The organism is Streptomyces niveiscabiei (genome assembly GCF_033794345.1).
GTDB lineage: Bacteria > Actinomycetota > Actinomycetes > Streptomycetales > Streptomycetaceae > Streptomyces > Streptomyces niveiscabiei.
In genome coordinates this window covers 1-57671 of the sequence record NZ_JARAYJ010000044.1, presented here as the reverse complement: position 1 = coordinate 57671, position 57671 = coordinate 1, and the positions used below count along the sequence as shown (strand labels likewise).

The 57671-nt window shown below is 71.0% G+C and carries 46 protein-coding genes and 5 pseudogenes (1 of these 51 running past the window's edge); 32 read left to right on the top strand and 19 right to left on the bottom strand.

Features of this window, described 5'->3' with window-relative positions:
- Together PV682_RS37990 and PV682_RS37985 are read right to left on the bottom strand one after the other, a co-directional pair.
- Nucleotides 1-261: the start of a response regulator transcription factor gene (locus PV682_RS37990; protein WP_319736566.1), read on the bottom strand. Its footprint begins 441 nt before the window's first position; only the first 261 of its 702 coding nucleotides appear in the window; the start codon lies at nt 259-261; its stop codon lies off the left edge, out of view.
- Nucleotides 258-1454, bottom strand: coding sequence for a sensor histidine kinase (locus PV682_RS37985; RefSeq protein ID WP_319736559.1), 1197 nt, complete (start codon nt 1452-1454; stop codon nt 258-260). Before PV682_RS37985 ends, PV682_RS37990 begins: the two co-directional genes overlap by 4 nt.
- Before the next feature lie 27 nt (nt 1455-1481).
- On the opposite strand from PV682_RS37985, the gene PV682_RS37980 reads away from it, so the two are divergent.
- The 4 genes from PV682_RS37980 to PV682_RS44445 all read left to right on the top strand — a co-directional run bounded on the left by PV682_RS37980 (nt 1482) and on the right by PV682_RS44445 (nt 3076).
- Nucleotides 1482-1670 (top strand): hypothetical protein, encoded by a 189-nt coding sequence (locus PV682_RS37980; protein WP_319736553.1) that lies wholly within the window; start codon nt 1482-1484, stop codon nt 1668-1670.
- Between the two features lie 88 nt (nt 1671-1758).
- Nucleotides 1759-2112, top strand: a complete 354-nt coding sequence (locus PV682_RS37975; protein WP_319736546.1) for a hypothetical protein — start codon at nt 1759-1761, stop codon at nt 2110-2112.
- A gap of 385 nt (nt 2113-2497) precedes the next feature.
- Nucleotides 2498-2806: a hypothetical protein gene (locus PV682_RS44450; RefSeq protein WP_407705811.1), complete on the top strand. Its 309-nt coding sequence runs from the start codon at nt 2498-2500 to the stop codon at nt 2804-2806.
- Between the two features lie 24 nt (nt 2807-2830).
- Nucleotides 2831-3076: a YdcF family protein gene (locus PV682_RS44445; RefSeq protein WP_407705812.1), complete on the top strand. Its 246-nt coding sequence runs from the start codon at nt 2831-2833 to the stop codon at nt 3074-3076.
- A gap of 42 nt (nt 3077-3118) precedes the next feature.
- On the opposite strand, the pseudogene PV682_RS37965 reads toward PV682_RS44445, so the two are convergent.
- The 4 genes and pseudogenes from PV682_RS37965 to PV682_RS37950 all read right to left on the bottom strand — a co-directional run.
- A pseudogene (locus PV682_RS37965) lies at nt 3119-3798 on the bottom strand (NPP1 family protein).
- A 274-nt stretch (nt 3799-4072) separates the two neighbouring features.
- Nucleotides 4073-6592, bottom strand: coding sequence for an ABC transporter permease (locus PV682_RS37960; protein WP_319736540.1), 2520 nt, complete (start codon nt 6590-6592; stop codon nt 4073-4075).
- A complete protein-coding gene (locus PV682_RS37955; RefSeq protein ID WP_319736534.1) occupies nt 6592-7416 on the bottom strand; it encodes an ABC transporter ATP-binding protein in 825 nt (274 codons plus the stop codon). The genes PV682_RS37960 and PV682_RS37955 overlap by 1 nt, the downstream gene beginning before the upstream one ends.
- 261 nt (nt 7417-7677) lie before the next feature.
- Nucleotides 7678-8928 (bottom strand): annotated as a pseudogene (locus tag PV682_RS37950) (family 1 glycosylhydrolase); the annotation flags it as partial.
- A gap of 68 nt (nt 8929-8996) precedes the next feature.
- Between PV682_RS37950 and PV682_RS37945 the strand changes: the two are divergent.
- On the top strand, nt 8997-9311 hold the full coding sequence (locus PV682_RS37945) for a hypothetical protein (protein ID WP_319736515.1): 315 nt from the start codon (nt 8997-8999) through the stop codon (nt 9309-9311).
- Nucleotides 9312-9649: 338 nt separating this feature from the next.
- Here the strand turns inward: PV682_RS37945 and PV682_RS37940 are convergent, their stop codons facing one another.
- Nucleotides 9650-9859 carry a hypothetical protein gene (locus PV682_RS37940; RefSeq protein WP_319736509.1) on the bottom strand — a complete coding sequence of 70 codons (210 nt, stop codon included), beginning with the start codon at nt 9857-9859 and terminating at the stop codon, nt 9650-9652.
- 9 nt (nt 9860-9868) lie between these two features.
- Between PV682_RS37940 and PV682_RS37935 the strand changes: the two genes are divergently transcribed.
- The gene (locus PV682_RS37935; protein ID WP_319736504.1) at nt 9869-10138 is read left to right on the top strand and encodes a hypothetical protein; all 270 of its coding nucleotides are present in this window, start codon (nt 9869-9871) and stop codon (nt 10136-10138) included.
- A gap of 158 nt (nt 10139-10296) precedes the next feature.
- On the opposite strand, the gene PV682_RS37930 is transcribed toward PV682_RS37935, so the two are convergent.
- Nucleotides 10297-11391 (bottom strand): LacI family DNA-binding transcriptional regulator, encoded by a 1095-nt coding sequence (locus PV682_RS37930; RefSeq protein WP_319736496.1) that lies wholly within the window; start codon nt 11389-11391, stop codon nt 10297-10299.
- A 345-nt stretch (nt 11392-11736) separates the two neighbouring features.
- Between PV682_RS37930 and PV682_RS37925 the strand changes: the two genes are divergently transcribed.
- From PV682_RS37925 to PV682_RS37880, 10 genes are all read left to right on the top strand, one after another.
- On the top strand, nt 11737-13035 hold the full coding sequence (locus tag PV682_RS37925) for an ABC transporter substrate-binding protein (RefSeq protein ID WP_319736492.1): 1299 nt from the start codon (nt 11737-11739) through the stop codon (nt 13033-13035).
- Nucleotides 13036-13046: 11 nt separating this feature from the next.
- Nucleotides 13047-14099 carry a carbohydrate ABC transporter permease gene (locus PV682_RS37920; protein ID WP_319736486.1) on the top strand — a complete coding sequence of 351 codons (1053 nt, stop codon included), beginning with the start codon at nt 13047-13049 and terminating at the stop codon, nt 14097-14099.
- Nucleotides 14096-14929 (top strand): carbohydrate ABC transporter permease, encoded by an 834-nt coding sequence (locus PV682_RS37915; RefSeq protein ID WP_319736470.1) that lies wholly within the window; start codon nt 14096-14098, stop codon nt 14927-14929. The genes PV682_RS37920 and PV682_RS37915 overlap by 4 nt, the downstream gene beginning before the upstream one ends.
- A gap of 56 nt (nt 14930-14985) precedes the next feature.
- Nucleotides 14986-16626: a glycoside hydrolase family 13 protein gene (locus PV682_RS37910; RefSeq protein WP_319736466.1), complete on the top strand. Its 1641-nt coding sequence runs from the start codon at nt 14986-14988 to the stop codon at nt 16624-16626.
- Nucleotides 16627-17318: 692 nt separating this feature from the next.
- Nucleotides 17319-17708 carry a carbohydrate ABC transporter permease gene (locus PV682_RS37905; protein WP_319736454.1) on the top strand — a complete coding sequence of 130 codons (390 nt, stop codon included), beginning with the start codon at nt 17319-17321 and terminating at the stop codon, nt 17706-17708.
- A gap of 123 nt (nt 17709-17831) precedes the next feature.
- Nucleotides 17832-18038, top strand: a complete 207-nt coding sequence (locus tag PV682_RS37900; RefSeq protein WP_319736444.1) for a hypothetical protein — start codon at nt 17832-17834, stop codon at nt 18036-18038.
- Nucleotides 18039-18103: 65 nt separating this feature from the next.
- Nucleotides 18104-19534 carry a glycoside hydrolase family 3 protein gene (locus PV682_RS37895; protein WP_319736437.1) on the top strand — a complete coding sequence of 477 codons (1431 nt, stop codon included), beginning with the start codon at nt 18104-18106 and terminating at the stop codon, nt 19532-19534.
- Nucleotides 19535-19560: 26 nt separating this feature from the next.
- Complete coding sequence (locus tag PV682_RS37890) at nt 19561-19887, top strand: glycoside hydrolase family 3 C-terminal domain-containing protein (protein WP_319736427.1); 327 nt, start codon at nt 19561-19563, stop codon at nt 19885-19887.
- A gap of 289 nt (nt 19888-20176) precedes the next feature.
- The gene (locus tag PV682_RS37885) at nt 20177-21676 is read left to right on the top strand and encodes a M1 family metallopeptidase (protein ID WP_319736420.1); all 1500 of its coding nucleotides are present in this window, start codon (nt 20177-20179) and stop codon (nt 21674-21676) included.
- 78 nt (nt 21677-21754) lie between these two features.
- Nucleotides 21755-22528, top strand: coding sequence for a carbonic anhydrase (locus PV682_RS37880; protein WP_319736417.1), 774 nt, complete (start codon nt 21755-21757; stop codon nt 22526-22528).
- A 284-nt stretch (nt 22529-22812) separates the two neighbouring features.
- Here PV682_RS37880 and PV682_RS37875 read toward each other — a convergent pair whose 3' ends face one another.
- Nucleotides 22813-24759: an alkyl/aryl-sulfatase gene (locus tag PV682_RS37875; protein WP_319736407.1), complete on the bottom strand. Its 1947-nt coding sequence runs from the start codon at nt 24757-24759 to the stop codon at nt 22813-22815.
- A gap of 126 nt (nt 24760-24885) precedes the next feature.
- Here PV682_RS37875 and PV682_RS37870 point away from each other — a divergent pair, with 126 nt between their 5' ends.
- Nucleotides 24886-25407, top strand: a complete 522-nt coding sequence (locus PV682_RS37870; protein ID WP_319736401.1) for a PadR family transcriptional regulator — start codon at nt 24886-24888, stop codon at nt 25405-25407.
- A gap of 326 nt (nt 25408-25733) precedes the next feature.
- On the opposite strand, the gene PV682_RS37865 is transcribed toward PV682_RS37870, so the two are convergent.
- A complete protein-coding gene (locus PV682_RS37865; protein ID WP_319736392.1) occupies nt 25734-26330 on the bottom strand; it encodes a TetR/AcrR family transcriptional regulator in 597 nt (198 codons plus the stop codon).
- 105 nt (nt 26331-26435) lie between these two features.
- Here PV682_RS37865 and PV682_RS37860 point away from each other — a divergent pair, with 105 nt between their 5' ends.
- The gene (locus PV682_RS37860; RefSeq protein WP_319736388.1) at nt 26436-27359 is read left to right on the top strand and encodes an NmrA family NAD(P)-binding protein; all 924 of its coding nucleotides are present in this window, start codon (nt 26436-26438) and stop codon (nt 27357-27359) included.
- A gap of 110 nt (nt 27360-27469) precedes the next feature.
- Nucleotides 27470-27700: a hypothetical protein gene (locus tag PV682_RS37855; RefSeq protein ID WP_319736385.1), complete on the top strand. Its 231-nt coding sequence runs from the start codon at nt 27470-27472 to the stop codon at nt 27698-27700.
- A 94-nt stretch (nt 27701-27794) separates the two neighbouring features.
- Here the strand turns inward: PV682_RS37855 and PV682_RS37850 are convergent, their stop codons facing one another.
- A complete protein-coding gene (locus PV682_RS37850) occupies nt 27795-31511 on the bottom strand; it encodes a chondroitinase-B domain-containing protein (protein ID WP_319736380.1) in 3717 nt (1238 codons plus the stop codon).
- A gap of 318 nt (nt 31512-31829) precedes the next feature.
- On the opposite strand from PV682_RS37850, the gene PV682_RS37845 reads away from it, so the two are divergent.
- Both PV682_RS37845 and PV682_RS37840 read left to right on the top strand, forming a co-directional pair.
- Nucleotides 31830-32600, top strand: a complete 771-nt coding sequence (locus PV682_RS37845) for an FHA domain-containing protein (RefSeq protein WP_319736372.1) — start codon at nt 31830-31832, stop codon at nt 32598-32600.
- Between the two features lie 164 nt (nt 32601-32764).
- On the top strand, nt 32765-34681 hold the full coding sequence (locus tag PV682_RS37840; RefSeq protein ID WP_319736364.1) for a serine/threonine-protein kinase: 1917 nt from the start codon (nt 32765-32767) through the stop codon (nt 34679-34681).
- Nucleotides 34682-34731: 50 nt separating this feature from the next.
- On the opposite strand, the gene PV682_RS37835 is transcribed toward PV682_RS37840, so the two are convergent.
- Complete coding sequence (locus PV682_RS37835; RefSeq protein ID WP_319736360.1) at nt 34732-36933, bottom strand: 2Fe-2S iron-sulfur cluster-binding protein; 2202 nt, start codon at nt 36931-36933, stop codon at nt 34732-34734.
- A 29-nt stretch (nt 36934-36962) separates the two neighbouring features.
- Nucleotides 36963-37760 carry a siderophore-interacting protein gene (locus tag PV682_RS37830; protein WP_319736352.1) on the bottom strand — a complete coding sequence of 266 codons (798 nt, stop codon included), beginning with the start codon at nt 37758-37760 and terminating at the stop codon, nt 36963-36965.
- Nucleotides 37761-37874: 114 nt separating this feature from the next.
- Here PV682_RS37830 and PV682_RS37825 point away from each other — a divergent pair, with 114 nt between their 5' ends.
- Nucleotides 37875-38495: a TetR/AcrR family transcriptional regulator gene (locus tag PV682_RS37825; protein ID WP_319736348.1), complete on the top strand. Its 621-nt coding sequence runs from the start codon at nt 37875-37877 to the stop codon at nt 38493-38495.
- Here PV682_RS37825 and PV682_RS37820 read toward each other — a convergent pair.
- Both PV682_RS37820 and PV682_RS37815 read right to left on the bottom strand, forming a co-directional pair.
- The gene (locus PV682_RS37820; protein ID WP_319736342.1) at nt 38489-38719 is read right to left on the bottom strand and encodes a hypothetical protein; all 231 of its coding nucleotides are present in this window, start codon (nt 38717-38719) and stop codon (nt 38489-38491) included. The two genes, PV682_RS37825 and PV682_RS37820, sit on opposite strands and share 7 nt — an antisense overlap.
- 170 nt (nt 38720-38889) lie before the next feature.
- On the bottom strand, nt 38890-39729 hold the full coding sequence (locus PV682_RS37815; protein WP_319736338.1) for an SDR family oxidoreductase: 840 nt from the start codon (nt 39727-39729) through the stop codon (nt 38890-38892).
- Between the two features lie 92 nt (nt 39730-39821).
- Here PV682_RS37815 and PV682_RS37810 point away from each other — a divergent pair, with 92 nt between their 5' ends.
- From PV682_RS37810 to PV682_RS37785, 6 genes are read left to right on the top strand one after another with little or no spacing between them, the layout of a single operon-like run.
- Nucleotides 39822-40193, top strand: a complete 372-nt coding sequence (locus tag PV682_RS37810; RefSeq protein ID WP_319736335.1) for a winged helix-turn-helix transcriptional regulator — start codon at nt 39822-39824, stop codon at nt 40191-40193.
- Between the two features lie 54 nt (nt 40194-40247).
- Entirely contained in the window at nt 40248-41789 is a 1542-nt protein-coding gene (locus PV682_RS37805; RefSeq protein WP_319736333.1) for a TIGR02677 family protein, read from the top strand.
- Nucleotides 41786-43000 carry a TIGR02678 family protein gene (locus PV682_RS37800; protein WP_319736327.1) on the top strand — a complete coding sequence of 405 codons (1215 nt, stop codon included), beginning with the start codon at nt 41786-41788 and terminating at the stop codon, nt 42998-43000. The genes PV682_RS37805 and PV682_RS37800 overlap by 4 nt, the downstream gene beginning before the upstream one ends.
- The gene (locus PV682_RS37795; RefSeq protein WP_319736325.1) at nt 42997-47085 is read left to right on the top strand and encodes a TIGR02680 family protein; all 4089 of its coding nucleotides are present in this window, start codon (nt 42997-42999) and stop codon (nt 47083-47085) included. Before PV682_RS37800 ends, PV682_RS37795 begins: the two co-directional genes overlap by 4 nt.
- Complete coding sequence (locus PV682_RS37790; RefSeq protein WP_319736323.1) at nt 47082-47273, top strand: hypothetical protein; 192 nt, start codon at nt 47082-47084, stop codon at nt 47271-47273. Before PV682_RS37795 ends, PV682_RS37790 begins: the two co-directional genes overlap by 4 nt.
- Nucleotides 47270-48508 (top strand): TIGR02679 family protein, encoded by a 1239-nt coding sequence (locus PV682_RS37785; RefSeq protein ID WP_319736322.1) that lies wholly within the window; start codon nt 47270-47272, stop codon nt 48506-48508. The genes PV682_RS37790 and PV682_RS37785 overlap by 4 nt, the downstream gene beginning before the upstream one ends.
- A 315-nt stretch (nt 48509-48823) precedes the next feature.
- On the opposite strand, the pseudogene nadC reads toward PV682_RS37785, so the two are convergent.
- Both nadC and PV682_RS37775 read right to left on the bottom strand, forming a co-directional pair.
- Nucleotides 48824-49687, bottom strand: a pseudogene (gene nadC / locus PV682_RS37780) (carboxylating nicotinate-nucleotide diphosphorylase); the annotation flags it as partial.
- A 264-nt stretch (nt 49688-49951) separates the two neighbouring features.
- A pseudogene (locus tag PV682_RS37775) lies at nt 49952-50107 on the bottom strand (carboxymuconolactone decarboxylase family protein); the annotation flags it as partial.
- 329 nt (nt 50108-50436) lie between these two features.
- On the opposite strand from PV682_RS37775, the gene PV682_RS37770 reads away from it, so the two are divergent.
- Complete coding sequence (locus PV682_RS37770; RefSeq protein WP_319736626.1) at nt 50437-50733, top strand: winged helix-turn-helix transcriptional regulator; 297 nt, start codon at nt 50437-50439, stop codon at nt 50731-50733.
- Here the strand turns inward: PV682_RS37770 and PV682_RS37765 are convergent.
- A complete protein-coding gene (locus tag PV682_RS37765; RefSeq protein ID WP_319736320.1) occupies nt 50712-51083 on the bottom strand; it encodes a transposase in 372 nt (123 codons plus the stop codon). The two genes, PV682_RS37770 and PV682_RS37765, sit on opposite strands and share 22 nt — an antisense overlap.
- A gap of 15 nt (nt 51084-51098) precedes the next feature.
- On the opposite strand from PV682_RS37765, the gene PV682_RS37760 reads away from it, so the two are divergent.
- The 3 genes from PV682_RS37760 to PV682_RS37750 all read left to right on the top strand — a co-directional run bounded on the left by PV682_RS37760 (nt 51099) and on the right by PV682_RS37750 (nt 57358).
- A complete protein-coding gene (locus PV682_RS37760; RefSeq protein ID WP_319736618.1) occupies nt 51099-51920 on the top strand; it encodes an aminoglycoside phosphotransferase family protein in 822 nt (273 codons plus the stop codon).
- Between the two features lie 202 nt (nt 51921-52122).
- Nucleotides 52123-56820, top strand: a complete 4698-nt coding sequence (locus PV682_RS37755) for a DUF6531 domain-containing protein (protein WP_319736315.1) — start codon at nt 52123-52125, stop codon at nt 56818-56820.
- A gap of 19 nt (nt 56821-56839) precedes the next feature.
- Nucleotides 56840-57358, top strand: coding sequence for an SMI1/KNR4 family protein (locus PV682_RS37750; protein WP_319736314.1), 519 nt, complete (start codon nt 56840-56842; stop codon nt 57356-57358).
- 18 nt (nt 57359-57376) lie between these two features.
- Here PV682_RS37750 and PV682_RS37745 read toward each other — a convergent pair.
- A pseudogene (locus PV682_RS37745) lies at nt 57377-57671 on the bottom strand (FkbM family methyltransferase); the annotation flags it as partial.

Genomic DNA, 57671 nt, shown 5'->3' with positions numbered 1-57671 from the left:
GGCGCCCGGTCCGGCCAGGGCGCGGGTGACTTCCAGGCCGTCCAGCTTGGGCATGCGGATGTCGACGAGGCACACGTCCGGGCGCAGCCGGCGGGCGAGTTCGACGCACTCGGCGCCGTCGGCGGCCTCACCGATGACCTCCAGGTCGGGCTGGGTGCCGAGGATCAGCCGGAAACCGGTGCGGACCATCTCCTGGTCGTCCGCGATCAGCACGCGTGTGCGGGTACCGCCCGCCCCGTTCGTAGCGTCGGAGCCGTTCATGCGGGTGATCCTGCCACAGTCGGCAGGACCGGGAAGGCGGCGCTCACGCTCCAGCCGCCGTCCGCTGTCCGGCCGCTGGTGAGGGTGCCTTCCACGGCTTCGACGCGTTCCCGCAGGCCCACCAGGCCGAAGCCGCCCCGGCCGCCCGCCGGGGCGGAGGCGCGGGCCGTCGGTGCCGTGTTGCGCACCTCCACGCGCAGCCGGTGGCGGTCGCCTTGCTGGTGGAGGTCGAGGCGGACGGCGACGTCGGCGCCGGGGGCGTGGCGGCGTACGTTCGTCAGCGCCTCCTGCACCACGCGGTGGACGGAGGTCTCCACCTCCGGGGCCAGCCGGACCCCGCGCACCGCGTCCCCGACGTCCAGCCTCGCCTCGGTGCCGTGCCCGGCGAACGCGGAGACCAGGCGGTCCAGCTCGGTCAGCAGCTCGCCCGGGCGCGCGGCCTCATGGTCCTCCTCCCGCAGGACCCGTACCAGGCGGCGCATGGAGTCCAGGGTCTCGCCGCCCGCCCGGGAGATGCCCTCCAGCAGGGGTTTGACCTGTTCCGGCGAGGTCTCCTGGATCATCAGCGCGGCGTTGGCGTGGACGACGATGCCGGTGACGTGGTGGGCGACGAAGTCATGCAGATCGCGGGCGAGTTCGAGGCGTTCGTTGTGGCGTACGGCGTCCAGGGCCCGGGCCCGGCGCGCGTCCAGCAGCCGCAGGTAGCAGGCCAGGCCGACGGCCCCGCCGACCGCGAAGGTCAGAAAGAAGGAGTATCCGAGGAATTCACGCGCCGGGCCCCCGCGCATCGGCTGGACGATCACCGCGGCGCCCAGCACCGCCGACAGCGCCACGGCGGTGGCCGGCCGGCGCACCCGGCGTACGGTCCGGACGAGCAACGCGAGCAGAGCGACCGTTTCCAGCAGGCCCCACGTACCGCTGGAGAGCGGGGCATACGCCCACAGGCCCGCGGTCAGGGCCAGGGAGCCCAGCGCGGCGGCGCCGGCCCGCCACTCGGGACCCGGGCGGTGGGTGGGGAAGAGCAGCGCGGCGGCGGCGAGCGGGCCGGCGCCGAGGGGCAGCCAGCTCGACCAGCGGTGCTGCGGGTCGTAGTGGGCCGCCACGTCGAGCAGCCACACCAGGGCCAGGCCCCCGCAGAGCGAGACCGTGATGGTGTGCCGGACGGCCGGGGTGAGCGGAGTATCGGGTTCCACGCCGGAAAGGGTACGGATCGACGGCCGATGCGCGGGTCGGCCCGCAGGCCGATGCCGGGTGCCCCGTACCGGCCCGGCGGCCGAGGACGCGCGGTGTGGCAGGGCGGGATCGTCGACGGCATGCAGATCCTCACCGTTGTCGACTTCGCCCTGGCGGCGCTGGCCGGGCTGTGCCTCGTCCTGTGCGCCCTCGTCACCGTGGGGGTGGCCCCATGACCTCGTACGGTACGGCCACCGCCTCCCCTGTTCTGGCCGGCATCGGTCTGACCAAGTCCTGCACTGCCTCGCCGGTGTCGTCGCCCCGGTGGTCGTCGGCTACGCGTGGTTCACCGAGGAGAAGAAGGACGAGGTCGACGGCATCCTGGTGTTCTTCGCCGTCGTCTTCCTCGCGCTGTCCGTGATCGGCCCATGGGTGGCCGGCGTCCTGGGCCGCATCGTCAGTGCCAGCGCCACGCCCCCCGCGCCCCTGCTCGCCGGGCGCCGCATGCTGGACGATCCCACGAGCGCGTGGCGTACGGTCTCCGGGCTCGCCTTCGCCGGATTCGTCGCCCTCTTCGGCGTGGCCGGTGGGTCTCCCTGGGTAGCTCGGGCATGCTCGCCGTGGCCGTGCCCAAGAGCACCGGGACCGCGGTCCAGCACGAGGCGCGGGAGCCCCTGAAGAACGCCCGGGTCGCCGTCGGCGGCGAGAACAGCGTCCAGGTCACGGTGCTCGCCGGCACGGAGAACCTGGACCGCCGCCGCACCTACGGTCTACTCCGGCACCCCGCTCACAGTCCTGGACGAGGTCCGCCGCAAGGAGACCCGCATCCCCGTGGCCGTCCTGGCGGGCGACCGGCCTCTTCACCGCCACCCCGCTCACCGTCCTCGGTGGCGTCGCCCTGCTCGCCGCAGGCTTGTGCCCCGGCGTCGCGGGACTGCCGGCGGCGAGCGCCCTCAGCCGCCCCCGGCTGAAGCCGGTCACGGTCCGGCCGGGCCCGCGCGGCGAGTGACCGCCCACCCGCCGATGCACCGCCAACTCGCCCACAGAGCAACGAAGTTGAGACATGGCGGCCTTTCTGTACTCGATCGCCACCGGGCTGGCCTTCCTGTTCTACCTCGCCCGGGTACGGCGCGACCCCTGCCGCTTCGGCAACGCCGTACTGCTCGGCCTGGCCCTCGTGCTGCTGCCCCTGGCCCTGCTCGCCCAGACCGCGACCGGCAGCGCGCCCGCGCCGCTCGTCGCGGCGATGACCATGACCGTCCTGCTGCTCACCCTGGGGGTGTTCGTCCTCGGCTCCGGCCCGATCGGCGGCTCCCGGGTGCCGCCGCTGCCGGCGAGCAGGCTGGACCGGGCGCGTGCGGTGTACGAGTAGCAGGCCGCGCGGGGCGTTCCCCCGCTGCCGATCACCTCCGGCGGGCAGGGCCCCGACGCGGACCTGCCCGAAGCCCACGCGATGGCCGCCCACCTCATCGCGCACGGCGTCCCCGAGACCCACGTCGTACCCGAGGACCGCTCGCGCACCGCCGCCGGCTTCTGGCCCAGCATGACGATCCGCGATCTTCCCGCACCACCGGAAGGCCGACCTCACGGTGTGCGCGCTGCTCGGCGTGCTGCTGCCTGCGTACGCGGCGTCGCCCGGTGACCTCGACCGGCCGGGCGGGGCGGCTGCCCGTGCCGGGTTCGCTCAGAGGCCGCGGTGCGGAGTGAACGAGCCGATCTGGGACGGCTTGGCCCGGTTGAGCGTGGTCTCGAAGCGGGCGTCCCGGTCCTGGAGAGGGAAGTTGGCGCTGCCCCAGGTGGCGTTCCACAGCGCGTCGAAGGCTTTGCCGTTGGTGTTCCTCAGGCGGTCCATGGCGACCAGGTGCGGCCGGTCCCAGTCCTTGACGACCTCAGGGGCCTCGCCCGACTTCGCGAAGCGGAAGGCGTGCGTACCCGGCTCGTCCCGGTGGTAGACGATCTTGGCGCGGTTGCCGGAGCGCTCGATCCGGCCGAACGGCCTGGTGTCGTACCGGCCGTGCGCGGAGGCGGACACGTAGGAGGGTTCCTCCGCACCGCGCGCCTGCCAGACCACGACGGCCTCCCAGTCGTGGCGGTGCCCGGAGAAGCGGCCCTGGTCCTTCTCGAAGTACAGGGCGTAGACGTACGCGCACCATGTGGGGTCGCACGCGGTCCGGACGTAGGTGTTGGCGCTGCCGACGTACCGGCAGTCCCGCCGGGGTTCCCGGACGGGCTCAGGCCGCCGTTGAGCCGCCCGTCGGGGCCGACGGCCGACGAGGGGAAGCAGCCGTCGCTGTCGTAGTCGAAGAGCGGCTGGTACTTGTCCTGGAAGGCGGAAGCCTGGTACGGCAGGGCGGGCGGGGCCACGGCGAACGCGCTGGCCGGCAGGCCGACGGTCAGTACGGCCGCGCTGCCCGCGACGATCGCGGCCTTGGTGAGACGGGACGGTCTTCCGCCCTTGACTGCGTGGGACACGGGGGGTGTTCTCCTATCGCTCGTGGTGTGCGCCGCGCCGGAATCCGCCGCGGCGGACCTGGATGGCGGCCGACCGCCTTGGCGTAACGGTCGAAGATCTCCAGACACGCCGAGGGCCCGTCCCCGTTCCCCGGAGAACAGGGACAGGGCCCTCCGGCGAGTGTCGCTACTCCGCCTTGATCGCCTGGAGCACGTTCAGCCGCGCGGCCCGCCGGGCCGGCCACAGCGCGGCCAGGACGCCGACCGTCGCCGCCAGCAGCAGGAAGACCGCCATCCGGCCCCAGGGCAGGACCAGTTCGTACGTCGGCATCTTCGCGCTCAGCAGTTCCCCGGCCGCCCAGCCGAAGAACACGCCGAGCCCGATGCCGAGCACTCCGCCGAGGAGGGAGATCACCAGGGACTCCAGGCGGACCATCCGCTTGGTGCCCTGGCGGTCCAGGCCGATCGCCCGGAGCATGCCGATCTCCTGGGAGCGTTCGAAGACCGACATGGCCAGGGTGTTGACCACGCCGAGGACCGCCACGATCACCGCCATGGCCAGCAGGCCGTAGACCATGTTCAGGAGCAGCGTGAACGTGCGCGCGCTCTCGTTGGAGATGTCCCGCTTGTCCTGGATCTTGATCGCCGGGTTGGTGCCGAGTGCCTTCACCAACCGGTCCTTCGTCGCGTCGGAAGTGCCGTCGGCGGTCTTCACCATCACCTTCATGATGGCCGGGTCCGGCTCGTGTGGGGCGAGGGTCGCGGTGTCGATCATGATGCCGTTGAGCACGGTGTTGCCCTCATAGACCCCGGTGACCGTCAGCTCCTGCTTCTTGCCGTCCTCGTAGGCGGCCGTGAAGCTCGAACCGGCCTGCCAGCCACGGGACTTGGCGGTTTCCTGGTCGACGACGACCCGCGTGCCGCCGACCTTGAGGGAGCCTTCCTGGACCTTGAGGTCGGTCACGTCGCCGAGCGCGGTGCCGTTGACGCCGGTCAGGGGCTCGTTCACGCCGCGGATCTGAGCGAATGCGCTGACCATGGGGCTGACGGCGGTGACCCCGTCGGCCCGCTCCAGCTTCTTCTCGACCTCCGGCGACAGCAGGTTGCCGTTCGCCATGGACACCGTGTAGTCGGCGCGGATCGAGGACGCCGCCATCGTGTCGATGCCCTGCCGCAGGCTGTTCGCCATCACCGTCATGCCGGTGATGAGGGTGAGCCCGATCATCAGCGCCGCGGCGGTGGCGGCCGTGCGACGCGGGTTGCGTGCCGCGTTCTCCCGGGCCAGCTTGCCCGCGACGCCGAAGCCGCGCAGGGCCGGTGCCGTGGCCGCGATCAGCGGGCGGGACAGCAGCGGGGTCAGGATGAACACGCCGATGAGCAGCAGGACGGCGCCCAGCCCCATCGGGGCCTGCCCGCTGTCGTCGCCCATCGTCGTGGCGGCCAGGACGACCGCGACGCCCACCGCCGAGAACAGGGCGCCCAGGGTGTTGCGCAGCACCAGCGACTTGGTGCTCGCCTGCGCGTGGATGCTGCTCATCGCCGCCACCGGCGGGATCTTCGCGGCCCTGCGGCCCGGCAGCCACGCCGCCAGCATGGTCACCAGGATGCCGACCGCGAGGGCGGTGACGACCGTGCCGGAGGAGACGACGAGCGGCCCGTCGGGGACGGTCGCGCCGAACGAGCCCATCAGCAGGCGCAGTCCGGCGCCGATGCCGACACCCGCGAGCAGACCGGTGACGGCGGCGACCGCACCCACCACGAACGCCTCGATCAGCACCGACCGCGTCACCTGCCGGCGTGAGGCGCCGACCGCGCGCAGCAGCGCCAGCTCCTTGGTGCGCTGGGCGACCAGCATGGTGAAGGTGTTGGCGATGATGAACGTGCCGACGAACAGCGCGATCGCGGCGAAGCCCAGCAGGACGTTCTTCAGGCCGTCCATCGACTGGGCGATCTGCGCCGCCTCCTGCCTGGCGAGCTCCTGACCAGTGGTGGTCTCGACGAGGTCCTTCGGAAGCGCCTTGTCGAGCTCCGCCTTGAGCGCGGCCTGGCTGACGCCCGGCTTCGCCGTGACGTCGATCTGGTCGTACGTGCCCGGCTTGGCGAGCAGCTTCTGCGCGGTCGCCGTGTCGAAGAGGGTGAGGCTGCCGCCGGCGGCGACGTTGCCGTCGTCGGTGGTGAAGATGCCGCTGATCGTCGGGGTCAGCACGGGGCCGTCGACGGACAGCCGTACGGTGTCGCCGACCTTGTAGCCGGTGCGCTCGGCCGTCTTGGAGTCGATGAGGACCTCGCCCCGGCCCTTCGGGGCGTGCCCGGCGATCAGCGGGTACCGGGCGTCCTTGGCGCCCCAGTAGTTCGCGCCCCGTGACTCGAAGCCGCTGCCGGCAGGCTTGCCGTCCTTGTCGGCGAGGGCGGTGAAGCCGCTGACGACCCCGATGACCTGCCCGGCCCCGGGCACCCGGGCGCTGTCGTGGAGCACCGCCCGGGTCAGCTCAGGCCGTCGGCCCGCCCGGTCGCTCGGGTACTTCGGCTGGATGGCGACGTCGACCTGGTCGAAGCCCTTGGCGGAGCTCTTCTGGTAGGCGTCGGAGATGGTGTTGGTGAAGACCAGGGTCCCTGACACGAAGGCCACGCCGAGCATCACGGCGAGGACGGTCATCAGGAGCCGGGCTTTGTGCGCGAGGACGTTGCGCAGGGCGGTGCGGAACATCAGTTGGTGCGCCCCTTCGCGTCGAACTCGGGGGTCCGGGGCCGCGCGGCGGAGCCGCTGAGGTTACCGCCCCCAGGAAGAAGGCGCATGAAGTCGAGCACGTTGTCCGCCGTCGGCCGGTGCATCTCGTCGACGATCCGTCCGTCCGCGAGGAACACCACCCGGTCCGCGTACGACGCCGCCACCGGGTCGTGCGTCACCATCACCACGGTCTGCCCCAACTCCCGTACGGAGTCGCGCAAGAAACCCAGCACCTCGGCGCCGGACCGCGAGTCGAGGTTTCCCGTCGGCTCGTCGCCGAAGACGATCTCGGGCTTCGAGGCCAGCGCGCGGGCCACGGCGACGCGCTGCTGCTGGCCGCCGGAGAGCTGGGAGGGCCGGTGGCCGAGCCGGTCCGCCAGGCCCACCATCCGGATGACGGAGTCCAGCCACTGCCGGTCCGGCGTGCGGCCCGCGATGTCCATCGGGAGGGTGATGTTCTCCAGGGCCGTCAGGGTCGGCAGCAGGTTGAACGCCTGGAAGATGAAGCCGATCTTGTCCCGGCGCAGCTTGGTCAGCTGCTTGTCCTTCAGCGAGCCCAGCTCGGTCTCGCCGATGCGCGCGGACCCGGAGGAGAACGTGTCGAGGCCGGCCACGCAGTGCATCAGGGTCGACTTTCCGGAGCCGGAGGGGCCCATGATCGCGGTGAACTCGGCCTGCCGGAAGTCGACGGAGACCCGGTCCAGGGCGACCACCTGGGTCTCACCCTGCCCGTAGGTCTTCGACAGATCCGTGGCGCGCGCGGCCACGGTGGTGGCCCGGTCGGCGAGGGATGCGGTGGTCACGGGACGGTGCTCCTGCCAGGACGAGGGGGTGTACGAGCTCATCGGGCCGCCTCCGTCGTGACGAGGGCGCACAGGACGAAACACAGCCCGGCGAGCGCCGCCAAGAAGAAGTCGAGAACAGTGAGGTTCTGCATGCTGTCGACGATCCCGCCACAGCACGCCGCCCGTCCTCGGCCACCAGGCCGGTACAGGGCGGCCGGCATCGGCCTACAGGCCGACCCCGCGGTGTTTCGGCCGAACGAGAGAGCGCCCGGAGTGTGATCACCCCGGGCGCTTGCTCTGCTGCCACCGGCAGGAACAGCTTCCGTGTCGGTCGACGGTGACGTGTACCGGGTCGGACTCGGTCGAACCCCCCGCGTTGGTGAGAACCACCTTCAGGCTGTGGGTGCCCGTCGCCACTCCTGACAGAGTCACCTGAGAAGACTGGGCGTTCGGCGTGTTGGCGGTCAACGGCCCTGTGCCGACGACCGCACCGTCGAGCAGGAAGGTGCAGGAGGTGGCGGTGGTGCCGTTCGAGTCGATCAGTTCGGCCCGATACACGTAGCTGCCGTTGGGCTTGTCCGTGAACTCGGTCTCGGCCGACTGAGAAGTGCCGCCGACCGTGTCGGGCACCCGCGCGGAGACGCGGGTGTCGTTCTCGTACAGGCGGTAGAAGCTGCCCGGGGTTGCATGCCAGAGGTTCATCACGACGCTGTAATTGCCGTCGTGGAGGCCGTGTGTCCATCCACTGGTGTTCGTGAGGGTGCCGGCGACGAAGCTCCGCAGGGCGTCCCGGGTGGCGAAGTAGGCCGGCTTGGGGTTGCAGTCCTCGTCGAACATGAGCGGCTTCGCGTCCGGCAGCCAGGTGAAGGCGTGTTTGTCGGTGAAGCCCCAGAAGCCGATGTCCCGGATTCCGGCGGCCAGCGCCTCGGCGACGACGTCCCCGTAGATCTGCGTCTGCTGCTCGACGTCGTATGTGTGCACGTCGAGTTCGGTGATGGCGACGTCGAGTCCGAGTGCCTGGTAGGAGTTCGCCATCTCGGTGATGACTCCCGGCTCGGGCCCCGCCTGCGTCTCGTGCGTCTCGAAACCCACTCCGTGGATGGGTACACCGTCGGCGACCAGGCCGGCAACGAGGTCGTAGAGCTCCTGGCGCTTCGCCGGACAGAACTCCACCAACGACTCATCGATGAACAGCTCCGCCTCGGGATCGGCGGCGTGCGCGATGCGGAACGTCTCCGCGATGCAGTCCGCGCCGAGGACGTCGTAGAAGTGGTTCCGCACCAGGCCGGTTCCGCCGAAGTTCGAGAACGGCTCGCAGCGTGCGGCCTCGGCGTCCTCCGGGGTCTCGGCTTCGATACGGGCGTCGGGGTTCGTCACGGTGCGCCGGAGTGCTGCGACCGCGAGGCCGTGCGAGAGATTCAGATGGTGCGCGGCCTTCAGCGCATCCGAGTGGCTCTTGACGCCAGGTGCGAACACACCGCTGCCGTACCCGGCGAACGAGTTGTTCCACGGCTCGTTGTGCGTCGACCACGCGCATCGAGAAGACCGTCGAGGCACGCACGGCGAAGCAGGTCGGAGGGCATCTGCCGGCCGCCCGGGTGACGAACACGGCGGACACCTCCTTCACCCACTGCCTGCGCACGGACCCGTTTGTCGCCGAGTGGGCGGCCGACGTGCTGGCCGCCCGCGCCGAGCGCGACGACATCGACGCACGCCCGCCTGCCCACCCCGATCCGCTCGTGGCCCTGGCTGTACTGGAGGACTTCCGCCGGCGCGGACAGCCCCCGCCGACGGCATCTGTCCGGCTGGCCACCGGATGGCGGGGCAGAGGGGAGTCCGCGGACTTCGCTTATCTGGCCCGTCTCGCGGGCCATCCGCCCTACCCGTCCGCAAGGCCCGTTCCCGGCGTCTGATCGAGGAGGCGGTCCGCGACCTCGGTGTGGACACCGACTCCCCCCTGCAACACGTCCCGCAGGCGCAGGTGGACGGTCAGCGGTGGCTGGAGCAGATCTCCTACTACGAGGTCGGCCAGGTCGAGCGGCTGTTGCCACCACCATCAAGGACATCACCGCACCGGCCAAGTGGATCAACGCCTCCTGCGCGGCTCACTCACGCGTGGATGCGGTCCCCGAGGACAAGGGGCGTTTGCCGCACCTGACGCCCCGGCAGTTCCGCCGCACCCTCGCCTGGTTCATCGCCCGTCGCCCCGGCGGCACCATCGCCGGCGCCCTGCAATACCGCCACCGGCAACTCAGGCTTCCGCGACGAGGTCGAGGCCGAAGAAGCCTTCGCCCGCGGCCAGTTCCTCGCCGGGCTGGGCGCCGACGACGACCGGCCCGCTCTGACCGGTGCCGCAGGTCCCGAAGCCGAAGCCCGGCTCGCCGAGCTCGCCCGCCACACGGTCTTCGACGGCCAGGTCGTCACCGGCGAAGCCCGCCTGCGCCGCATCCTGGCCCGTCACGACGCCCACATGTACCCGGGCACCTCCGTCACCTGCGTGCACAACCCCGACCGCGCCTTCTGCCGCAGCCCCGAGGCTTCCCCCGATCAACCGGTCATGGCCGACTACCAGCCGCTGGCCCGCAGAAACACCGCCCTCACCACCGCCAACCGCCAGGCCCTCGCCGGCCACCTCACTCAGCTGGAGGGTGCCCTGGACAACGGCGACCGCCTCGCCCCCTACGTCCGCCGGCTACGGCAGGAGAACGCCGACCTGCGCCGGGACCCTCGCCCTGTATGAGGAGGCCGTCCGGCAACTCACCCTCGAAAACCACGCCCTGCACGGCGGCAGCACCGTCATCTCCCTGCCCACGCGCGGCAACGGGGCTTCCAGCACCTGGCAGGCCCGGGCCGCCGGCCGTTCCTCAAGGTCGGCGTCCTCCACGCAGTAGGCCCTGGTCATGAGCCATCGGTCCGCGTCATGGGGCCCGTTCCGTTTGGTTTCCCGTCGGCCGCTTGCTCTCCTTGAGGACTGGATGGCGGGGCGGTCGTGCCCCGGGGGATCAGGTGGGTGGGCAGGACGATGTGTCGGCCGCGGTCGCTCTCGGGGTCGTTGATGAGTTCCAGGGCGAGTTCAGCGGCGGCGCGGCCCAGGTCGGACGGGGACTGGGCGACGGTGGACAGGTCGAGCCATTCGGCCATCAGCTGGTCGTCGAAGCCGAGGACGGAGATGCGCTGGGGCACCTCGATCTGGACGGTGCGCAGGGTGGAGATGACAGAGGCGGCGAGCTCGTCCTGTTCGGCGAAGATCGCTGTGGGTGGTTCGCGCAGGCTGAGCAGGTTGCCGACGGCTTGAGTGGTGCCGCGTTTGTCGCGGGGCGGGGTGGTGACGACGAGGTCGTCGTCCAGCGGTATGCCCGCCTCGGTGAGTGCCTGCTGGTAGCCGACGAGGCGCTCGCGTGAGCTGAAGCTGAAGCCGCGGGCGTTGACGTTGTGGGCGAAGGCGATGCGGCGGTGGCCGAGGTTGATCAGGTGGCGGGTGGCCTTGCGGGCGGCGGCGACGTCGTCGACGTAGACGCTGGGGCGGCCTTCGACGTGCTGGCTGATGTAGATGACCGGCATGCTCAGGTCGTCGAGGCGGGCGGTCTCCTCCTTGGTGAGGTCGAAGCAGAACACCAGGAGGGCGTCGGCGTTGCGCCGGGCGGGCAGGCGGTCGAAGAACTCGGCCCGCTCGGCCAGGTCGGGGACCACGTAGACGGTCATCTCCATGCCCGCCTCGCGCAGGAGCGGGCCCAGGCTGGACAGCGCCGCTCCCATGAACCATGAGTCGAGCGTGGGCACGAGCACCGCCATGACACCGGTGCGGCCGGTGACCAGGCTGGATGCCTGACGTGAGACCGCGAAGTTCAGCTCGCGGGCAGCCTGCTCGACCCGGGCCCGGACGTCGGGTGAGACCGATGTCAGGCCGCGCATGGTGCGCGAGACGGTCGACGGGGAGACTCCCGCCCGTTCGGCGACGTCGGCCAGGGTCGGGTGCCGCTGAGCTGGTGACATGAGCGGAAGTTAGCACAGTTCGAGCCTCTGACGGGAGGCGTCGTGACAGCGCTGTCTCAACTTTTCCAGCAGGGCGCGATGACCAGTTATGTTCAATATAGGGACGATATTTTCCCGCTAGCCGAACCGTGCTACTGCGACGTTACGCATTGACTTCCGCCAGACGCGCTCCTACGGTGCAAGCGTTGTCTCAGCGGCGGCAGAGCCGTCACCGCGAAGTCATCCTTCGGTGCTTTGACCTGCCCTTTTGATCTACAGAATGCCGTGACAGCACAGTCTCGCAACAGAGGCATCCCAGCAGGGCACCCTCGCCGAGACTTCGGTTCCGCACGTCCAGGAGAGACAGTGAACGCCAGAACCAGCAGAGTCCTTCAGTGCTCGGCCGTGCTCGTCGCCGCCGGGCTCGTCCTCACCGCCTGCGGCTCCTCCGACAGCGGCGGCTCCTCGGGCCGGTCCAAGAGCCCCTCGTTCACCGGCCGCGGCCCGATCACGTTCGCCGCTGCCAAGGACAGCTCCGGCGTCGTCCAGAAGGTGATCGACAGCTGGAACACGCGGCACCCGAAGGAGAAGGTCACCTTCGTGCAGCTGCCGGCGGACGTGAACCAGCAGCGCCAGCAGATGATCCAGAACGCCGAGACCAAGTCCGACGCCTACACGGTGCTGTGGATGGACGTGGTGTGGACCTCGGAGTTCGCCGCCCACCAGTGGATCGACCAGCTGCCCGCCGACCGGTTCCCGCTGGACAAGATGCTCAAGCCGGTGGTGGAGACGGGCAAATACCGCGGCAACCTGTACGCGGTCCCGCAGTCCTCCGACGGCGGCGTGCTGTACTACCGCACCGACCTGCTGAAGGAGGCCGGCATCAGCGCCGCACCGACCACGTGGGCAGAGATGAAGGCCGACTGCGCCAAGGTCAGGCAACTGCCCGAGGCCAAGGACCTGGACTGCTACGCGGGCCAGTTCCAGAAGTACGAGGGCCTCACCGTCAACCTCGCCGAGGCCGTGAACTCCGCCGGCGGCGTCATCACCGACGCCGGCGGCGAGCCCGACGTCGACACACCCGCGGCGAAGAAGGGCCTGGACTTCCTCGTCGACTCCTTCAAGGACGGCACGATCCCCAAGGAAGCCATCACCTACCAGGAGGAGGAAGGCCGCCAGGCGTTCCAGTCCGGCGAACTGCTCTTCCTGCGCAACTGGCCGTACGTGTACTCGCTGGCCGAGAAGAGCAAGGTCGCGGGCAAGTTCGCGGTCGCGCCGCTGCCCGGCCTGACCGGGGCCGGTTCCTCCAGCCTGGGGGGCCACAACGTGGCCCTGTCCTCGTTCGCCAAGAACAAGGCGACCGCGCTGGACTTCATGAAGTTCTTCACCAGCGAGGCCAGCGCGGCGACGTTCCTCAAGGACGCTTCCATGGCCCCGCCGTACGGGTCCCTCTACGACGATGCGGCGCTGGTCGAGCAGTACCCGTACCTGCCGGTGCTGAAGAAGTCGATCCTGAGCGCCGTGCCCCGCCCGCGGGTGGTGCGGTACGGGGACGCGTCCTCGGCGATCCAGCAGGAGGCGTACGCGGCCCTGAACGGTGACAAGTCCAGCGCGCAGGCGCTGAAGGACCTGCAGAGCGAACTGCGGAAGTCCGCGGCACAGTGAGGAGCAGAGCCGTGGTCGACACCGACATCCCGTCCGGCACCGCCGCGGACACCCTCGGCGGTCCGGCCGGAAGAAGATCCGCACCCGTGAAGGCGAGCAAGCGGGCCTGGGCGACCGCGGCTTCGGGGCGCACGGCGGCGCTGCTGGTGTCGCCGACGCTCCTGGTGCTCACCGTGGTCGTCCTCTACCCGACGGTCATGGCGTTCAAGGAGTCGCTGTACGGGACCACGGGCCTGGATCCCAAGACCGGCTTCATCAGCGACACCGAGCCGTTCGTCGGGCTACAGAACTACGCCGACGTCTTCGGCGAGGCCGGCGACCGGTTCTGGAACGCCTTTTGGAACACCACGTTCTTCACCGTCGTCACCGTCGGCCTGGAGACGCTGATCGGGGTCGCGATGGCGCTGATCATGCACAAGGCGTTCAGCGGCCGGGCCCTGGTCCGCGCCTCGATCCTCATCCCATGGGCCGTGCCCACCGCGATCTCGGGTCTGCTGTGGCGGTGGATCTTCAACAGTGACGGCATCGCCAACGCGCTGATCGGCCATCAGGTGCTGTGGACCACCGAGGGCTTCCACGCCAAGGTCGCCGTCATCATCGCCGAGGTGTGGAAGACCGCTCCCTTCATCGGGCTGCTCGTGCTGGCCGGACTTCAGGTGATCCCGAAGGAGGTCTACGAGGCGGCCCGCATCGACGGGGCCGGCCCGCCGGCCCAGTTCTGGCGCATCACTCTGCCCCTGGTCAAACCCGCCCTGCTGGTCGCGGTGCTCTTCCGCTGCCTGGACGCGCTGCGGATGTTCGACCTGCCCTACCTCCTGATCGGCGCGCGGAAGAACTCGGTGGAAACGCTGTCCATGCTCGCCCAGAACGAGGCGTCCAACGTCCGCTTCGGCCCGGCCGCCGCCTACGCGGTGCTGCTGTTCCTCTACGTCTTCCTCATCGCGCTCGGCTTCGTCCGGCTGCTGGGCACGGACCTGGTCGGCGATGTGGGCGGGCCCAAGGCCAAGCGCAAGAACAAGCTCCGGCGCACCCCGGTGTCCGGCAGTGCGGAGGCATCGGCATGACCGCGACCGTGAAATGGCGAACCTGGCTGCTCTACCTGGGCGTTGCCGCGGTGGTGGCCTACTGTCTGGCCCCGTTCTACTGGATGGTGGTCTCCAGCGTGCGCAGCACCTCCGACATCTTCGACACCTCGCTGCTGCCGACCTCGGTGTCCTTCGAGAACTACCGGGCGGTCTTCAGTCCTTCCCAGGGATTCGGCCGCGCGCTGCTCAACAGCCTGATCGTCTCCGGCACCACCACCGTGCTGGCCCTGCTGCTGGCCACGTTCACCGCCTACGCGATGGCCCGGCTGAACTTCCGCTTCAAACGGCTGATCCTCACCCTGATCATCGCCACCTCGATGTTCCCGGTCGTCTCGATCGTTGTCCCGCTGCTGAAGCTGTTCACCGACATCGGCTGGATCAACACCTACCAGGCGATGATCGTGCCGAGCATGTCGTTCGTGCTGCCGCTGGCGGTGTGGAACCTGACCACCTTCTTCAAGCAGATGCCCGACGAGCTCGAAGAAGCCGCCATGATCGACGGCTGCACCCGCGGCCAGGCGTTCCGCAAGGTCATCATCCCGATCGCCGCGCCGGGCATCTTCACCACCGCGATCATCGCCTTCATCGCCGCCTGGAACGAGTTCCTCATCGCCCTGTCGATGACGAACCGGCCCAGCATCCAGACCGCGCCGGTGGCCATCTCCAAGTTCACCGGCGCCACCCAGTTCGACGTCCCCTTCGGCAGCCAGATGGCCGCGGGCGTCCTGGTCACCGTCCCCTTGGTGATCATGGTGCTCGTCTTCCAGCGCCGCATCGTCGCCGGCCTGACCGCCGGGGCGGCCAAGTAGCCGCCCCTCCCGGCCAAGATCCCCCACACCCCGCGTCAAAGGACCTTTTCAGCACCATGCCTTCCACCACGCCCTGGTGGCGCAGCGCCGTCATCTACCAGGTCTACGTCCGCAGCTTCGCCGACGCGGGCGGCGACGGCGTCGGCGACATCGCCGGCATCCGCTCCCGCCTGCCCTACCTCAAGTCGCTCGGCGTGGACGCCCTGTGGATCAACCCCTGGTACAAGTCCCCCATGGCCGACGGCGGTTACGACGTCGCCGACTTCCGGGCCATCGACCCGCTGTTCGGCACCCTCGCCGACGCCGAACAGCTCATCACCGACGCCCACGAGCACGGGATCCGCATCATCCCCGACATCGTGCCCAACCACACCTCCGACCAGCACGCCTGGTTCCGGCAGGCGCTGGCTGCCGGACCCGGCAGCCCGGAGCGCGAGCGGTACATCTTCCGGCCAGGCCGCGGCATCGGCGGCGCCGAGCCGCCCAACAACTGGGTCTCCTGCTTCGGCGGCCCCGCCTGGACCCGCCTGCCCGACGGCGACTGGTACCTCCACCTCTACGCCCCCGAACAGCCCGACCTCAACTGGCAACACCCCGACGTTCACGCCGAGTTCGAATCCATCCTGCGCTTCTGGTTCAGCCGGGGTGTGGACGGCTTCCGCATCGACGTCGCCCACGGCCTCGCCAAGGACCCCGAACTGCCCGACCTGCCGCTCCTCCCCGGACCGACGGACGGCCGGCCCCGCTCCCACGTCCAGCACCCGCACTGGGACCGTGACGAGGTCCACGACATCTACCGCACCTGGCGCAGGATCGCCGACGAGTTCGACGGCGAGCGGGCCTTCGTCGCCGAAGCCTGGGCCGACACCCCCGAACGCCTCGCCGCCTATGTCCGCCCCGGCGGTCTGCACACCGCGTTCAACTTCGATTTCCTGATGGCCAGCTGGGACGCCAAGGACCTGCGCACGGTCATCGACGACTCGCTGGCCATGCTCAGCGGAGTCGGCGCACCGGCCACCTGGGTGCTGTCCAACCACGACGTCATGCGCCACACCAGCCGCTATGCCCGCAAGAACGTCGCACGCTGGGTCCCCAACCAGCGATACCAGCCCGAAGGCGACATCGACCTGGAGCTGGGCGCCCGGCGTGCCAGGGCCGGAGCCCTGCTGATGCTCGCCCTGCCCGGCGGCGCCTACATCTACCAGGGCGACGAACTCGGCCTCCCCGAAGTCGAAGACCTCCCCGAAGCTGTCCTCCAGGACCCCATCTGGGAACGCTCCGGCCACACCGACCGCGGTCGCGACGGCTGCCGCGTACCGATCCCCTGGTCCGGACAGAGTCCACCCTTCGGGTTCAGCCCCGCCGGCGCCTCCGCCGAACCCTGGCTGCCGCAGCCCGCGCACTGGAGCGAACGCACCGTGGCGGCCCAGACCGGCGACGAAACCTCGATGCTGGAGCTGTATCGCACCGCCCTGCACCTGCGCCGCGAACACCCCGCCCTCGGCGACGGCGCCCTCGCCTGGGTCGAAGCCCCCGCCGGAGTCCTCGCCTTCCGCCGCGACCCCGGCTTCCTGTGCGTGGTCAACCTCTCGGACGAGCTGTACCGGCTGCCCGAGCACACCACGACCCTGCTGGCCAGCGGCCCGATCACGGACGGACTTCTGGAACCGAACCACGCGATCTGGCTCCAAATCTGAGCTCGCTCCGGGGGTAACGCCCCCTCCCGATGCGCCAGGGCCTCTCCGGTGTCACTCCCCGCTGACCGGAGAGGCCCTGGCCCATTGGACAACGGACAGTTGCACACCCTGTCCGCAACAGATCTTCGACGAGCCACGGCTGTACGACACACAAGGGCTCGGCGGCAGCTCGGGGCAGTGGAAAACGATCACGCTGTACTTGTACGAGCCCGGCTGGAACCAGCAGCGGCTGGCTGTCGCGCCGCATCGCCTCCGGCGACGACCCGGTGGCTGTCCCCCGGAAGATGCGCCGGGCCGCCCGGCGAGACATACACGGGAGCAGTACGTGACCACTCCTTCCGTCCCGTACATCGAGCAGACATCCGGCCGAGGCGCCGCCCGAGCGGCGCGCCGTCGTCGCGACCGGAACCACGGTGCCGTGCGCCGGCCCGGACGGATGACCTGCATCATCCTCACCGTGGTCGCGCGGAACCTCATCCCCTCGCCCATCCCGGGCGGGCATCTGAGCGACAACCTCGTGCGCGTCCTCGATTCGGACATCGATCTGCCGCGCGCGGTCTGGAATTCCGTCGTCGTCCCGGTGACGACGGCACTCACGGTCGTGTTCCTGTCCACGCCGGCGGGTTTCGCCTTCGCGAAGCTCCGGTTCAAAGGGCGGGCCGGTCTGCCTGTGGGCAGTGATCATCCCTGGCGTGGCCTCCGCCTTCGGAGTGTTCTGGATGCCGCAGTATCTTCAGGCGGCGCTGCCCTACGAGCTCATCGAAGCCGCCCGCATCGACGGCGCCTCGGCCTTCCGGATCTTCCGGTCCATTGTCCTGCCCGCCGCCAGGCCCGCGGCCTCGATGCTGGGCCTGTTCACCTTCATCGGAGCCTGGACCGACTTCTGCTGGCCGTCGATCGTCCTCGGCACGACCAACCCGACACTGCCCGTCGCGCTGCGACTACTGCAAGCCGGGTTCTTCAAGGACGTCCCCCTCATCATGACCGGCGTGCTGGTGTCGGTGGTGCCGCTGCTGGCGCTGTTCGCCGTCCTCGGCAAGCAGTTCGTCGCCGGCGTCATGCGGGGAGCCGTCAAGGGGTGACGCTGCCAGGGGGCGTCCGGGCCGTACCGCGCCGCCGTGCGCTGCCCCTGCGTCCCCGCCCCGACCATGCCGAGGCCCGTACCGAGGTCCCGGAGACGAACCAGAGCGGAATCACCGACCCCCATGCACGCGACGACCGCACCGGACAGCACCGCATTCCGCGACCTCAACGGCAACGGCCGCATGGACCCGTACGAGGACCCACGGCTCAGCCCCGAGGAACGCACCGAGGACCTGCTGTCCCGGCTCTCGCTCGATCAGCAAGTCGCCCACCAGCGAGGTGATCGTCGGCAGGGCGATGAACCACTTCAACGTGCACCGCATCGATGACGCCCGGTCGGCCGCACGATGGAACAACGCGATCCAACGGCTCGCGCCACGGGTTCCTGGAGAACGTGGGGGCGTCGTTCACCGCGGGCCCGTTCTCGCAGTGGCCCGACGGGCTCGGCCTCGCGGCGCTGCGCGACCCGGACGCCGTACGGGAGTTCGCACGCCGGGCGCGCGACGAGTACCGCGCTGTGGGGATCCGCATGGCGCCGCACCCCCAGGTGGACCTTGCCGGCGAGCCCAGGTGGGCACGCCGGCTCCAGACCTCCGGCGCCGACACCGATCTCGTGGTGGCGTACACGCGCGCGTATCTCGAGGGGTTCCAGGGCACCACCCTGGACTCGACGAGCGTCGCCTGCGTCACGAAGCACTTCCCCGGCGCCGGCGCGCAACTGGACGGCGAGGACGCGCACTTCCCGTACGGTCGCGAGCAGGTCTACCCGGGCGGGGCGTTCGACGAGCACCTTCGTCCGTTCGTCGCCGCCATCGAGCACGACACCGCCGCGATCATGCCCTCCTACGGGATGCCGGTCGGGCCGGAGATCGACGGCGTACCGATCGAGGAGGTCGGCTTCGGATACAACAGGCAGATCCTCACCGGGCTGCTGCGCGAGCGGCTCGGCTACGACGGCCTGATCATCACGGACTGGGAACTCGTGAACGACAACCTCGTCGCGGAGAGCAGGATCGACGAGTCGGCGCGCCGCGTCCTGCCGGTCAAGTTCCGGCTCGGCCTCTTCGACGCCCCGTTCGTCGACGAGGATGCCGCCGAGACCCGGCGGATCGCCCTGGAAGCACAGTCCCGATCGGTCACCGTGCTCAAGAACTCCGTCGTCCATGGCGCGCCGCCGCTCCCCCTCGACCGGAACGCGCGAGTGTACGCGGAGGGTGTCGATCGGGATGCCTTCGCCCGGGCCGTCACTCCTGCGGCCACCCCGCAGGAGGCGGACCTGGCCATCGTGCGCATCGACGCACCCTTCGAGTCACGGGGCGACCTGTTCCTGGAGTCGTACTTCCACCAGGGGTCTCTCGAACTGCCTCCCGGACTTGTGCACCGACTGCGCATGATCGCCCAGCAGGCCCCGCTCATCGTGGACGTCGCCCTGGACCGCCCCGCCATCCTCACCCCACTCGTCGACGCGCTCGCCGGCCTCACCGTCACCTTCGGCGTCTCGGACGACGCCCTGCTCGACGCCCTCACCGGCCGCATCGCCCCTCGGGGCAGGCTCCCCGTCGAGTTGCCGCGCTCGACGTGCCGGCGAACACCGCGTATCCGCTGTTCCCTCTGGGATCGGGGCTCGACATCTGATGACCGGTTCAGGGCAGGATTTCGTACCGAAGGAACAGGCCATGACCGACGCACGTTCCCGCGCCGCCGAGTTGCTCGGCCGGATGACCGTGCGGGAGAAGGTCGCCCAACTGACGTCGCTCACACCGACGATGCTCTTCGACGCGCAGCGCCACCTCGTGCATGGCCACCTGGGACACCGCCGGGCTGAATGGCGGCGGCGAAGGCGCGCGTGGTGTGATCTTCTCCGGCCGACCCGTCGCCCTCGGTGACGTCGAGCCCGAGCTCGACGCGATCCTTCTCGGCCACTACGGCTCGCAGTTCGGCACGCGCGCTGTGGCGGACGTCCTGACCGGCGCGGCCGAGCCGCGAGGACGCCTGCCCTACACGGTCCCCCGCTCCAGCGGACAGGTCCCCATCCACGTCGGCCAGCGGTTCGGCAGCGGATATCGCCGCCGCGAAGGCGACCCGCACGGCGGATACGTGGACGAGTCCGCGGCATCGCTCATCCGTTCGGCCACGGCCTGGCGTACACACGCTTCGTCCGCTCCGACCTCTAGTTGAGCAGCACAACGGTCGCACCCGACGGCACGTCGACATCACTGTCTCCGTCGATGACGATGCCCCCGGCATCTCGCGGCCGGCACTCCGACTCGCGGGGTTCCATCGGCTGGAACTTCAGCCGGCAGAAAGGGCGACAGTGAAGTTCGCACTGGAGCTTCCTGTGTTGGCCCGCGCAGCCGTCTGGATGCCGTCGGTGACACCGCCCATCGGCCCGCAGGCCGATGGGCGCGGCCAGGGACCGGCCACGCGGCCGATCCGCGGTGCCGGTGCGGCGGGCGAGGCTGCGGGCATGTCACGGCACACCTCGACTCCCGCGATCACGGCCGCACTCGCGGCCACCCTGCTCGGCCTGGCGGCGTGCACCACCGCCGAGGCGGCCCCCACGCCGCACGCCGCGGACACCCCCCGTCCCGGCGCCGCCGGACTCGGCGACCGGCTCCACCCCGGACTGGGCAACGGCGGCTACGACGTCCGCCACTACGGCCTCGACGTGCGGTTCGCCAAGGATCTGAAGCGCTACACCGCCACCTCCACCGTCCAGGCCCGCGCCTCCCAGGCCCTGTCCCGCTTCAACCTCGACCTGACCGGCACCACCGTCCGCGAGGTCACCGTCGACGGCCGTGCGGCCCGCTGGTCGCGCTCCGGCGAGGAACTCCGCGTGACGCCGGCGGCGCCGCTGCGGCGCGGGGAGCGGTTCACCGTACGCGTCCGGATCCAGGCCCCCGTGCCGGACGCGCGGCAGGCGGCGCGGCTGGGTACGGGCCCCGCGGTCGGCATGCTCCGCGACGGCTCCTGGGTGCAGACCATCAACCAGCCGTCCGCGGCCCACCGCATCGCCGCCCTGGCCGACCATCCCGCCCAGAAGGCGCCCGCCACCATCACCATCACCGCGCCCTCCCGGCTGAACTCCGTCGCCAACGGCGAACTCACCGCCACCAGGCGCGAAGGCGCGTACACCACCCGCCGCTTCGAGAGCCGCCACAAGCTCGCCACCGAGCTGCTCCAGATCGGCGTCGGCCCCTTCACCGTCGTCCACAAGAAGGGTCCGCACGGCATCAGGCTGCGCTACGCGCTCCCCACCGGCCAGGCACAGGCCATCGAACCGCAGCTGGACAAGACCGTCCCCGAAGCGATCCGGTTCCTGGAGCAGCGCCTGGGCCGGGGCAGCTTCCCGCTGCGCACGTACGGCGTCTACGCCACGCCCATGGGCGGCGAACTGGAGACGCAGTCCCTGACCCTGCTGGACGCGGGCGGGCTGACCCCCGGGGGATTCGCGGACAACGGCACGGACGGCGTCGTGGAACACGAGATCTCCCACGAGTACTTCGGCAACAGCGTCTCCCCGCGCCGCTGGAGCGACCTGTGGCTGAACGAGGGCCACGCCGTCTACTACCAGGCCCTGTGGGCGGCCGAACACCACGGCGCGAACCCGGAGCAGTCCATGCGCGAGGCGTACCGGCAGGCCAACGCCCACCTCCGCGAGGAGGGGCCGATCGCCGCGCCGCGCCGCAGCGCCTTCACGCCCCAGGCGACGGCTCCCTACGGCTGGAACGCCTACCAGGGCGGCGCCCTGACCCTGTACGCCCTGCGGCAGAAGGTCGGCGAGGCCGACTTCCAGCGCATCGAGCGCGCCTGGGTCCGCGAACACCGCGACGGCGTCGCCGGCACCGCCGACTTCATCCGCCTGGCCGGCCGTGTCACCGGCCGCGACCTCGGCCCGTTCTTGCGCTCCTGGCTGTACGCCGAGAAGGTCCCGCCCATGCCGGGGCACCCCGGCTGGCGGTCCTGAACCACCCGGGAACGGGGCTGCCGCAAGCCCTCGGTTCCGCCGAGTGAACATCGCACGACACGGGAAGGAACACCCCCCATGGGCACTGCCCCTCTTCCGCAGCGCAGAGCTTTTCTCGCCGGAGGGCTGATCGCCACCGCGGCCGTGATATCCGGCTGTTCGTCGAAGACGGGCAACAACGCAGCGGCGGCGAAAGCGACGCCCGCAGCTGCGACGACGCCCCCGTCAGCCGCCTCGGACGCACGTCCCGGTTCGCCCTGGGCGGCCTTCGCCCGGCTGATGGACGGCAACAAGCGCTGGGTGGACGGGAACCTCCAGCACCCCGACCGCAATCCCGCGCGGCGCGAGTTCGTCGCCGAGGAGCAGAAGCCCTACGGCGTGATCCTCTCGTGCATCGACTCCCGGGTGCCGCCGGAGCTGCTTTTCGACACCGGGCTCGGCGACCTGTTCGTCATGCGCACGGGCGGCCAGGTGGTCGCCCCGGTCGTCACCGGTTCCGTCGAGTACGGGCCCATGACCGCGGGGACCCCGCTGATCGTCGTCCTCGGGCACCAGCGCTGCGGCGCCGTCAAGGCGGCGTACAAGGCGCTGAAGGACGACAAGCCGCTGCCCGGCAACCTCCAGTCGATCGCCGAAGCTCTGCGCCCCGCGTATGAGGAGGTCTCCAGGCAGAAGCACGCCGACCCCGTCGACGCCATGATCCGCGTCCACACCAAGCAGACCTCCGCCGACCTGCGCACCAACGCCGACCTCGCCCCGCTCGTGAAGAAGGGCGCCGTGGCCGTCGTCAGCGCCTACTACTCGCTCGACACCGGCCGTGTGGAGGTCCTCACCGGAGCCCCTTCCGCCTGACTCGGGGTCGAGCCGCAGGGTGATGTCGTCGAGACGGAGATCGGCCCCTTTGGGCGGCGCAGTGCTATCTGTGGGCCGTCCCATCGTCTGCGCGGAAAGCGCGCGATCAACGAGGCGGCGGCACGGGCCCTGGACGGCAGCGTGATCAAACCCGTCCTCGTCATGCCGCCGGTCGCCGGCTGACGTGCCGGCCCAGCGGTTGCTTGTCTCCGTTCCCGGTCAGCCCCGGGGTGTGCGCGGCGCTCGCCGTGGTGGGCGCCTTTCCCGCCTCCTGACGCGCCGGTTCATCGGAGGTTCGGGACGACGACCTCAAATCCTCCGGTGAACGTGTCGAGCAGGCCGAGCAGGGTGTCGAGGTCCGTGCGGTCGCCGTCCAGCCGTGCGGTGTCCTTCGCGAGCAGTTCGTCGAGGGTGGCCGCGCCGTACGCGAGGTCGGCGAGTGCGGCGTGGCGGATGCGCAGGGTGCCGGCCGGTGTCTCGGTGAACGGTGGCCGCGCGTACCGCAGTACGCCGTTCTCGACGATCACCAGGAACCGTTCGTCGGACTGGCCGGGACGGTCGCCGCTGATCACGAGATCGATGCGGAGCCGGACCGCCGCGGCGCGTGGGCCGTTGAGGCGGATGGCCAGGTAGTCGAGGATCATCTCGGGGGTCATGCCGGCGACGAGGTCGGGGTCGGCGCCGCCGGCGGGGCGCCCGCTCGGGGCGCCGTGGCGCAGTTCCTGGGCTCCGACGAGGTAGAAGTTGCGCCAGGGCGCCGCTTCGGCCTGGTAGCCGAGCTGTTCGAAGACGTCGGCCTGGAGCAGGCGGGCGGGTCGGTGGCCGGGGTCGGCGGCGAGGGCGTGCCCCAGCAGTTCGGCGGCCCACCGGTCCTCGCCCGTCTCGTGGGCGGTGCGGGCGTGGGCGACGACGGCGTCGATGCCGCCCATCAGCTCGACGTACCGCCAGCCGGCCCGGGCGGGCGGCAGTGGGTCGAGGCCCGCCGGGTTGCCGTCGAACCAGCCGAGGTAGTGCTGGTAGACGGCCTTGACGTTGTGGCTGGTGGCGCCGTAGGTGCCGCGGTTGGCCCAGTAGGCGTCGAGCGGTTCGGGCAGTTCGATCAGTTCGGCGATCTCGTTGGGCGTGTAGCCGTGGTTGGCCAGGCGCAGGGTCTCGTCGTGGAGGTAGCGGTACAGGTCGCGGTGCATACCCAGCAGTTCGGTGATCTGCTCCTGCCCCCAGACCGGCCAGCCATGGCCGATGAACATGACGTCCGAGGCATCGCCGTACAGGCGCAGCGCCTCGTCGATCGCATCGCTCCACGCGACGGCGTTACGGACCGGCGCGCCGCGCAGGGTGTACAGGTTGTGCATGTGGTGGTTGATCAGCTCGGCCATGCACAGCGCCCGGCGCTCGGGCAGGTGGAAGTTCATCTCGGCGGGCGCCTCTGTGTCGGGCACGTACTGGAAGACGAACTGCACGCCGTCGAGCACCAGCTCCTCGCCGGTACGGGTCACCTCGTGCGTGGGCCGGATCAGCGACTTCCGGCCGGTCGCCACGGCGGCGCAGCTGCCGTTCATGACGTGCCCGCGGGCGCCCTTCGGCAGCGCACCGCCGAACATGAAGCCGGAGCGGCGGCCCATCGCGACGCCGGCGGAGACGTTCTCGCTGACGGCGTGCTCGTAGAAGCCGACGGGGGCGACCACCGGAACCCGCCCGGCCCGCACGTCCGCCTCGTCGACGACTCCCTTGACGCCGCCGAAGTGGTCGATGTGGCAGTGCGTGTGCACGACGGCGGTGACCGGGCGGTCACCGAGGTGGCGGCGGACCAGGTCCAGGGCGGCCGAAGAGCTCTCGACACAGGTGAGCGGGTCGATGACCACATACCCCCGCTCGCCGGCCACCACGGTCATGTTCGCGGCGTCGTAGCCGCGGACCTGGTAGACGCCGTCGGTGACCTCGAAGAGGCCGTGGTTGCGGTGCAGTTGGGCGATGCGCCACAGGCTGGGATGCACCGTTGCCGGCGCCTCGCCGTCGACGAAGTCGTACGCCGTCAGGTCGAAGACCGCCCTGCCCGTGGCGTCCCGGATGACCGGGGGCTCGATGGAGGCGATCCGGCCACGCCGCACATCCTCGAACGCCCGCCGGTCGTCCCACGGCAGTCCGGCCGTCGCGGCAGCGTGCCGTCCGGTCGTGGTCGGTCCGGCCTCACGTGCCTCACTGTCGGCGACCGGGTCGGGCAACTGCGCCATCGTTCTCTCTCTTCTGCTTCACCAGGCCATTGGATACCCGCGGATACCTCGAAACAAGGTATCGGGGTGATGTGACGGTAACACCTCGATACGTGGTACCTCGACTCGCTGTGCGACGATGGGGGTGTGTTGGAGCTACTGATCCTGGGGCACCTCGCGCACGGGCCGTTGCACGGCTACGAGCTGCGCCGACGGGTGGAACAGCTGTCCGGTCACACCCGGCCGGTCAGCGACGGCAGCCTCTACCCGGCGATCAACCGCATGGTGAAACGCGGCCTGCTGACCCGGCACACCGAAGCGGGCGCGGCAGCCGCCCAGAAGTACGTGCTGACCCTGACCGACGCCGGACGCGACGAGCTGCTGCGGCGCCTGCGCGACCCCGCCCAGCACGAGATCACCGACCACGCCCGCTTCTTCACCGTCCTCGCGTTCCTGTCCCTGCTGCCCGACAGGGAAGAGCAGCACGCGGTGCTGCGCCGACGCCTGGAGTTCCTCGAAACGCCCGCGAGCTTCTTCTACGACGGCGACCGTCCCCTGCGCGCGGAGGAGGTCGCCGACCCCTACCGCCGCGGCATGCTGCTCACCGCCCGCGCCATGAGCCACGCCGAACGCGCCTGGCTCCACGAGGTTCTGGACGGCGAGCAGTGAGCTGTGCCTAGTTTTTCGGAGTCCCTGATGCCAGGGTTACGGTCTTGGCGAAGGACTCTCGGACCGACCAGCGAGCGCGGCGCGAGAGGTTCTCGTGTTCGAGGAGGCCGGCGGTGGCCGCCGCGTACCTGTGCGGCTCCGGTGCCCGAGACGGCACGAACCTCCCCGGCGCCGTCAGGATCTCCCACCACTCCGGGCCGTACGCCGCACAGGGCCTCGCGGATCGACGCGCCCTGTTCCTCGCCTCGCTGGGCAGCCTCGAATCGGGGACCTGCCACGACAAGAAACGCGCCGAGGGAAACGTCACGACGCCGCCCTCATCCGCCTCACCCGTCGGCGGCGCCGACGTCCTGCACGCCATGCCCTCCGCCGTCGCCGAGGCCCGCGACGGCGAGCCGGAAGGCGCGATCAGCCGGTGTCGCCGGGTCGGTGTAGTTCTCGGTGGCCACGGCGATTCCGACGATCAGCGTGAGCAGATCGTCGATGGTGATGTCCGCCCGGACCGCCTTGTCGTCAATGGCCTTTCGCAGCAGCGCGGCGCCGGCCGCGCCGATGGCCGACGCACAGGAGTCCTGGGGGGCCTCGTCCTGGAGGGGCTGGTAGGAGAGGACGTCCGCCAGACCGCGTGCGGCGAGTGAGTAGGCGAGCAGCTCACGCAGCCATTCCACCAACGCGGAGCGGCTGTCGTCTTCGGCGCGGAGCGTATGGGCGTGATCGCACAGGTCATGGACGCGCTGTTTGAAGACGGCTTCGAGCAGGGCTTTGCGGGTGGGGAAGTGGCGCCTCACGGTGGCTGATCCGACGCCTGCGGTGCGGGCGATCTGCTCCAGGGACGCCTGGGCTCCATGGGTCGCCACCTCGGCCTCGGCCACGGCGAGGATGTGCGCGTAGTTGCGGCGGGCGTCCGAGCGCTGGCCGGTCATGGTCTCCCCAACATTGATTAGTGGCGGGCCCCGCCGTATTGTATCGAATACTAAATGGCGGGCCCCGCCGTTTGTGCTGTGCGTGACCACTGGGGAGATGCACACATGTCCACTGCCTCAGCACCGGTTCTCGTCACCGGCGCCACCGGCCGCCAAGGCGGTGCCGCCGCCCGCGCCCTGCTCGCGCGGGGGACACCGGTACGCGCCCTGGTGCGCGACCCGAGCACGCCGCGCGCACGGGCCGTCGAAGAACTCGGCGCCGGCCTGTTCGTGGGTGATCTCACCGAACCCGCGACCCTTGAGGCGGCCATGGACGGCGTGCGGGTGGTCTTCTCCGTGCAGATGCCCGCATACACCGAGCGGGGGTTCGACTTCGCCGGCGAGGTCAGCCAGGCGGACAGCCTCATGACGACCGCGCGGGCCGCCGGTGTCGAGCAGTTCATCCAGTCCTCGACCAGCGGGGTGGGGCAGCACGTCGAGGCCCCGGGCTGGGCCGAAGGACGGTGGGCGGCGCTGGAAGCCCCGCTCGGCACGAAGGCCGCGATCCAGGAGCGGCTGCGCGAACTCGACTTTCCCTACTGGACGTTGCTCAAGCCGTCGTTCTTCATGGAGAACTTCGAGCCGTCCATGCGGTTCTACTTCCCCCGCGGCGTCGAAGGGGGTCTGGTCACCGTCGTCAAGCCGAGCACGCACCTGGCACTCGTGGCAGCCGAGGACGTGGGCCGAGCCGTGGCGGCGGCCGTGTCCGCCCCCGCCGAGTTCCACCGAGTGGAACTGGAGCTCGCCGGCGATTACCTGACCATGACCGAGATCGCCGAGATCCTCTCCCGCGCCGCCGGGGTCCCGCTGACGGCCCCGGACATGACCGAGGAACAGGCCCGCGCCGCTGGAATGGGAGACATGGGGGCCACGCACGCGTTCCTGGAGGTGGTCGGCCAGCCGGCCCGGCCGGAGTTCGCTCGCGCACTGGGCATCGACCTGACCAGCTTCGAAGAGTGGGCGCACGAACATCTGCGGACCAGCGCCTGAGCAGGGAAGTATGACGTCGGCGTACTGAGCCGCGTGTACACGGTCCGTTCGGTCGTGGGGTGGTGTCCGCCGTTCGATCCGTACTTGCTGGTGCTCATGGTGACGATGGCGTGCCGGGGCCGTCGCACGTCACCGAGCCGCCGTCGCCCAGGTCCCACACGACCGACGTCGGCCGGGCCACGGCGGCCATCGACACCCCCGGCACCGATGCCGTCGCCGACACCGCGCCCCACGCTTGCCGGTCCAGCCACAACCACGTCGGAAACTGCACCAACTGCCCGGCCGCCGAGCTCGCCTCGATCCTCGGCGACGACAACCGGAGCTGCTCACACGCGACTTGAGCGAGCCGCCGGCACGGAGGTCCACCTCGCAGAGTGAGCGCGTGAGGACGGGTGGCGGGGCCGGCCCGCCACCGGTCCTTTCGCGCGGGGCGTCCTACGCGGCGCCGGGGCCGACGTCCGTCGCCGTGAGCGGGGTCCGCGTGGCCGTGGTCGACGACCGCTCGTCGGCGCCGGCGTCGATGGCGCCGGTGCGGGCCTGGCCGTCCATGTCGTCGGTCACGAAGGCGTGGCCGCCGGTGCCGGTGTCGATCGCCGGGCTTCCCGCGCCGATCCAGTACAGCGATCCGTCGGAGGCGAGCAGGGGGTCGACCGCCCTGACGGAGCCGGAGGGCAGGGCCAAGCCGACGGTCGCCGATCCGGTCGGCCATGCGATGTTCCCGGCGTAGGTCATGCCCTGGGGCTTCCTGACCTCGTTGAGCAGCTTGCCCGTGCTGCCGGTGATCACGTTGTCGGCGATGACCGAGTCGGCCGGGGCGAGCGGGTAGTTGGCGCCGATCTCGATGTTCGACACGTTGTCGACGAAGGTGTTGTTCACGACGGTCGCCCGGTAGACACGCCAGTGCGCGCTCAGCGCGCCCGAGGTGTCCACGTCGCCGCCGTCGATCTGGAGTGCGGCGTCGTAGCCGGTGCCGGTCAGGCCCTCGAAGTAGTTGTTGTAGATCTTGTGGTCCTGGCCGTAGACGCGGATCCCGCCGGTTCCCGCCTTGCCCTGGCCCAGGAAGAAGTTGCCGTAGAACTCGCTGCGGTTCCCGTGCCGTTGGGACAGGACGCCCTGCGAGGCGCGGAAGGTGTTGTAGCGGACGATGTTGTCGTTGCTCTTCACGGAGACGATCTCCGGGTCGCCGTCGCACCGTTCGAAGAGGTTCGACTCGATGACGGTGAATCCACTCGACCGGGAGATGCTGCTCTGGCCGACCCGGATGGCTTCCATCTCGTTCTCCGCGCGGGGGCCGATGTCGCGGAAGTGGTTGTGGTCGATGCGGTCGTGCTGTGACTGCTGGGTCTCGGATCCGTCGATGGTGATGAAGTTTCCGCGTTGGTGCTTCTCCTCGAAGAGGTTGTGATCGATCCGGTTGTGGTGGCTGTTCTCGCCCTGGATGATCACCCACTTCAGCGTGGACTCCTCGGTCAGCCGGAAGTGGTTGCGGGTCAGCCGCACGTTGTTCGAGCCGGTGAGCTTCAGTGTGCTGCTGTTGGTGAACTTCAGCCCTTGGAAGGTGACGTAGGAGGAGCCCGCCACCTCCAGCTGCCCGTCGCCGATCACCGCCTTGCCGCGGTTCTCCGCCACGACGGTGATGGGCTGGGCGGCCGTTCCGTTCTTGCCGGTCATCTTGCCGATCGAGTACGTGCCGTCCGCGAGCACGATGCGGTCGCCGGGACGCGCGTCACCGAACGCGCTCTTCAGCGCGGTCGAGTCCGCGACACGGACCGTGCGGACGGGGGCCGGGTCCGTCGGGTCGGTCGGGTCCTCGACGTCACCGCCGCCGTCGGCTCCGTAGATGTCGGTCTCGGTGATGCTGGTCCAGTCGTTGACCGTGTTGCCGTGACCGACGATCCGCAGATAGCGGGCCGAGGTATCGGCGAAGTCGTACTTCTGCTGCTCAAGTGTGCTACCGCTGCTGGCCTTCCGGGACAGGACGGTCTTCCACGCCGATCCGTCGTCGGACAGCTGGACGTCGAAGGTGTTCTTTCTGGTGTCCCCTTGGTGCCAGGCGGCCGACACCGACCCGACGGTCTTCGCCGAGCCGAGGTCGTAGCGGATCCACGCCCCGTCGCCCTTGGACGACCAGCGGGTGCTCAGTTTGTTGTCCAGGGTGTTGGCGGGGACGTTGCCGTCGTCCGGGCTCGCCGCGGTGTTCGCGACCTGGAGCGGGGAGTCCCCGCCGGGATCGGTGGGGTCCTCGCCCGTCGGCCCGGCGCTGTACGCGCGGACCCAGTCGACCTCGAACACGGCCGGGCGCGGGTTGCCGTTCTCGGCGAAGTTGTCCAGTTGGACGACGAGGTTCCCCAGGGGCATGTCCTGGATGTTCCCCCGGTCGGCGTTCGCGCCGCCCGAATACCGGAACCACTCGACGCCGTCGACATGACCGACCAGCGCGTCCGGCGTCCACTCGAAGGCGAAGTTGTGCCACTGCGTCATGTCCACGGGGCAGAGATCGGTGCGTTCCTTCTTGTCCGACGGGCTCTTCGGGTAGTGCAGGAACGACGTGAGGCACTGCGCGTCGGGGTCCGAGTACTCGACCCAGTCGTACTCGCCGTTCTCGAGCCGGTTGTCCTCGATGGGCCAGATCAGGTGCAGCGGATGGTAGGGCTCGCCCTGGGAGCCGGTGTTCCGGGAGCGGGACCGGATTTCCCACCGGCCGTACCGGGTGTCCAGGTTCTGCCTGATCCAACCGGTGTCGCCGTTGTCTTCGCCGCGCATGGTGAGCATGCCGTTCGCGACGGTGCTGTTCTTCCCGCACCGGCGGCCGTTTCCGCTGTGGCCCTCCCAGCATTGAGCCGTGCCGCCGACGCTGCCCGACGGTACGTCCCACTTGGCGGGGTCGACCGGGCCGGTGTAGTCGAACTCGTCGGACACGGGCAGCGGTGAGCCCCAGCCGTACCGCTTGGCGGCCTCGGTCGAGTCCCCGCTGCCGCCGTCACCGCCGTCGCCGTGCGTGACTTTCAGGTCGTAGATCTTCACCTGGCCGTAGTTGTCACCGCTGCACGGCTTGGAGTTGGTGCAGTTGGCCTGCGTGTACGCGCCCGCCTTGAAGTAGGCGCCGGAGAACTTCTTCGACAGCGTGGTCTGCAACCGGCCGTTGTAGTACGCCTTGATCTTGCCGTCGCTGACCACGAACTTCGCCTGGAACCGCGTCCCCAGCTCGTAGTTGTCGTCCACCAGCTTGTGATGCTTTTCGTCGCCGTCGGTGACGTAGAGCTTCTTGTCTTCCAGACGGAAGACGCTGACGTCGTCGGAGGCGTCGTGGATCTGTCCGGCGACGACTTCCGGCTTCTCCTTGGGAAGCGTCGTGATGGCCTGGTCGATCACCATCGTGTGGGTACCGGACGTGGACGACCAACTCGCCTTGGTCTCCCCGGAGTCCGTCATCTCCCGCAGCTCCGAGCGGGGGTTGCTGGAGCCGCTGGTGGTGACCCCGTTGACCGGGGCCCGGAAGCGGACGGCCGCGCAGTCGTCGGTCGTGACGAACCACGGGTCGATCGCGTACGTCGCGAGTTCCGGCTGGTAGACGTTGGTGGGGGACTCCTCCTCGCCCACCGGCAGCCCGATGTACCAGTTCGTCAGGTCCAGCACGTCGGCCGGGTAGGCGCAGGAACCGCCACCACCGCCGCCGTCGGCTCCGTAGATGTCGGTCTCGGTGATGCTGGTCCAGTCGTTGACCGTGTTGCCGTGCCCGACGATCCGGACGTACCGGGCCGGGGCATCGGCGAAATCGTAGCTCTGCTGCTCAAGTGTGCCGCCGCCGCTGACTTTCCGGTTCACGACCGTGGTCCAGGACGATCCGTCGCCGGACACCTGCACGTCGAAGGTGTTCTTTCTGCTGTTCCCCTGGTGCCAGGCGACCGACACCGACCCGACGGTCCGCGCCGAGCCCAGGTCGTAGCGGATCCACGCCCCGTCGCCCTCGGACGACCAGCGGGTACTCAGGTTGTCGTCCAGGGTGTTGGCGGGAACGTTGCCGTCGTCGGGGCTCGCCGTGACGCCCTTGATCTCCAGCGGAGCGGTGCCGGCCGACGCGACCGGGTGGAACACACCCGGGACTCCGACGGCGACCGCGCTCACTAACAGCGCGTGCAACATGCGTCTCATAGGGCCTCGCTTCGGTTGACAGCCCCGGACGACCGGGACGGCTGGTCCGGGGCCGGACGGTTGTGGTCGAAAACCGCGAGAGGGCGCACCTGAGGCGGTGCTCCGTACGCGGAGGCACTGTGCCAGCCCTGTGTCGGGACGGGTCCCGGCGGCCACCGGCTCGCCGGCCCCACTGGCATGCCCCTTGTGGGGAGGGGTCCCGCTACGGGTGCGGACACTGGTCAGCACGGCGGGCGCCTTCCGGGTAGTTCTCCGGAAGCAGAGCTCTCGAACCCGGGAGCCGTCGAACCCGAAGGCCACGAACCGAGGAGACCAGCGATGCCCCTCTCCGTCAGCCTCGCGCGCGGTGTGCCACCCACCGCGCCCGGCACTCTGCACGCCCGTACGGTCACCGGCGAGCTCAGCGCCCCGCCCCGCCAGGGGCTGACGGTCCGCTTCGGGCGCGGTGAGGAGCCGGACGTGGACCTGGGGGTCGGCGTGGACGACCTGCGGGTGAGCCGACGGCACGGCGAGCTGACGTACCGTCAGGGACGGTGGTGGCTGCGCAACACCGGGCAGCAGCTCGTCCGGCTGCCCCGCGGCCTGATGGTGCACCTCGCCACCGAGCCGGTCCCGCTCGCCACCGGCTACACCCCGCTGTTCGTGAAGGGCTCCGGCTACCGTGAGCACCTGGTCGAGCTGTACGTGACGGGGCACGACGACCAGGGGCCGGTGTCGCGGCGGCGCGCCGAGACCGTACGACCGCGGACGTGGCCGCTGGACGACGACGAGCGGCTGCTGCTGGTGGTCCTGGGGCAGCGGTATCTGCTGTACGAGGAGGACCCCCGCCCCCTGACCTACCGTCAGGCCGCCGAGCGGCTCGCCCACCTGCGCCCGGAGGGCAGGTGGAACGAGCGCAGGATCGAGTTCCGCGTCGAGGCCGTACGCCGCCGGCTGCACGGCACCGGCTTCACGTACCCGCTGCTGCACGACAAGGCCGAGGGCCGCCCCGCCGACAACAGGCTGCTGCACAATCTGATCAGAGGGCTCGTGGAGTCGACGACCCTCGTACCGCCGGACCTGGACCTGATGGAGGACGACGAGGTCTAGCCGCCCTTCTCGGAACCTCTCCCCGTGTTCACGCGTGCATGCGCCTGATGAAGGCTCCGGGTGGACGCTGCGTACGGCTCACGGGACGCAGTAGGTTCGTCCCATACGCACGGCCGTGGGCCGTGGCCGTGCGCGATCCGGACTCGACCGAGGGGGAAGATTCCGTGCGCTGCGGGGAGGAGTTCGCCGGCCGCTATGTCCTCAAGGAGGTCATCGGCGCGGGACGGGGCGGTGATGTGTGGCTCGCGCACGACACGGTGGTGGGCCAGGACGTCGCGCTCAAACCGGAGCGGGCGGACGGCGGGAGCGAGACCGCGGTGCGGCGGCTGCTGGGCGAGCCGCGCGCCATGGCCAAGTTCCGCGGCCACCCCCATGTCGTGACGCTGTTCGACGTGGTGACCGTGGCGAAGGACGGGCCCGGCTCGCGGACGTACTGGTTCGTCATGGAGTACGTCCCCGGCGGCGGCCTGGACCGGCAGCCGGCCCTCTCCCCCGAGCGGGCGGCCCGTATCGGCGCCGAACTCGCCGACGCGCTGGCCGCCCTGCACGAGGCGGGCATCGTGCACTGCGACGTCAAGCCCGCCAACATCGGCCTCACCCGGCACGGGGCCGCGAAGTTGCTGGACTTCGGCGCCGCCTACCGGGTCGGCGGCAGCGAGACCATCACGGTCAACGGCCCGTACGGCTTCACCCCGGACTACGCCGCACCGGAACTGGCCCGGGGCAACGTCCCCCGGCCGGCCTCGGACGTGTTCTGCCTCGCCGCCACCCTGTACGCGCTGGTCACCGGAGCACCGCCGCGCGGTGGCGCATCCGGCGACGCCCGCGCGGGGACGGGGAAGGACGGCGAGGAGGCCGAGCGTCTGCGGTACTGGAAGGCCGAGCAGGGCGTCGTCGAGCTGGACGCCGCCGCGGTGGGGCCGCTTTACCCCGTGCTCACCTCCATGCTGCACCGCGCCCCCCGCCAACGCCCCGGCGCCGCCGAGGCCGGACGGCTCCTGGCGGACATCGCCGGGTCCGGGCCGAAGCCGCCTGGGGACACGGACACCACCGACACCGCCCCTGCGCGCCGACGGTGGCGCCGGCCGGTGATCGGCGCAGCCGCAGGCACCGCCGTCCTGGGCCTGGCTCTCGCCGTCGTCCCCGGCGGCGATGGAGATGACGCGCACCGCGCCTCCGGAAGCCGGGGCCGGCCCACAGTGGCCGCGAACGGCGAACCGCGGTCCCGGATCGGGGACCCGCGCACCGCGGACCTGTGCGCGCTGACCGACCTTGCCGCGCTCGACCGGTTCGGCGAGCCCGAACTGGACGCGGACGCCGGGAACTTCGACCGCTGCACCGTGCTCGTCCGCTCCGAGGACGATCCCCGCGTCGACGTGTCGGTCCGCCTTCGCACGGGCTCGCCGCCCGAGGCGTCGCAACCCGCCAGAACCGTCGGGAAGATCCGCATCATGGAGGAGCCGGCGCGGAGCGACGCGTGCAACCGGCTGCTGGTGCCGCCCGGCACCGAGGTCGACGGCACCCTCGTCGAGGTCCGCGCCAAGACCGAAGGCTCGCTGGCCGATGGCGCCGCGGCGCTGTGCGAGGCCGCCGACACGGCAGCCTGCGGCGCGGCCGAGGTCCTGGACCAGGGCCGGCTTCCGCGCCGCTCCCCCGCCTACCCCGCCGCCTCCCTGGCCTGGAAGAACGCCTGTGAACTGCTTGACGCGAAGGCGCTGTCCGCCGTTCCCGGCCTGAAGACCGACGCGCCGCAAGCCGGCGTCGCCGACTGGGACTGCGAGTGGTCCAGCGACGTCGACGACCTGGAGACGACGATCGCGTTCCACCGCGACCAGCCCAAGTCCGCGGCGGACGGCGCCCCCCTCCGGCTCAGCGGCTACGACGCCGTCGTCGTGCCGGAGGGCAACGGCGACGACACCTGCACGGTCTTCACCGAGTACCGCCGCTACGGCGGCCGGGACGCCGAGACGTACGCCGAGATGGTGCGCCTGTACGTCCGCGGGCAGCGCGCCGTGGACGAACTCTGCGACATGGCCACAGACCTCGCCGCTTCCGCCGCCGCCGAACTCCGGACGCGATGACACCGGGGCTGTGCCTCCATCAGCTCCGTGGAGGGGCGTCCGGCCGGCGGTCACGGGTCCGCGATGTCTAGGGTGACCTTCGACAGGGGGCAGCTCACGCACGTCAGGACATAGCCGTCCGCTTGCTGCTGTGGTGTGAGGCAGTTCGGCTCGTTGTGCGTGACGTCTCCGCTGCGCAGTCGCACCATGCAGTCGCCGCAGTTCCCGACCGTGCAGGAGTACGGCATCGGCAGGCCTGCGGCGAGTCCCGCGTCGAGCAGTGTCTGGCCGGGCTCGACCACCGCCGTGCCGACGGCGTGCCCGTCCTCCTCGACGGTCATCTCCCGAGGCGCCGTCACCGTGGTCCCGGTGCCCGCTCCGCTGGCGAAGCGTTCCCGGTGCACCCGTTCGGCCGGGACTCCCAGCCCGGCCAGGACGTCCTGGACGGCGTCCATCAGCGGTTCGGGGCCGCAGGTGTAGTAGTGAGCGTCCCTGGCCGGGGCCAGGCCGGTGATCCAGCGGCGTATGCCGTCCGCGTCGAGCCGCCCGTCGCGGCGGGTCAGGACGTGGGTGACGGAGAGCCGGCCGGGATGGTCCTTCGCCAGCCGGGTCAGCTCGTCGGCGAAGATGATCTCGTCCGTGCTGCGGCTGCTGTAGAGCAGCGCGATCCGGTCGCGGCCCGGCCGGTCGGCGAGCCGGGCGCGGATCATGCTCATCATCGGTGTCACGCCGCTGCCCGCCGCGACGAGCACGATCTGGTCCGGGGGCTGTGTCCCGGTGTGGAAGGACCCCGACGGGCCGCGCACCGCGAGGCGGTCCCCGGCCCGCAGACTCCGGTGTACGTGGGTGGAGAACCGGCCGCCGTCGATGTGTTTGACGGTGACCTCCAGCCGAGCCGCCCCGGGTGCCGACGAGGCCGAATAGGCCCGTCGTACCGGGCGTCCGTCGATGTCGGCGACAAGGGTGAAGAACTGGCCGGGCCGGAAGTCGAACGGCCCCGGGGTGCGGCCGGCGTCTTCGAGTACGAGGGTGACCGCGGTCGGTGTCTCTCTGCGCACCTCGGTGACGCGCACCTCCCGCAGCGGGTTCCCCGTCCCCGCGTCCTTCGTCCCGCCGTCGTCGGCAGGACCTCGGCGGTCGTCGGCAGGACGTCGGCGCGGGAAGCCACGGCGCCGCCTTTCCCTGCCGGGCCCGACGTCCTCGTAGCCCTCCTTCCGCAGCCCTGAGCGGTAGAGACGGTTCGTCGCCAGCCGCAGCAGCCGGGGCACCCCCGGGATCGCCCCGGCGAGCTTCAGCAGGAAGGCAGGTGGACCGTTCTCGGCGTTGGCCGCACCGATGGCGAGATGTTCTCCCGCGAGCGCCAGCAGATCCGGCGCCGTGCTCCGGTCGAGGCGCGCGCCGGGGGTCCATAGCCGTGCGCGGGCCACGGCGTCGTTGCCGGTCACCTCGGCGTGCTCGACGTCGATGAGCAGCGCCAGGTGCGGAGGCGTCCCGCGCAGCGCCATCGTCTCCAGCAGCGCGGGATCGTCGGTGATCGCGCCGCGACCGCGGACATGCAGTACACCGCTGCGGCCCGGTACGAGCGCGGCGAACGAGAGCCTGTCGTCCCGCAGCAGGTTGTGGAGCGTGTCGGCGCGTTTGTTGCCCTTGCGGTCCGGGATGACGAGCGTGCGGCTGTCCAGGATCCGCGCCACCGTCCGCCGGTCCCCGCGGGGACTCGTGTCGCTTCCACCGGACGAGTCCCACGTGGACAGCGCGAGGAAGGGTGCCGCGGCCAGGAACTCGACGACGCCGGGTCGGCGCAGGGGGCCGTTCCCCGCGATCTCGGTGGTCGGCCCGGCCGGGGCGGGCGGCTGCCACAGGCGGGACCGGAGGACGGCCTGGGCGCAGTGCACGTACGCCTCCTCGATGTCGACGGTCGTCTCCGCGCCCTTCCGCGCGGCCACCGAACCGTTGACGCGCAGGATCTCCCCGACGCCCGGCAGGAGGAAGAAGAGCGAGACCGGACCGTGCGGGTCGCCGGCCCCGGGCAGGGAGAACGAGATCTGTGTGGGCGAGTGGACGTGTGCGAACCCCGGTATGCCGCCGATGAAGGTCGTTCTGCTGGTGCCGTCCGCGTCCCGGTAGCCGAGGGCCGCGATCGGGCACAGGGCGAGGACGGTCCGACAGCCCTCGTCGAGGGCACCGATCTGCTTGAGCATGACCGCCGGTGCCGGGCGGCCGACGGTGGCCTCGACCTGGTCCGCCGTCGTCAGCCGGCCCAGGGTGCTCACCTGGTTTTCTTGCCGCACGAGGATTCCTCTCAGCCGGGGGCCGACCGGCCCAGGCGCCAGTAGCCGAAGAACGAGATGTCCCGCTTGGGCATGTCACGGTCGTTGACCAGATGCCGCCGCACCGTCGTGGCCAGCCGGGACTCGCCCGCGACCCAGGTGTAGAGGCGGCCGGACGGCAGCGACGCGCGGCGCACCGCGTCCAGCGCGAGGGTGCCGGGCCGCAGGTCTTCGTCGTCGCGGCTGAACCAGTGGACGCGGACGCCGGCGGGCGTCTCGACGGACCGGATGTCGGCCGCGACCGCCACTTCCAGGTAGACCTCCGTGGCCAACGAGGGCGGTGTTGCATCGAGGATCGACAGGATGGCGGGCAGCGCGGTCTCGTCGCCGACCAGCAGCTGACCCTCCGCGTGTTCCGGCAGCCGGTACATGGTGCCGATGTCGAAGATCCCCGCCGGGTCGCCCGGCTCGGCCCGGCGCACCCAGGACGACAGGGGCGAGTCACCATGCATGGCGAACTCGATGTCGATCTCGTCGTCCGCGGGCCGCGCGCGCCGGATCGTCAGGTTGCGGACCCACGGGCGCACCGACTTCGGCAGCAGCATCAGCTGGGCGATCCATGCCTCGTTCGAGACGGTCGGCATCCGCAGCGCGGTCTGGCCCTCGCGGGGGAAGAACAGGCGAACCGCCTGGTCGTTGCCGGCGACGACCAGGTCCCGTAGGGCCGGGCCGCCCAGGGTGACGCTCGCGAAGCCCGGGGTGAGGAACTCACGGCGGCGCACCTCCGCCGTGATCATCGTGCGTGACTCGGGCAGGTACACCTTGGGCATCACAGCCTGCCCCCTGCATCCGATACGGCCTTGTTTTCGCAGGTCATGGCACTATTGTGAGTAATAGCTCAGCTCTTTGGCTACTCGCTTTCCGCGCCTTGAGGAGGCCACCGGATGCCGTCGGCCGACCGCCGTCTCCAGCCACGTCGCACGCCCCGTCAGGTGCGCGCGGAACTCACCCGCGACCGCATCCTCACCGCGGCTGCTCACGTTTTCGCCGAGCACGGCTACGCCGCGGGCACCACCAACCGCATCGCCGAGCGCGCCCGTGTCTCGATCGGCTCGCTCTACCAGTACTTCCCGAACAAGGACGCCATCCTCGCCGAGCTGATGGTGCGGCACATCGACCGCGGCAGATGGACGCAGGCCGACCACCTCGATCTGTCCGCCGGGAGTTTGGAGGCGACGGTCCGAGCACTGGTCCGCGATGCGATCGACAACCATCGCGATGATCCGCAGCTGCTGCGGATCATGTTCGAGGAGGCGGCGGTCTCGCGGGAACTGCTCGACACGATCGCCCGGCACGAGAGGAAGCGTGTCGAGCAGGTGCGCGACCTCCTCGCCCGCCACCCCGACGTCCACGTGCAGGACCTCGACGCCGCGGCCGGGTTGATCGTGTTCACCGTGGAGACGAACACGCACAAGCTCATGGCCTACCCGCGGAGCTCCCCGGTCGAGACGTTCGAGAACGAACTGGTGGCCATGGTCACTCGCTATCTGCGCGGCGATCAGTAGCCGGTCACGCGCAGTGCCGACGTGGTCAGATCCTGCTTCGTGCACGGCGACACGGTGGGCGCGAGGCGGAGGGGGCGAGCGCTCGTCGTCGACGCGAACGTCGGCTGCGGGCCGGTGAGTTGACGTGTCCGTCGTGCGGGGCCGCGCTCGCGCTGCGGGGTCACGGTCGGCGGCGGGAGATCCGTGGTGATCCCGGGGCCCTGCCGTTCGCGCGTCCTGCGCAAGGACCGCGTCCACGAGCTCGAACGGCACAACCGTCGTCACCCTGCGGAGGCACCGGGGGCTCCTCGGACACGAGCTGTCCTGGGCGGCTGCCTGTACCGACGAGTTCCGTCGTCCTCCGTCGGAAATCCGTCAACTGGCCTGCGCGACCCGCGAAGACGCCCACCAGTCCTCAGCGGAACGCGGCGGCATTGCGGGTGGCCCAGTCGGCGAAGGGGCGCGGGGCGCGGCCCAGGACCCGCTGGACGTCTGGGCTGACGCGCACCTCGGCCGGGCTCGGGGAACCGAGGATGTCCAGCGTGTCGTCCGCGAGCTCCGCCGGCATGCTCTGGGCCATGGCGGCCTTGGCCTCGTCGCGGGTCAGCTCGTGGAACGTGAGGGGCGAGCCGAGCGCGGCGGCTATGGCCTGCGTCTGCTGGCGCGGGGTGATCACCTCCGGGCCGGTCAGCTCGTACGCGGCGCCGGTGTGCCGGTCGTCCAGCAGGCAGGCTGCCGCGACCGCGGCGATGTCCGCCGGGTCGATGACCGGCACCCCGACGTCCCCGAAGGGCGCGGCGACGACGCGCTGCGCGCGGACCGACTCGGCCCACCACAGGGCGTTGGAGGCGAAGCCGCCCGGCCTCAGGATGGCCCAGTCCGTGCCGGACTCGCGCAGGGCGTCCTCCAGCGCCAGCATCGCGATCCGCGTCGTACCGAAGGGCCTGGTCACCACTCCGAGTGTGGAGAGCAGGACGATGCGGCGGACCCCACCGGCCGCGGCTTGGCCGATGATGTCGGCGGGGTTGGCCTCGGCCGCGTGCAGGTCGCCGGACAGCAGGAGGAACAGCGACTTCGCACCGGCCAGCACGGGCCTCAGGCCGGCCGGCTCAGCGAGGTCGGCCACCACGTGCCGAACGCCCTCCGGCACCGCCGTCGCGTGCCGTGACACCGCCGTCACCTGCTCGCCCGCCTCGGCCAACGTCCGTGTCAACGGCCGCCCGATATTCCCGGTGGCCCCGGTCACCACGATCATGGTCGATCAACTCCTTCGCGTTCTCTGTGGTGTTCACGCTAGGAGGGTGCGCTATCTATTGGTAAGGGCATACCTTTAGGTAAGCTCATGACATGGTGGGAGGCGTGCAGCGCAGGCAGACCGGGACAGGCAAGCGGTATGACGTGTTTCACACCGACTGCCCTGCCAGCGGTGTGGTCGACCATGTGACCAGCAAGTGGGGCGTCTGGGTGCTGATCGCTCTGCGGAGCAACGACCTCCGGTTCTACGAGCTGCGCGAGAGCATCCACGGCATCAGCGAGAAGATGCTCGCCCAGACCCTGCGCGCGCTGGTCCAGGACGGCGTGGCCTGGCGTGAGGTCGAGCCGACGACGCCGCCCCAGGTCACCTACGGGCTGACCGAGTTCGGCCGGGACATCAGCGAACCGCTGACGGATCTACTCGACCGGATCACACGCCGAACGAACCGCATCCACCCTGGGTGACGCATTGGCCACGGCTACAGAACCGGGGTCCGCGTCAGGGACAATGTCCGCACGATGACGTCGACGCCCTCCGAACCCGCCCGAGCCGAGTACGCCCCCTTCGCCCATCTCACCGCGCCCAACGCGGCCCTCTACCGCCGGGTGATGCGCGTGTTCCTCGCGGCCAAGGAGCGCTTCGCGGTGCACCTGCGGCCCGAGGACGTGCACGCGGCGCTGGAGCCGGAACACCGTCCCGCCGACCAGGACACCGTAGTCAAGGCCCTCGACAGCCTCGTCGGCTGGGGCAATCTGCGGGCGGACCCGGACACGTCCCGGGTGACGGCGGTCGAGGACTTCTACCGCAAGCGCTTCATCTACCAGCTCACCCGGGCCGGCGAGGCCACCGAGCAGGCGCTGTCCGTGTACGACGAGGCGCTGGGGCGGCGCGGCGCACTCCAGGCGGTGGCCCTGCACGACATCGTCACGCAGCTGCGGGCCCTGCTGGTGCTCACCGGTGAGCCGGACCCGGCCAAGGCGCACCTGGCCCTGTCCGCGCTGACCGCCCGGTTCGAGGCGCTGGCGGAGAACGCGCGGGCGTTCATGGGGTCGTTGCAGCGCACGATCGACCTGCACGACGTGGACGTCGAGGTCTTCCTCGCCTACAAGGACCGGCTGATCCAGTACCTGGAACGCTTCATCCAGGACCTGATCACCCTGGGCGGCCGGATCGCCCTGCTCATCGGCGAGTTGGAGGAGCGGGGCCGGGTCGACGCGCTGCTGCGCCTGGCGGCGGCGCGGGAGGCGGCCGACGCCGCTCCGGACGAGGCCGAGAGCGCCGAGGCCGGGGCGTACGGGCTGTGGTCGGCGAAGTGGTCGGGGCTCGCCGCCTGGTTCGTGTCGGCGGACGGCCGCGAGTCGCAGGCGAGGCTGCTGCGGGGCCGCGCCCTCGGGGCGATCCCGCAACTCCTGGCGGTGGTGCGGCAGTTGAACGAGCGGCGGGCCGGGCGCTCGGACCGCTCGGCGGACTTCCGCGCGCTGGCCCGCTGGTTCGCCGAGGCCCCCGACGACGAGGCGCGCCACCGGCTGTGGCGGGCCGCGTTCGGCCTGTACCCGGCACGTCACCTGACCGTGGACGCCGCCACCCTCGACCGGCGCGCGGCCCGCCCGGTGGCCGCGTCCACCCCGTGGGCCGAGGCCGAACCGCTGCGTATCAGCCCGCAGTTGCGCCGCACCGGCAGCTACGAGCGGCGCGGCAAGGCCCGCCGGGTGCAGGACCGCTCCGAGCAGCGGCGCCACCTCGCCGAGATCGCCGCGCAGCAGACGCGGGAGATCGCGGCGGCCCGCGCCCGCCTCGCGACGAACGGCGTCACCCGGCTGTCCGCGCTCGGCGAACTGGACCCGCTCGCCTTCCGCCTCTTCCTCCAACTGCTGGGCGACGCGCTGGCCACCTGGCGGCCCGGCACGACGACGACCGTGGCGACCAGCAACGACGGCACGATGGAGATCCGGCTCGCCGCCCTGTCCGACGGGACGACGGCCGAGATACGCACGCCCGGCGGTGTCTTCCGCGGCCCGGACCACACCGTCGAGATCACCCCTGTGGAAGGGCGCCCGTGACCACACCGCTGGGCGAGGTGCTGGAGAACCGGCGCACCGCCGAGTTCCACAAGGCCGCCCGTGCCCTGCTCAAGGAGCCGCTGCTGCTCGCGCACGGCCCGCACGCCGACGAGTTCCGGCTGGTGCGCCGGCACGCCGCCGACCTGCGCGACTGGTTCGACCGCAACACCGGCTGGCCGCTGCGGGTGGACGCGGAGGCGGCCCGGCTGAGCCGGACACCCGGCACCCTGACCGACCCGACGCATCCGGCGCGCGAGGCGTCCCGTGCCCGTGTCCCCTTCACCCGGCGCCGCTATGTGCTGCTGTGCCTGGCGCTGGCCGCGCTGGAGCGGGGCGAGGCGCAGATCGCGCTGGGCCGGCTCGCGGAACAGGTGGTCCTGGACGCCGCCGATCCCCACCTGGCCGCCGCCGGTATCGCGTTCACGCTGGAGCGCCGCGACGAACGCCTCGACCTGGCGGCGGTGGTCCGCCTGCTCCTGCGCCACGGGGTGCTGCGGCGGGTCGCCGGGGACGAGGACGCCTACGTCAGCGGGGCGGGCGACGTGCTCTACGACGTCCAGCGCCGCGTCCTGGCCGGTCTGCTCGCCGCCCGGCGCGGCCCGTCCCTGATCGGCGCCGACGGTTTCGAGGACCGGCTGGCCGAGCTGACCGCCGAGAGCGCCCTGGACAGCGACGAACTGCGCTTCCGTGCCGTCCGCCAGCGCCTGACCCGGCGTCTGCTGGACGACCCGGTGCTGTACTACGCCGGTCTCACCGACGAGGAGCTGGCCTACCTGACCCGTCAGCGGGCCTTCATCGCCGCCCGGATCACCGAACTGACCGGCCTGGTCGCCGAGGTGCGGGCGGAGGGGATCGCCATGGTCGACCCGCTGGACGACCTGACCGACGTCCGGATGCCCGAGCAGGGCACCCACGGCCATGTCACCCTGCTGCTCGCCGAGCACCTGGCGGCCTCGGACGGCGCGGTGAGCCGGGCCGAGTTGGAGCGCCGGGTGGCGGAACTGGCGGTCGAGCACGGCGGGTTCTGGTCCAAGAGTGCCCGGCAGCCGGGCGCGGAGGGCGAGTTGGTGGAGCTGGCGCTGGCCAAGCTGACCGCGCTCGGTCTGGTCGCCCTCGTCCCCGGGGGCGCCGCCCCGCTGCCGGCGCTGGCCCGGTACGCGGTCGGCGAGACCGTCGTCAAGGAATCCCCACGAAAGGCGCAGCGACCGTGACCGCCCTGCCCTCCCCCGCGCCCGGCCGGTGGCGGCCGTTGCGCATCGGCCTGGTGGACCTCTTCTACTACGACACCGAGGAGTTCTGGTTCCGCGACGGGCGGCTGCTGCTGCGCGGCAACAACGGCACCGGCAAGTCGAAGGTCCTGGCGCTGACCCTGCCGTTCCTGCTGGACGGCGATCTGTCCGCGCGGCGGGTGGAGCCCGACGCGGACCCGGGCAAGCGTATGGAGTGGAACCTGCTGCTGGGCGGGCAGCATCCGCACCCCGAGCGGCTCGGCTACACCTGGATCGAGTTCGGCCGCCGTGACGAGACCGACGGGCAAGAGCACTTCCTCACCCTCGCCTGCGGCCTCAAGGCGGTGGAGGGGCGCGGTATCGCCCGCCACTGGTACGCCGTCACCGACCAGCGGATCGGCGCGGACCTGAGCCTGCTGGACGCGACCGGCACGGCGCTGTCGCGCGACCGGCTCGCGGAGGCGCTCGCCGGGCACGGCATGGTGTACGACACGGCGACGGCGTACCGCAGGGCGGTGGACGAGGCCCTCTTCGGGCTGGGTGAGCGGCGGTACGCGGCGCTGGTGGACCTGCTGGTGCAGTTGCGTCAGCCGCAGTTGTCGAAGCGGCCCAACGAGGCGGCGCTGTCGCGTGCCCTCACCGAGGCGCTGCCGCCGATGGACCAGGCGGTGATCGCCGATGTCGCCGAGGCGTTCCGCTCCCTGGACGAGGAGAAGGAGGAGCTGCGGGCGGCCGGCGAGGCCGAACGGGCGGCCTCCGCGTTCCTGGAGCACTACCGCCGTTACGCCCGGGTCGCCGCCCGCCGCCGCGCCCGGCTGCCCCGTCACGAGCACGCCCGCTACGAGCAGTTGGGCCGCGATCTCGCCCAGGCCCAGAGCGACCGGGCGGGGGCCGAGGAGGAGCGGGAGCTGATCGCCGGGCGGATCGCGGACCTGGAGGAGAGCGCCACCCGCCTCACGGCGCAGGACGCCGCGCTGCGCGAGGGCCCCGAGATGCGCAGTGCCCGGGAGCTGGAGCAGGCGGCGGCCGAGGCCCGCCGTACGGCCGGTGAGCTGCGGCGCGCCGAGGGGGACCGGGAGCAGGCGGCCCAGGCGCACACGCGGGCGCTGGGCCGCTTCGAGACCGCCGGACGGCGGCTGGCGGCGGCCGGACAGCAGGTCGCGGACACGCTCGCCCGGGCGCGGGAGGCGGCCTCGGCCGCCCGCCTCGACGGCGAGGTGCGCACCGAGGGCGCGCCGGAGCCCGAACTGCGGCGCGCGGCCGAGGAGCCGGTGGCGCGCAGGCGGCGCACCCTCGACCACGTGGAGGAGCTGGCGGCGCGTGCCGAGGAGGCGGCGGCCGAGCGGCGCGCCGCCGCCCGCCGCCTGGACGAGGCCCAGACCGAGGCCGGACACACCGCCGCACGCCAGGCCGAGGCGGAGTCGGCCGCGACCGACGCGGGCCGGGAGCTGGTCGCCTCGGTCCGTGAACACCTGGATGTGTGCGAGGAGTTGACGCCCGCTGACCCGGCGGGCCTGCTGGACGCTCTCCAGGACTGGGTCACGCACCTGCGCGGCCCCTCCCCCGCACGCGTGCACACCGCCGACGCCCATCGCGCGCGGGCCGCACGCCTGGCCGACGCGGCGGCCTCGCTCGGGCAGCGGCTGGCCGGCCTGGAGGCCCGGCGCGCCGAGGCCGAGCGGGAGCTGGGCGACCTGGAGGCGGGCGGCCAGCGCGGACCCGCGGCGCCGCACACCCGTACCCCCGGTGTGCGCGACCAGGCGCCGGGCGCTCCGCTGTGGCGTCTCGTCGACTTCCACGACCAGGTCGGTGCCGGTGAACGCGCGGGCCTGGAGGCGGCGTTGGAGGCGTCCGGGCTGCTGGACGCCTGGGTGTGCCCGGACGGTACCGCCCTCAGCGGGGACGGGCACGATGTGCTGGTGTCGCCGGGTGACCCGCTTCCCGGGAGCACGCTCGCCGAGGTGCTGCGTCCGGCCGTGGACCACGGCGACGCGCGGGCCGCTGAGGTCGGCGAGCCGACGGTGGCCCGGCTCCTGGCCGCCGTGGGGCTGGGCTCCGGCAGTGCGGGCGACACCTGGATCACGGCGGACGGCGGTTTCCGCGTCGGCGCCCTGCGGGGCAGTTGGTCGAAGGCGAGTGCCGCGTACGTCGGTGAGGGCGCCCGTGAGGAGGCGCGCCGGGCCCGGATCGCCGTCCTGCGCGAGGAACTCGGCGTCGTCGCGGGCCAGTTGGAGGCGGCGGAGGCGGAGCAGGCCGAGGTGGCCCGCAGTCGCCGGACCCTGGACGCCGAGCTGGCCGCCGTCCCCGACGACGCCGCCCTGCGTGACGCGCACGCGCTGGCCTCGGCCGCAGCGGATGCCGCCCACCGGGCCCGTGCCCGCCAGGACGAACGCGCCGGTGAGCTGGCCGAGGCGGCCGGCGCGGAGGCCGAGGCCGCCACCGAGCTCACCGACACGGCAGCCGCCGTGAACCTGCCCGCCGACCGGCCGGGACTGACGGCTGTGCGCCAGGCACTGGCCGACTACACCGCCGTCCTCGCCGCTCTGTGGCCCGCCCTGCGCGAGCGGGCCGACGCCGGACGCGCCGCCGACGAGGAGCGCGCCGAGGCCGGGCGTGCGGGCGACCGGGTGGCCGAACTGGCGCTGCGCGCCGAGGAGTCGGCCCGTCTCGCGACCGCCGCCGATGAACGGCACACCACGTTGCGGGCCACGGTCGGCACCGCCGTCGCCGAGCTGGAACGGCTTCTGGCCGCCACCGCCGAGGCGCTTACGGCGTGCGAGCGCGACCAGCGCCGTTCCCGCGAGGAACACGCGGCGGCCGGCCGCCGTGTCGGCCACGCCGAGGGCCGTATCGAGCAGTTGGCCAAGGACGTGCGCGAGGCCGCCGCCTCCCGTGCGGAGGCCATCGCGGCGCTCCAGCGGTTCGCGGGCACCGGTCTGCTGGCCGTCGCCCTGCCCGAGGCGGCCGTGCCCGCGTCGGACGGCGGGCCGTGGGCGGCGACCCCGGCGATCGCGCTGGCCCGGGCCGTCGAGGCGGACCTGTCGTCCACCGACGACTCCGACGGCGCCTGGGAGCGGGTGCAGAAGCGGCTGAGCGAGGAGTACAAGAAGCTCCAGGACGCCCTCTCGCGCGGCGGCCACACCGCCACCGCGACCATGGTGGAGGACGGCATGGTCGTCGACATCGTCTACCAGGGCCGCCGGCGGACGGTTCCCGAGCTGGCCGGGGCCCTCGCCGCGGAGGTGGCCGAGCTGGCGCGCATCCTGTCCGCGCACGAACGCGAGATCCTGGAGACCCACCTGCTGACCGAGGTCGCGGGGACCTTGCAGGAGCTGATCCAGGCGGCCGAGCGGCAGGTGGCGGCGATGAACGCCGAGCTGGAGGAGCGGCCCACGTCCACCGGCATGCGGCTGCGGCTGGTGTGGCGACCTTCGCGCAAGGCGCCGACCGGGCTTGAGCAGGCCCGTAAACGGCTGCGGCAGTCGGCGGACGCGTGGGCGCCCGAGGAGCGGGCGGCGGTCGGGGAGTTCCTCCAGGCCGAGATCGCCCGCCGGCAGAGCGACGACGCGGCGGGCGGCTGGCTGGAGGTGCTCACCGCAGCGCTCGACTACCGCTCCTGGCACGAGTTCGGTGTCGAGCGCGACCAGCACGGCAGGTGGGTCCCGGCCACCGGGCCCGCCTCCGGCGGCGAGCGTGTCCTCGCCATGTCCGTACCGCTGTTCGCCGCCGCCTCCTCGCACTACGCGACCGCCGCCCCCGACGCCCCGCGCCTGGTCACCCTGGACGAGGCGTTCGCGGGGGTGGACGACGACTCGCGCGCCAAGTGCCTGGGGCTGCTGCACGCCTTCGACCTGGACGTGGTGATGACGTCCGAACGCGAATGGGCCTGCTATCCGCAGGTCCCCGGCATCGCCATCGCCCAGCTGTCCCGTGTCGACGAGATCGCCGCGGTCCTGGTGACCCGCTGGGAGTGGGACGGCACCGAGCGGCTGCGGGGCGCCGAGCCGGAGCACCGGCTCGCGGCCGGTGGGGAGTCCGATGCCGACCAGGAGGTGCTGTGGGCGTGAGCGCTTGCGACGGCTGCGGCCCGCCGGGCGAGGGCGTCCCCGGCACCGGGTCGGAACACGGGCTCATGGTCGGCGGGCCCGCGGCGGTGGTGGGCATGGGCACCCCCGGCTCTCCCGGCCCGCATGTCGACCGCGACCGCCCCGGCCGGCTGCCGACCGCCCCCGGCCAGGAAGCGCGGTCCGTATGAGCACGCCCGGCCTCCCCGGCCCGCAGGTCGACCGCGACCGCCTCACCCGCCTGCTGGGCGACCCCGGTCTCGGCTGGCTGGTCGAGCGCGTGCGCCGCCGTCTGGAGCGGGACGAACCTCTCACCGGCCCGGTCACCCTGGCCGCCCCCAGCGCCGCCGAACGGGCCGCCGCCGAGCGCCTGCTGGGCCGTGCCCCGCGCGCCGCGGGTTCGCTGACCGTGCGTCTCGACGCGGTGGACGCCGTCCTGCGCCGCTCCGGCGTCAGCCCCGAGGGGCTCGCCCCGGCCGTGACCGCGCTCACCGGCCCCGTCCCGCGTCTCGCCGACGTCCGCGCCCAGGAGGCGAGCGCCTGGCAGGACGCGTACACCCCGCTCGACGCACTCCCGCCCCAACTCACCGGCTGGGCCGACCGGTTGCGCGGCGACGGCCTCGTACGCCGCCTCGCGCGCACCCCGCCCACCGCGAAGCACCTCCTCACCGACGCCGCGACAGCCCTGCGGGCACTGCCCGCCGACCCCGCCATGTCCCTCGCCGCCTTCGCCGCCGGCACACTCGGTGACGCCCACGCCCTCGACGACGGAACCCCGCTCGCCACCCTCGTCCTGTCCGGCGCCCGCGCCCTGACCGGCTTCCCGGACGGCACCGGAGCCGAGTGGCGCCGGGAGGCATGGGCATCGGCCGGCCTGCTGCGCGACGCCCTCTCCTCAACCGTCCTGACCGTGGGCCTGCGCGGCACACCCGCCCTCGACTGGCTGACCGACACGGGCGAACCAGCCGTCCTGACCCTGCGCCAGCTCACCCGCACCCCACCAAGGACCGCGCCCGCCATCGTCCACGTCTGCGAGAACCCGGCCGTCCTCGCCACCGCCGCCGACACCCACGGCCCGGCATGCCCACCCCTGGTCTGCCTCCAGGGCCAGCCCTCGGCCGCCGCCCTCACCCTGCTGCGCCACCTCCACACCCAGGGCTCCCGCCTCCGCTACCACGGCGACTTCGACTGGGGCGGCCTGCGCATCGCCCGCGCCCTGCTGAGCCACGTCCCCTTCAGCCCCTGGCACTACACCGCCGCCGACTACCGCACCGCAGCCGCCACCACTCCCCTGGCCCCACCCCTGACCGGCACCCCCACCACCGCCCCCTGGGACCCCGCCCTGGCCCCGGCCCTCACCGAACTCGGCCTGCGCATCGACGAGGAGACCGTCCTGGACGTCCTGCTGGCCGACCTCACGCCCTGAAACCGCGGGCGGCGATACCGACGGACGTCCCAGGGCCGGGGGCGTGCCGAGCACCCACCCCGCTTCCTGATCCGCCAAGTCCGTTCAGGACAGCGAAGTCATCGGCCGAGTCGCCCACCTCAGTTTCTGGTGCGGTCCGCGCGCACTCCTGACGCACCTGCACCGACGCCCTCGCCGACAGACCCTCATCAGCAGATCCGCGGCAGTTGCTCGCCAAGTGGCCTCTCGACCACGTGGCCCGGCGATCTCCTGCCCGTCGAACAGCCCCAGCACGGTGTGGGTGTTGCCGACGGCGATGGTGGGCGGTGTCCGCCTCTACGCTTCCGCGCGCAGGTCGAGGCCGATGTCCAGGATCGGGGCGGAGTGCGTGAGGGCTCCGACGGACAGGAAGTTCACGCCCGTCTCGGCGTACGCGCGGGCGGTGGCCAGGGTGAGCCGCCCGGAGGACTCCAGGAGGGCCCGGCCGGCGACGACGGTGACCGCCTCGGCGGTCTCGTCGGGCGTGAAGTTGTCCAGCAGGATCAGGTCCGCACCCGCGGCCAGCGCCTCCCGTACCTGGTGCAGGGTGTCGACCTCGACCTCGACCGGCACGTCCGGGAACTCCGCGCGGACCAGCGCGAACGCCCGGGCGACGCCACCGGCCGCGATCACGTGGTTGTCCTTGACCAGGGCGGCGTCCGAGAGCGACATCCGGTAGTTGGCGCCGCCGCCGCAGCGCACCGCGTACTTCTCCAGCGACCGCAGCCCCGGCGTGGTCTTGCGGGTGTCGCGCACCTGCGCCCTGGTGCCCTCGATCGCCAGCACCCACCTGTTGGTCGCGGTGGCGATGCCGGACAGCCGGCACAGCAGGTTCAACGCGCTGCGCTCGGCGGTCAGCAGGTCCCGGGTGCGGGCGGTGACCGTGAGCAGCCGCTGGCCGGCGGCCACCGACTCGCCGTCGGCCACGTGCCGCTCGACCGCGAAGTCGTCGCCGCACACCACCGACAGGACCGCCTCGGCCACCGGTAGCCCGGTCACCACACCGGCCTCGCGGGCGGTGAAGTCGCCCGTCGCGCGGGCGTCCTCGGGCACGGTGGCCACCGTGGTCACGTCGGCGCCCTGGTCGAGGTCCTCCTCGATGGCCAGGCGCGCGACGTCCTCGACCACCACGGGATCCAGCCCGGCGGCGGCCAGCAGCTCCGGGGTGGTCTCGGCTGCTGCTCCTTCGCGGTGAGCCGTGGTGGGGAGGAAGTCGGCGAAGCGGGGGGCGCCGGGCTCGTACGGCACGCGCGCGGCGCGCGCGGCGAAGCTGACGGCGTGGTACCACCCGCACAGCAGAAGCAGATCGAGCAGCTGGAGCTCGTCGAAGACCGGCACGAGCCGTGTCCACAGCGCGTCATCGATGTCGGAACGCTCGTGCAGCTCATCGACAGCGAGGATGAGCAGCCGTTCCCTCTCGGACGTCCAGCACGCGTCATCGGGGCCGCCGTGCACCAGGGATGCCGCCTGCTCCCGGGTGAGTCCGACCCGCTCGGCGAACGTCACCATGTGCACGCCCCACTCGTACTCGCAGCCGCACAGCGCGCACGTCCGGTCGATGACGATCTCGCGTTCCCGCATGGTCAGGGTCAGCTGCCTGCCCAACTCGTAGCGACCCCACCCGTGCATGGCGTCGGCCATGGGGATGTTTCTGGCGAACATCCGGAACAGCCCGATCGGCGGGGTCTCCCCGGGCATCATGCGCGCGAGCAGTGCGCCGGCCTGGTCGGTGTACGGCGGGTCCAGCAGGGCTATCCGCGACATCGCCTCTCCCGTCGAGTTCGTTTCGAAATCAGAAACGCCGACTGAATGCTAATGTTTCGAATAACGAAACGCAAGGACTAGGAGGCCGTATGCCGACACCGCGCCCAGGAACACCGGTTCGCGGATCGACGACCGGCCGTCCCCTCATGGCCGCGATGGACCTGCTCGGCCGTCGATGGGCACTGCGCATCCTCTGGGAACTGCGTGCGGGTCCACTCGGCGCCCGCGCGCTGCTGGCACGGTGCGAAGGGCTGTCGTCCAGCGTCCTCTACCAGCGGCTCCGTGAACTCACATCGAGCGGGATCATCTCCCCCTCAGCCGACGGCTACAAGCTCACTCAACTGGGGACAGCACTCGGGCACGCCCTCCGCCCGCTCGACAAATGGGCGACCACCTGGGCACAGGAGCAAGAACCCAACGATCAGGAGCCCACGGAGACGTGAAGGTCACGCCCGACCAGGTGGAGCGGTGATCTGACGGCCGCCGACTCGGGACACGGACCCACGCGGCCCGCGAAACCCCCCAGTCGCCGGCTCGTGAGCAGAGCACTCGCCGAACCGGTTGATGTGCTCGGCCAAGTACGGCGAGATGGAGGCCAGGTCCTCCGGTTCGATCGTCCAGCCCCCTTCCAGCCGCTGCCGGACGACCTCCGCGACACCCAGCCGTGCAGCGTGCCCGGGTTGATGCCGAGTTCCTCGGCGACCTCCCCGACCGGCTTCCCGGTCTCGACCACGATGCGCACCGCGCCCTCACGGAACTCGGCGTCGTACGGCGGCTTCTTCCTGGACCCCATGAATCCCAACTTCCCCTGCAATCACGGGCTCCACGCTACGAGGGGAGGGACACCTCCACTCACCCCACCGTCAGTCCACTCGTCTGGCAGGTCGTACGGCAACGTGGCCGTGAGCGATTCTTCGTCAAACAGGCAGCCGACCGCACGGCTTATCAACGAGAGATCCACGCGTACCAGAACCACATTCCCACCCTCGGCGCCGCCAGCGCACCCCGGCTGTACTCCACCTCCCACAGACTCCAGACGCTCATCACCACCGCAGTGCCCGGCACCCCTGTGGCCAGAGCACGCCTGGCCGCCACGACCCGGGTCGAGGTCTACCGGAAAGCCGGCTCCCTCCTCGCCCGATTGCACCACGCCAGACCCTCGTCTCCAGAGACCCGCGCCAACGCTCAGAAGTCACTCACGCACATCGCCGGAGCGGTCGCGCGCAGAGTCGACGGTGTTGAGGGGCTGTCGGTCCAGGATCGGCAGTCAGTGCTGAGTACCGCACAGGAACTGTGCCGTACTGAGCGGCTCCCGCTGGGATTCGTCCACGGCAACCCGCATGAATGGCACTGGGTGTGGTCCGAACAGAGCCAACTCGCGCTGGTCGACTTCGGCCGCTCAAGGTTCGCGCCTGTCATCGTGGACCTGGTCCCGTTCGCCTGCCGCTGGCTCGACGTTCCCGCGCTGAAGGCCGGCTTCTACCGCGGCTACGGCCGCCATCTCCTCCCCGAGGAGCGAAACGCGCTGAACTGCCTGGTCACTCTACACGCCGCCAACCGGCTGATCCATGGCACCGTCCATGGCGACGAACAGGTCACCACGTACGGGCGGCGACTCCTGGGGCGATGACGCGAGGAGCACGGGTGTAGCCGGCTCCCCCGAAATCTCTCCTCGCGTTCCACCTATCCAATGCCCGAATAGCCCGTTGCTCGGATCAGCAGCTCTTCGCCTGCTTGCACAGGTGGCGCCCTCACCTACTAGGGTTCTCGATCGCAACGCTTGAACGATGTCCGAACAAGCGAACGCAGGGCGGCGGGAAGGGTTCACGGGGATGGGTTACACGATTCCGGGTTGGCTGGACGAGGTTCTGGACTTCATCGGGATCAAGTTCCCGAACGTGGACGAGGACGACTACCGCGAGATGGCCACGGCCATGCGGGAGTTCGCGGAGAAGTTCGAGGGGCATGGCGGTGACGCGCATCTGGCGTTCGCGCGGATCCTGTCGTCGTCCGAGGGCTGGGCCGTGGACGCGATGGAGCGGCACTGGGGACAGGTCAAGGCCGGTCACCTGGAGAAACTCCCGGAGCTGGCGCGGCTGTTCGCGGACGCCTGCGACATCCTCGCGGACATCGTCTTCGGGATGAAGACGAAGGCGGAGGCCGAACTCGCCATCATGGCGGGCTCGGTGGGCCTGTCCATCGGGCTGGCGTGGGTGACGGGTGGTCTGTCGGCGGTGCTGGGCGCGGCCGAGATCGCGGCGATGCGGCAGGTGGTCAAGCGGATCGTGGACGAGGCGGTGGACCGGATCGTCGACGAGGTGATCGCGAAGGTCACGGAGCCGGTCAACGCGAAGCTGGAGGCGATGGTCGAGGACATGGTGCTCGACCTGGCGGAGGGCGCGTTCTCGATGCCCGACAGCGCGGGCGGGCATGGCGGGATGCAGATCGCCTCAGCCGGGGCCGGAGGCGGGACTGGCGGGGGCGGTGCGGAGAAGGCGACCCGGATCGACCACACCGAGTTCGAGGGCGGCGCGGGGAAAGTCGCGTGGCACGGCGGGGAGTTGAAGCTGGCGGCGTCCTCGCCGCTGGGCCGGGCCAGGGGCGCGTTCGGCCGGAGCAAGGGCCGCGACCCCTTCACGCAGGCGTTCGACAGCGTGCTGCACGGCGGCCTGAAGGGCACGGAGAAGGCCCTCGACAAGGTCGCCAAGCACATCACGGAGACCATCCCGGAGCGCACCCGGGCTGCTTCCCGGCTGCACAAGAACACCGACCTGGGCGTCGCCGACCGGGCCAGGAGCGTCGACGTCGGCAAACACGACGGCAAAAGGGGTGGTTCGGAGGGGCATGGCGGTATTCCTGCCTCCGGCCGCAAAGGCGGCGACGGCCTGAAGATCGACCAGGTGAAGCTCTCCCGCCAGTCCCATGCCCTCGACAACAGGGAATGGTGCGGCGACCCGATCGACATGGCCAGCGGCCAGATGATGCTCACACAGACCGACGCGGACCTGCCGGGCGTCCTGCCACTGACCCTGCGCCGCACCCACCTCAGCGACTACCGGGCGGGCCGCTTCTTCGGCCCGTCGTGGGCGTCCACCCTGGACGAACGGCTGGTCGACGACAAGAAGTCGGGCGGCATCTGGTGGTACCGCGAGGACGGCTCGGTCCTGGTCTATCCCCGCCGCCCGGATCTCCCGGGCGACCGGGTCCTCCCCGTCGTCGGCACCCCCCTGCCCCTGACCTACGTCACGCACGGCACCTCGTACGTCCTGACCGTGGAGAATCCTTTCACCGGTCTGACCCGCCACTTCGAACCCGCCACAACGGCCTCGAACACCTGGTGGCTGGCAGCGATCGAGGACCGCAACGACAACACCATCTCCGTCGAGCGAGACGAGAACGACGCTCCGCTCGCGGTGACCCACACAGGCGGCTACCGCCTGCGGATCACCACCGCCACCACGGCCGACCAGATCCGAATAACCGCCCTACACGCCCTCACCGAAGACGCCCCCACCGCCCTGCGCACGTTCGCCTACGACGAGACCAGCGCCGACCTCACCGAGGTCCGCAACGCCGTCGACGCCCCGCTGCACCTCACCTACGACGGCGAACACCGGATCACCGGCTGGCACGACTCCAACGGCACGACGTTCACGTACGAGTACGACGGACAGGGCCGGGTAACCGCCACCCGGGGCACCGACGGCATCCTCAACTCGACCATCGCGTACACGGGTCCGGACGAAAGCGGCATCACCACCGCCACCTACACCGACTCCCTCGGCCACGCCACCCGCTACCACGCCAACCCGCACGGCCAGATCATCGCGATCACCGACCCGCTCGGCAACACCACCACCCAGACCTGGGACAACCGCGACCACCTCCTCACCCGTACCGACCCCCTCGGCCGCACCACCCGCTGGGAATGGACCGGCGGAGACCTGACCCAGGTCACCGAGCCCGGCGGGGCAGGGACCCGTATCACGTACAACGATCTGCACCTGCCGGTGGAACTGACCGGCCCCGACGGCGCACGTGTCCTCCAACGCTTCGACTCCCGCGGAAACCGCACCGCCCTCGTCAACGCGGACGGGGCAACCTACACGTTCACTCACGACGCGGCGGGCGCCGTAACGCAAGTGACCGACCCGCTCGGCGCGACAACGACCGTACAAAGGAACCCCGCCGGCCTGCCCACCGAGATCCGCGACCCTCGGCAGTCGACGAGCGCTGCCCGTTACGACGCCTTGGGACGCGCCGTCGAACTCACCGACCCGCTCGGCCACGCCACCAAGCTGGTCTGGGACGCCGAAGGGCGTCTGGTCCAGCGCACCGCCGCCGATGGCAGCACCGAGCAGTGGGCCTGGGACGGCGAGGGCAACTGCACCAGCCACCGCGACCCCCTCGGTGCCCACACCCTCTTCTCCTACGGCCCCTTCGACCTGCCGCTGTCGCGGACCGCTCCGGACGGCACAGGACACCGCTTCCACCACGACACCGAACAACGCCTCACCCAGGTCACCAACTCCCTCGGACAGACATGGAGTTACGTCTACGACCCGGTCGGCCGCCTGGTAGCCGAGACCGACTTCGACGGCCGCACCAGCCACTACGCCTACGACGCGGCGGGCCAGCCCACGACCCGTACGAACGCGGCGGGCGAGACCCTCACCTACACCTTCGACGAGGCCGGCCGCCTGACCGGCAAGACAGCTCCCGGTATCCGTACCTCCTACACCTACGACGCCGCCTCGCGTCTGACCCGCGCCACCACCCAGGACACCGTCCTGGAGTTCACCTACGACACCGTCGGCCGCCTGACCGCCCAGACCGTGGACGGCACCGCGCTCCACCTCACCTATGACAGCACCGGCCGACGCCGGACCCGGACCACCCCGTCAGGAGCGGTCACCACCTGGGAGCACGGCACCGCCGACCCGGTCCGCATGACGGTGTCCGGACGGACTGTCGACTTCACACACAACCCGGCGGGACGTGAACTCGTCCGCACCATCGACCAGTTCACGACCGTGACGAGCAGCTACGGCGTCTCGGGCCTGCTCACCGGCCAGACCGTCACCACCGGCAGTGACCAATGGCTGATCCAGCGCAGGACGTACGCACATCGCGCGGACGGTCACCTCACCAGTGTCGAGGACCTGCATACCGGTCTCCGGCAGTTCGACCTGGACCCGGCGGGACGCGTCACCGCCGTCCACGGCACGCACTGGAACGAGAGCTACGGCTACGACGCGGCGGGCAACCAGACCACCGCGTCCTGGCCTACCGGGCACCCCGGGCAGGACGCGACCGGCCCGCGCGCCTACGACGGAACCCGCATCACCCAGGCCGGGCGCGTCCGCTACGAGCACGACGCCCTGGGACGGATCGTCCTGCGCCAGAAGACCCGCCTGTCCCGGAAACCCGACACCTGGCGTTACGAGTGGAACGCCGAGGACCAGCTCGTCGCCGTCACCACCCCCGACGGCGCCCTCTGGCGCTACACCTACGACGCGCTCGGCCGACGGACCGCAAAACTCCGCATGGCCGCCGACGGCACGACCGTCCTCGAACGCACTACCTTCACCTGGGACGGCGCCACCCTCTGCGAGCAGACCACCCGCACCCAGGACTCCGCCGAACAGCTCACCCTCACCTGGGACCACGACGGCCGCACCCCGATCACCCAGACCGAGACCAAAGCACTCGCCCACGCTCCCCAAGACGTCATCGACCAGCGGTTCTTCGCGATCGTCACCGACCAGATCGGAACCCCGACCGAGCTCATCGACGAGACCGGCACGTTGGCCTGGCGCACCCGGGCCACGCTCTGGGGCACCACCACCTGGAACAAGGACGCCACCGCCTACACCCCCCTACGGTTCCCGGGCCAGTACTACGACCCCGAAACCGGACTGCACTACAACTACCACCGCCACTACGACCCGGAATCCGCCCGCTACCTCACACCGGACCCCCTGGGCCTGCTGCCCGCCCCCAACCCCCTCACCTACGTCGACAACCCGCACTCCCTGAGCGACCCTCTGGGCCTCACGCCGTGCGACGAGGGCGACGTCACCTGGGGAGACCGAGTCCAGTACGGCGCGCTCGGGCCGCACAACCGGGCCACCTCCATGCACGCCACCATCACCGGCGACATGCTCGGCGGCAAGACCAACCCCAGCGTGGACCCCGCCGGATGGGCCTCAGGCCAGGGATACAACCGCGCGCACCTGCTCGCCGCGATGATCGGCGGCTCCAACAAGGACCCGCGGAACTTCGTCACCATGCACAGCTACGCCAACTCACCCGTCATGCGGCAGGTCGAACTCCAGATCCGCAACGCGGTGAAGAACGACAACGAGATCATCCAGTACAGCGTGACCCCCATCTACGCCGACCACCATGCGAAGATCCCCCTCGGCGTGACCATCGAGGCCCACGGCAGCAACGGCTTCCAGATGCACCCGCACGGCAGCGACGCCGGCGGAACCAATATCTTCACCATCTGGAACCGCAAACGGTGAAGAAAGGACCTTTTCCCCGATGACCCCCGACCTGACCCGCCTCGCTGAACTACTCCCCCGTCCCCACACCACCGGCCAGAGCCCGGACTGGAACACCGCAGAAACCACCCTGCCTTCGGACTATAAAGAACTCATCGACACCTACGGCGCGGGACTCATCGACAACTACCTGCTACTCCTTGAACCCGGCTGTTCCAACGACGTCTACGACCAGCTCAAGATCTCCGCGGAACGGGAAGAGGCCAACGCCTCCCTGTGGCAGTACGACGACAAGCCCGCCGAGATGGAGATCGAAGGCAACCGCCTCGTCTGCTGGGCGACCACCGACAACGGGGAGTACCTGTACTGGCTCGTCCAGCCCGGCGACGACCCCGACAGCCGCCCCCTCCTTATCAACAGCGACTCCGAGTGGGAGCGGTACGACATGACCGTCACCCGCTTCCTCGCCTCCGTCCTGGCCGGGGACATCACCTCCGAGGTCCTCTGGAGCCAGTTCCCTCAGGCCCAGCACGAGTTCCGCCCGGCCCGGGAGCTGTAGGCACATGACTCCATGGCGTCACGACGTCAGTGCCTCGGCGTCGACGCGGGAGAACACCAGGTCGGTCATCTCCGTGACTGGTTCTCGCCAGCGGGTTGCCGATGCGGGGTGGCGTAGGGCTGGTGGGTAGCTGGCTGCGTCGTAGTCGTTGGTGACGCGGTAGGGGTGGAATCCGTGGTCGCGCAAGGGGTTGAGGATCTCGTCGACGGTCTGGCCTTGCTTGGCCAGCAGCCTCGGCGTCACCTCGACGAGCAGTTCGGCGTCGTCCCGGAGGTGGCCCAGCACGGGCAGCAGTCCGCGTACGGCACCGGCT

Coding starts and splice junctions, on each gene's coding strand:
- PV682_RS37980 (WP_319736553.1), top strand. CDS start 1,482: ATGCGCGGGTCGGCCCGCAGGCCGATGCCGGGTGCCCCGTACCGGCCC.
- PV682_RS44450 (WP_407705811.1), top strand. CDS start 2,498: ATGGCGGCCTTTCTGTACTCGATCGCCACCGGGCTGGCCTTCCTGTTC.
- PV682_RS37960 (WP_319736540.1), bottom strand. CDS start 6,592: ATGTTCCGCACCGCCCTGCGCAACGTCCTCGCGCACAAAGCCCGGCTC.
- PV682_RS37935 (WP_319736504.1), top strand. CDS start 9,869: ATGTACCCGGGCACCTCCGTCACCTGCGTGCACAACCCCGACCGCGCC.
- PV682_RS37930 (WP_319736496.1), bottom strand. CDS start 11,391: ATGTCACCAGCTCAGCGGCACCCGACCCTGGCCGACGTCGCCGAACGG.
- PV682_RS37915 (WP_319736470.1), top strand. CDS start 14,096: ATGACCGCGACCGTGAAATGGCGAACCTGGCTGCTCTACCTGGGCGTT.
- PV682_RS37910 (WP_319736466.1), top strand. CDS start 14,986: ATGCCTTCCACCACGCCCTGGTGGCGCAGCGCCGTCATCTACCAGGTC.
- PV682_RS37900 (WP_319736444.1), top strand. CDS start 17,832: ATGCACGCGACGACCGCACCGGACAGCACCGCATTCCGCGACCTCAAC.
- PV682_RS37885 (WP_319736420.1), top strand. CDS start 20,177: ATGTCACGGCACACCTCGACTCCCGCGATCACGGCCGCACTCGCGGCC.
- PV682_RS37880 (WP_319736417.1), top strand. CDS start 21,755: ATGGGCACTGCCCCTCTTCCGCAGCGCAGAGCTTTTCTCGCCGGAGGG.
- PV682_RS37875 (WP_319736407.1), bottom strand. CDS start 24,759: ATGGCGCAGTTGCCCGACCCGGTCGCCGACAGTGAGGCACGTGAGGCC.
- PV682_RS37865 (WP_319736392.1), bottom strand. CDS start 26,330: ATGACCGGCCAGCGCTCGGACGCCCGCCGCAACTACGCGCACATCCTC.
- PV682_RS37860 (WP_319736388.1), top strand. CDS start 26,436: ATGTCCACTGCCTCAGCACCGGTTCTCGTCACCGGCGCCACCGGCCGC.
- PV682_RS37850 (WP_319736380.1), bottom strand. CDS start 31,511: ATGAGACGCATGTTGCACGCGCTGTTAGTGAGCGCGGTCGCCGTCGGA.
- PV682_RS37845 (WP_319736372.1), top strand. CDS start 31,830: ATGCCCCTCTCCGTCAGCCTCGCGCGCGGTGTGCCACCCACCGCGCCC.
- PV682_RS37830 (WP_319736352.1), bottom strand. CDS start 37,760: ATGCCCAAGGTGTACCTGCCCGAGTCACGCACGATGATCACGGCGGAG.
- PV682_RS37825 (WP_319736348.1), top strand. CDS start 37,875: ATGCCGTCGGCCGACCGCCGTCTCCAGCCACGTCGCACGCCCCGTCAG.
- PV682_RS37815 (WP_319736338.1), bottom strand. CDS start 39,729: ATGATCGTGGTGACCGGGGCCACCGGGAATATCGGGCGGCCGTTGACA.
- PV682_RS37810 (WP_319736335.1), top strand. CDS start 39,822: ATGGTGGGAGGCGTGCAGCGCAGGCAGACCGGGACAGGCAAGCGGTAT.
- PV682_RS37805 (WP_319736333.1), top strand. CDS start 40,248: ATGACGTCGACGCCCTCCGAACCCGCCCGAGCCGAGTACGCCCCCTTC.
- PV682_RS37785 (WP_319736322.1), top strand. CDS start 47,270: ATGAGCACGCCCGGCCTCCCCGGCCCGCAGGTCGACCGCGACCGCCTC.
- PV682_RS37770 (WP_319736626.1), top strand. CDS start 50,437: ATGGCCGCGATGGACCTGCTCGGCCGTCGATGGGCACTGCGCATCCTC.
- PV682_RS37765 (WP_319736320.1), bottom strand. CDS start 51,083: ATGGGGTCCAGGAAGAAGCCGCCGTACGACGCCGAGTTCCGTGAGGGC.
- PV682_RS37755 (WP_319736315.1), top strand. CDS start 52,123: ATGGGTTACACGATTCCGGGTTGGCTGGACGAGGTTCTGGACTTCATC.
- PV682_RS37750 (WP_319736314.1), top strand. CDS start 56,840: ATGACCCCCGACCTGACCCGCCTCGCTGAACTACTCCCCCGTCCCCAC.